The 54,633-nt window shown below is 69.1% G+C and carries 59 protein-coding genes and 3 tRNA genes (2 of these 62 running past the window's edge); 32 read left to right on the top strand and 30 right to left on the bottom strand.

The window, feature by feature from the left end; translation table 11 throughout:
- From F784_RS0118845 to F784_RS26395, 4 genes are all read left to right on the top strand, one after another.
- Positions 1-1,105, top strand: partial view of a thiolase family protein gene (locus F784_RS0118845; protein ID WP_019588282.1) — the 3' portion only. The gene continues 77 nt to the left of window position 1, outside the view; 1,105 of the gene's 1,182 nt are visible here — the last part of the coding sequence; its start codon lies beyond the left edge, outside the window; its stop codon occupies positions 1,103-1,105.
- A 5-nt stretch (positions 1,106-1,110) separates the two neighbouring features.
- Positions 1,111-1,428: a YciI family protein gene (locus F784_RS0118850; protein WP_019588283.1), complete on the top strand. Its 318-nt coding sequence runs from the start codon at positions 1,111-1,113 to the stop codon at positions 1,426-1,428.
- Positions 1,429-1,822: 394 nt separating this feature from the next.
- Complete coding sequence (locus tag F784_RS0118855; protein WP_026332589.1) at positions 1,823-2,659, top strand: 3-hydroxyacyl-CoA dehydrogenase family protein; 837 nt, start codon at positions 1,823-1,825, stop codon at positions 2,657-2,659.
- 70 nt (positions 2,660-2,729) lie between these two features.
- Positions 2,730-3,143 (top strand): hypothetical protein, encoded by a 414-nt coding sequence (locus F784_RS26395; RefSeq protein ID WP_157465370.1) that lies wholly within the window; start codon positions 2,730-2,732, stop codon positions 3,141-3,143.
- A 53-nt stretch (positions 3,144-3,196) separates the two neighbouring features.
- Here F784_RS26395 and F784_RS0118865 read toward each other — a convergent pair whose 3' ends face one another.
- Entirely contained in the window at positions 3,197-3,787 is a 591-nt protein-coding gene (locus tag F784_RS0118865) for a peroxidase-related enzyme (protein WP_019588286.1), read from the bottom strand.
- A gap of 85 nt (positions 3,788-3,872) precedes the next feature.
- On the opposite strand from F784_RS0118865, the gene F784_RS0118870 reads away from it, so the two are divergent.
- Complete coding sequence (locus tag F784_RS0118870) at positions 3,873-4,379, top strand: DUF456 domain-containing protein (protein ID WP_019588287.1); 507 nt, start codon at positions 3,873-3,875, stop codon at positions 4,377-4,379.
- Between the two features lie 102 nt (positions 4,380-4,481).
- Here the strand turns inward: F784_RS0118870 and F784_RS0118875 are convergent, their stop codons facing one another.
- The 5 genes from F784_RS0118875 to F784_RS0118895 all read right to left on the bottom strand — a co-directional run bounded on the left by F784_RS0118875 (position 4,482) and on the right by F784_RS0118895 (position 9,688).
- Complete coding sequence (locus F784_RS0118875; protein ID WP_019588288.1) at positions 4,482-5,144, bottom strand: YIP1 family protein; 663 nt, start codon at positions 5,142-5,144, stop codon at positions 4,482-4,484.
- Positions 5,145-5,166: 22 nt separating this feature from the next.
- Positions 5,167-5,541: a YkvA family protein gene (locus F784_RS0118880; protein WP_019588289.1), complete on the bottom strand. Its 375-nt coding sequence runs from the start codon at positions 5,539-5,541 to the stop codon at positions 5,167-5,169.
- A gap of 7 nt (positions 5,542-5,548) precedes the next feature.
- Positions 5,549-6,523 (bottom strand): CPBP family intramembrane glutamic endopeptidase, encoded by a 975-nt coding sequence (locus tag F784_RS0118885; RefSeq protein WP_019588290.1) that lies wholly within the window; start codon positions 6,521-6,523, stop codon positions 5,549-5,551.
- Between the two features lie 57 nt (positions 6,524-6,580).
- Positions 6,581-7,603 (bottom strand): threonine aldolase family protein, encoded by a 1,023-nt coding sequence (locus tag F784_RS0118890; protein WP_019588291.1) that lies wholly within the window; start codon positions 7,601-7,603, stop codon positions 6,581-6,583.
- Between the two features lie 69 nt (positions 7,604-7,672).
- Positions 7,673-9,688, bottom strand: coding sequence for an elongation factor G (locus tag F784_RS0118895; RefSeq protein ID WP_040383568.1), 2,016 nt, complete (start codon positions 9,686-9,688; stop codon positions 7,673-7,675).
- 371 nt (positions 9,689-10,059) lie between these two features.
- Here F784_RS0118895 and F784_RS0118900 point away from each other — a divergent pair, with 371 nt between their 5' ends.
- From F784_RS0118900 to F784_RS0118920, 5 genes are all read left to right on the top strand, one after another.
- Positions 10,060-10,989 (top strand): PRC and DUF2382 domain-containing protein, encoded by a 930-nt coding sequence (locus F784_RS0118900; protein ID WP_019588293.1) that lies wholly within the window; start codon positions 10,060-10,062, stop codon positions 10,987-10,989.
- Positions 10,990-11,079: 90 nt separating this feature from the next.
- Positions 11,080-11,577: a DUF2382 domain-containing protein gene (locus F784_RS0118905; protein WP_019588294.1), complete on the top strand. Its 498-nt coding sequence runs from the start codon at positions 11,080-11,082 to the stop codon at positions 11,575-11,577.
- Between the two features lie 79 nt (positions 11,578-11,656).
- Complete coding sequence (mnmC2, locus tag F784_RS0118910; RefSeq protein WP_019588295.1) at positions 11,657-12,340, top strand: tRNA (5-methylaminomethyl-2-thiouridine)(34)-methyltransferase MnmC2; 684 nt, start codon at positions 11,657-11,659, stop codon at positions 12,338-12,340.
- Entirely contained in the window at positions 12,313-13,314 is a 1,002-nt protein-coding gene (locus F784_RS0118915) for an NAD(P)/FAD-dependent oxidoreductase (protein ID WP_019588296.1), read from the top strand. The genes mnmC2 and F784_RS0118915 overlap by 28 nt, the downstream gene beginning before the upstream one ends.
- Positions 13,315-13,349: 35 nt before the next feature.
- Positions 13,350-14,351 (top strand): isocitrate/isopropylmalate dehydrogenase family protein, encoded by a 1,002-nt coding sequence (locus tag F784_RS0118920; protein ID WP_019588297.1) that lies wholly within the window; start codon positions 13,350-13,352, stop codon positions 14,349-14,351.
- Positions 14,352-14,405: 54 nt separating this feature from the next.
- On the opposite strand, the gene F784_RS0118925 is transcribed toward F784_RS0118920, so the two are convergent.
- Together F784_RS0118925 and F784_RS0118930 are read right to left on the bottom strand one after the other, a co-directional pair.
- Positions 14,406-15,119 carry a DUF6766 family protein gene (locus tag F784_RS0118925; protein WP_245557947.1) on the bottom strand — a complete coding sequence of 238 codons (714 nt, stop codon included), beginning with the start codon at positions 15,117-15,119 and terminating at the stop codon, positions 14,406-14,408.
- 159 nt (positions 15,120-15,278) lie between these two features.
- The gene (locus F784_RS0118930; protein WP_019588299.1) at positions 15,279-15,776 is read right to left on the bottom strand and encodes a DinB family protein; all 498 of its coding nucleotides are present in this window, start codon (positions 15,774-15,776) and stop codon (positions 15,279-15,281) included.
- Between the two features lie 100 nt (positions 15,777-15,876).
- On the opposite strand from F784_RS0118930, the gene F784_RS0118935 reads away from it, so the two are divergent.
- From F784_RS0118935 to F784_RS0118945, 3 genes are all read left to right on the top strand, one after another.
- Positions 15,877-16,878 carry a helix-turn-helix transcriptional regulator gene (locus F784_RS0118935; RefSeq protein ID WP_019588300.1) on the top strand — a complete coding sequence of 334 codons (1,002 nt, stop codon included), beginning with the start codon at positions 15,877-15,879 and terminating at the stop codon, positions 16,876-16,878.
- Between the two features lie 45 nt (positions 16,879-16,923).
- Positions 16,924-17,841, top strand: coding sequence for a phospho-N-acetylmuramoyl-pentapeptide-transferase (locus F784_RS0118940; RefSeq protein WP_019588301.1), 918 nt, complete (start codon positions 16,924-16,926; stop codon positions 17,839-17,841).
- A 96-nt stretch (positions 17,842-17,937) separates the two neighbouring features.
- Positions 17,938-18,894 carry a class I SAM-dependent rRNA methyltransferase gene (locus tag F784_RS0118945; RefSeq protein ID WP_019588302.1) on the top strand — a complete coding sequence of 319 codons (957 nt, stop codon included), beginning with the start codon at positions 17,938-17,940 and terminating at the stop codon, positions 18,892-18,894.
- 3 nt (positions 18,895-18,897) lie between these two features.
- Here F784_RS0118945 and F784_RS0118950 read toward each other — a convergent pair whose 3' ends face one another.
- The gene (locus tag F784_RS0118950; RefSeq protein ID WP_019588303.1) at positions 18,898-19,125 is read right to left on the bottom strand and encodes a hypothetical protein; all 228 of its coding nucleotides are present in this window, start codon (positions 19,123-19,125) and stop codon (positions 18,898-18,900) included.
- A 70-nt stretch (positions 19,126-19,195) separates the two neighbouring features.
- Here F784_RS0118950 and abxC point away from each other — a divergent pair, with 70 nt between their 5' ends.
- The 5 genes from abxC (at position 19,196) to F784_RS23835 (ending at position 23,835) form a co-directional block, all read left to right on the top strand.
- Positions 19,196-19,840: a monothiol bacilliredoxin AbxC gene (gene abxC, locus F784_RS0118955; RefSeq protein WP_019588304.1), complete on the top strand. Its 645-nt coding sequence runs from the start codon at positions 19,196-19,198 to the stop codon at positions 19,838-19,840.
- Positions 19,841-20,053: 213 nt separating this feature from the next.
- Positions 20,054-20,875, top strand: a complete 822-nt coding sequence (locus tag F784_RS0118960) for a hypothetical protein (RefSeq protein WP_040383576.1) — start codon at positions 20,054-20,056, stop codon at positions 20,873-20,875.
- Positions 20,872-21,297 (top strand): DUF8082 domain-containing protein, encoded by a 426-nt coding sequence (locus tag F784_RS0118965; RefSeq protein ID WP_019588306.1) that lies wholly within the window; start codon positions 20,872-20,874, stop codon positions 21,295-21,297. The genes F784_RS0118960 and F784_RS0118965 overlap by 4 nt, the downstream gene beginning before the upstream one ends.
- A gap of 124 nt (positions 21,298-21,421) precedes the next feature.
- Positions 21,422-23,044, top strand: a complete 1,623-nt coding sequence (locus F784_RS0118970; protein ID WP_019588307.1) for a HAMP domain-containing protein — start codon at positions 21,422-21,424, stop codon at positions 23,042-23,044.
- A 74-nt stretch (positions 23,045-23,118) separates the two neighbouring features.
- Positions 23,119-23,835 carry a YqjF family protein gene (locus F784_RS23835; RefSeq protein WP_019588308.1) on the top strand — a complete coding sequence of 239 codons (717 nt, stop codon included), beginning with the start codon at positions 23,119-23,121 and terminating at the stop codon, positions 23,833-23,835.
- 8 nt (positions 23,836-23,843) lie between these two features.
- Here F784_RS23835 and F784_RS23840 read toward each other — a convergent pair whose 3' ends face one another.
- The 3 genes from F784_RS23840 to F784_RS0118990 are packed head-to-tail and all read right to left on the bottom strand — an operon-like array spanning position 23,844 to position 26,452.
- The gene (locus tag F784_RS23840; protein ID WP_342662497.1) at positions 23,844-24,449 is read right to left on the bottom strand and encodes a P-loop nucleotide/nucleoside kinase family protein; all 606 of its coding nucleotides are present in this window, start codon (positions 24,447-24,449) and stop codon (positions 23,844-23,846) included.
- Positions 24,352-25,338 carry a hypothetical protein gene (locus F784_RS0118985; RefSeq protein ID WP_019588310.1) on the bottom strand — a complete coding sequence of 329 codons (987 nt, stop codon included), beginning with the start codon at positions 25,336-25,338 and terminating at the stop codon, positions 24,352-24,354. The genes F784_RS23840 and F784_RS0118985 overlap by 98 nt, the downstream gene beginning before the upstream one ends.
- A 25-nt stretch (positions 25,339-25,363) precedes the next feature.
- Positions 25,364-26,452, bottom strand: a complete 1,089-nt coding sequence (locus F784_RS0118990) for a GTP pyrophosphokinase (protein WP_019588311.1) — start codon at positions 26,450-26,452, stop codon at positions 25,364-25,366.
- A 93-nt stretch (positions 26,453-26,545) separates the two neighbouring features.
- Here F784_RS0118990 and F784_RS0118995 point away from each other — a divergent pair, with 93 nt between their 5' ends.
- The 3 genes from F784_RS0118995 to F784_RS0119005 are packed head-to-tail and all read left to right on the top strand — an operon-like array spanning position 26,546 to position 28,690.
- Positions 26,546-26,863, top strand: a complete 318-nt coding sequence (locus F784_RS0118995) for a hypothetical protein (protein ID WP_019588312.1) — start codon at positions 26,546-26,548, stop codon at positions 26,861-26,863.
- 10 nt (positions 26,864-26,873) lie between these two features.
- The gene (gene pdxR, locus F784_RS0119000; protein ID WP_019588313.1) at positions 26,874-28,304 is read left to right on the top strand and encodes a MocR-like pyridoxine biosynthesis transcription factor PdxR; all 1,431 of its coding nucleotides are present in this window, start codon (positions 26,874-26,876) and stop codon (positions 28,302-28,304) included.
- A gap of 20 nt (positions 28,305-28,324) precedes the next feature.
- Positions 28,325-28,690 (top strand): hypothetical protein, encoded by a 366-nt coding sequence (locus F784_RS0119005; RefSeq protein WP_019588314.1) that lies wholly within the window; start codon positions 28,325-28,327, stop codon positions 28,688-28,690.
- Positions 28,691-29,053: 363 nt separating this feature from the next.
- Here the strand turns inward: F784_RS0119005 and rpsT are convergent, their stop codons facing one another.
- Positions 29,054-29,332 carry a 30S ribosomal protein S20 gene (gene rpsT / locus F784_RS0119010; RefSeq protein ID WP_019588315.1) on the bottom strand — a complete coding sequence of 93 codons (279 nt, stop codon included), beginning with the start codon at positions 29,330-29,332 and terminating at the stop codon, positions 29,054-29,056.
- A 194-nt stretch (positions 29,333-29,526) separates the two neighbouring features.
- On the opposite strand from rpsT, the gene F784_RS23845 reads away from it, so the two are divergent.
- The 6 genes from F784_RS23845 (at position 29,527) to F784_RS0119040 (ending at position 34,042) form a co-directional block, all read left to right on the top strand.
- Positions 29,527-30,057 (top strand): regulatory protein RecX, encoded by a 531-nt coding sequence (locus F784_RS23845; protein ID WP_245557949.1) that lies wholly within the window; start codon positions 29,527-29,529, stop codon positions 30,055-30,057.
- Positions 30,058-30,279: 222 nt separating this feature from the next.
- A tRNA-Pro gene (locus tag F784_RS0119020) sits at positions 30,280-30,356 on the top strand.
- A 73-nt stretch (positions 30,357-30,429) separates the two neighbouring features.
- Entirely contained in the window at positions 30,430-31,137 is a 708-nt protein-coding gene (locus tag F784_RS0119025) for a metallophosphoesterase (RefSeq protein WP_019588317.1), read from the top strand.
- A gap of 74 nt (positions 31,138-31,211) precedes the next feature.
- Positions 31,212-31,739, top strand: coding sequence for a VIT1/CCC1 transporter family protein (locus F784_RS0119030; protein ID WP_019588318.1), 528 nt, complete (start codon positions 31,212-31,214; stop codon positions 31,737-31,739).
- A gap of 70 nt (positions 31,740-31,809) precedes the next feature.
- Complete coding sequence (locus F784_RS0119035) at positions 31,810-33,123, top strand: aminoglycoside phosphotransferase family protein (RefSeq protein WP_019588319.1); 1,314 nt, start codon at positions 31,810-31,812, stop codon at positions 33,121-33,123.
- A 16-nt stretch (positions 33,124-33,139) separates the two neighbouring features.
- Positions 33,140-34,042, top strand: a complete 903-nt coding sequence (locus tag F784_RS0119040) for a hypothetical protein (RefSeq protein WP_019588320.1) — start codon at positions 33,140-33,142, stop codon at positions 34,040-34,042.
- A gap of 35 nt (positions 34,043-34,077) precedes the next feature.
- Here the strand turns inward: F784_RS0119040 and F784_RS0119045 are convergent.
- Both F784_RS0119045 and F784_RS0119050 read right to left on the bottom strand, forming a co-directional pair.
- Positions 34,078-34,152 (bottom strand) — tRNA-Val (locus F784_RS0119045).
- A 55-nt stretch (positions 34,153-34,207) separates the two neighbouring features.
- Positions 34,208-35,629, bottom strand: coding sequence for an amidase family protein (locus F784_RS0119050; RefSeq protein ID WP_019588321.1), 1,422 nt, complete (start codon positions 35,627-35,629; stop codon positions 34,208-34,210).
- Between the two features lie 81 nt (positions 35,630-35,710).
- Here F784_RS0119050 and F784_RS0119055 point away from each other — a divergent pair, with 81 nt between their 5' ends.
- A complete protein-coding gene (locus F784_RS0119055) occupies positions 35,711-36,601 on the top strand; it encodes a prephenate dehydratase (protein WP_019588322.1) in 891 nt (296 codons plus the stop codon).
- Positions 36,602-36,651: 50 nt separating this feature from the next.
- Here the strand turns inward: F784_RS0119055 and F784_RS0119060 are convergent, their stop codons facing one another.
- Together F784_RS0119060 and F784_RS0119065 are read right to left on the bottom strand one after the other, a co-directional pair.
- The gene (locus tag F784_RS0119060; protein WP_019588323.1) at positions 36,652-37,065 is read right to left on the bottom strand and encodes a DUF4383 domain-containing protein; all 414 of its coding nucleotides are present in this window, start codon (positions 37,063-37,065) and stop codon (positions 36,652-36,654) included.
- Between the two features lie 172 nt (positions 37,066-37,237).
- Positions 37,238-37,555 (bottom strand): hypothetical protein, encoded by a 318-nt coding sequence (locus F784_RS0119065; RefSeq protein WP_245557951.1) that lies wholly within the window; start codon positions 37,553-37,555, stop codon positions 37,238-37,240.
- A gap of 76 nt (positions 37,556-37,631) precedes the next feature.
- Between F784_RS0119065 and F784_RS26895 the strand changes: the two genes are divergently transcribed.
- From F784_RS26895 to F784_RS0119080, 3 genes are read left to right on the top strand one after another with little or no spacing between them, the layout of a single operon-like run.
- The gene (locus F784_RS26895) at positions 37,632-37,829 is read left to right on the top strand and encodes a hypothetical protein (protein WP_157465371.1); all 198 of its coding nucleotides are present in this window, start codon (positions 37,632-37,634) and stop codon (positions 37,827-37,829) included.
- Positions 37,830-37,862: 33 nt separating this feature from the next.
- Positions 37,863-41,600 carry a methionine synthase gene (metH, locus tag F784_RS0119075; protein ID WP_019588326.1) on the top strand — a complete coding sequence of 1,246 codons (3,738 nt, stop codon included), beginning with the start codon at positions 37,863-37,865 and terminating at the stop codon, positions 41,598-41,600.
- Positions 41,597-42,352 (top strand): methylenetetrahydrofolate reductase, encoded by a 756-nt coding sequence (locus F784_RS0119080; protein ID WP_019588327.1) that lies wholly within the window; start codon positions 41,597-41,599, stop codon positions 42,350-42,352. Before metH ends, F784_RS0119080 begins: the two co-directional genes overlap by 4 nt.
- Positions 42,353-42,435: 83 nt before the next feature.
- Here the strand turns inward: F784_RS0119080 and F784_RS0119085 are convergent, their stop codons facing one another.
- The 11 genes from F784_RS0119085 to F784_RS26680 form a co-directional block, all read right to left on the bottom strand.
- Complete coding sequence (locus F784_RS0119085) at positions 42,436-43,701, bottom strand: DUF4139 domain-containing protein (protein ID WP_019588328.1); 1,266 nt, start codon at positions 43,699-43,701, stop codon at positions 42,436-42,438.
- 133 nt (positions 43,702-43,834) lie between these two features.
- The gene (locus F784_RS0119090) at positions 43,835-44,878 is read right to left on the bottom strand and encodes an ABC transporter ATP-binding protein (protein ID WP_019588329.1); all 1,044 of its coding nucleotides are present in this window, start codon (positions 44,876-44,878) and stop codon (positions 43,835-43,837) included.
- Positions 44,875-45,921 carry an ABC transporter ATP-binding protein gene (locus F784_RS0119095; protein ID WP_019588330.1) on the bottom strand — a complete coding sequence of 349 codons (1,047 nt, stop codon included), beginning with the start codon at positions 45,919-45,921 and terminating at the stop codon, positions 44,875-44,877. Before F784_RS0119095 ends, F784_RS0119090 begins: the two co-directional genes overlap by 4 nt.
- An 86-nt stretch (positions 45,922-46,007) precedes the next feature.
- The gene (locus F784_RS0119100; protein ID WP_019588331.1) at positions 46,008-47,135 is read right to left on the bottom strand and encodes an ABC transporter permease; all 1,128 of its coding nucleotides are present in this window, start codon (positions 47,133-47,135) and stop codon (positions 46,008-46,010) included.
- A gap of 37 nt (positions 47,136-47,172) precedes the next feature.
- The gene (locus F784_RS0119105) at positions 47,173-48,153 is read right to left on the bottom strand and encodes an ABC transporter permease (protein WP_019588332.1); all 981 of its coding nucleotides are present in this window, start codon (positions 48,151-48,153) and stop codon (positions 47,173-47,175) included.
- Positions 48,154-48,248: 95 nt separating this feature from the next.
- Entirely contained in the window at positions 48,249-50,018 is a 1,770-nt protein-coding gene (locus F784_RS0119110; RefSeq protein ID WP_019588333.1) for an ABC transporter substrate-binding protein, read from the bottom strand.
- Positions 50,019-50,461: 443 nt separating this feature from the next.
- Complete coding sequence (gene secG / locus F784_RS0119115; protein ID WP_019588334.1) at positions 50,462-50,686, bottom strand: preprotein translocase subunit SecG; 225 nt, start codon at positions 50,684-50,686, stop codon at positions 50,462-50,464.
- Between the two features lie 16 nt (positions 50,687-50,702).
- Positions 50,703-50,785 (bottom strand) — tRNA-Leu (locus tag F784_RS0119120).
- Positions 50,786-50,839: 54 nt separating this feature from the next.
- A complete protein-coding gene (gene purD, locus F784_RS0119125) occupies positions 50,840-52,093 on the bottom strand; it encodes a phosphoribosylamine--glycine ligase (protein ID WP_019588335.1) in 1,254 nt (417 codons plus the stop codon).
- Positions 52,093-52,998, bottom strand: coding sequence for an MBL fold metallo-hydrolase (locus F784_RS0119130; protein WP_019588336.1), 906 nt, complete (start codon positions 52,996-52,998; stop codon positions 52,093-52,095). Before F784_RS0119130 ends, purD begins: the two co-directional genes overlap by 1 nt.
- Positions 52,995-53,168 carry a hypothetical protein gene (locus tag F784_RS26680; RefSeq protein ID WP_019588337.1) on the bottom strand — a complete coding sequence of 58 codons (174 nt, stop codon included), beginning with the start codon at positions 53,166-53,168 and terminating at the stop codon, positions 52,995-52,997. Before F784_RS26680 ends, F784_RS0119130 begins: the two co-directional genes overlap by 4 nt.
- A gap of 111 nt (positions 53,169-53,279) precedes the next feature.
- Here F784_RS26680 and F784_RS0119140 point away from each other — a divergent pair, with 111 nt between their 5' ends.
- Complete coding sequence (locus F784_RS0119140; RefSeq protein WP_019588338.1) at positions 53,280-54,053, top strand: substrate-binding periplasmic protein; 774 nt, start codon at positions 53,280-53,282, stop codon at positions 54,051-54,053.
- Between the two features lie 29 nt (positions 54,054-54,082).
- Here the strand turns inward: F784_RS0119140 and F784_RS0119145 are convergent, their stop codons facing one another.
- Both F784_RS0119145 and F784_RS0119150 read right to left on the bottom strand, forming a co-directional pair.
- On the bottom strand, positions 54,083-54,457 hold the full coding sequence (locus F784_RS0119145; protein WP_019588339.1) for an RNHCP domain-containing protein: 375 nt from the start codon (positions 54,455-54,457) through the stop codon (positions 54,083-54,085).
- A protein-coding gene (locus F784_RS0119150) for a hypothetical protein (RefSeq protein WP_051087006.1) crosses the window boundary here: on the bottom strand, positions 54,454-54,633 show its end. It continues 249 nt past the right edge of the window; only the last 180 of its 429 coding nucleotides appear in the window; its start codon lies off the right edge, out of view — the gene reads right to left on this strand; the stop codon is at positions 54,454-54,456. Before F784_RS0119150 ends, F784_RS0119145 begins: the two co-directional genes overlap by 4 nt.

Consider the following 54,633-nt stretch of genomic DNA (forward strand, 5'->3'; position numbering starts at 1 on the left):
CGTAGAGCTGGGAGCCACCACCCTGCGCGAGACGCTGCGCCGTTCGGGCATCCCCGCCGACCTCGTCGAGGAAGTCATCATGGGGCAGGTCGTGCAGGCGGGATGCGGGCAGAACCCGGCGCGGCAGGCGGGCCTGAAGGCGGGGCTGAGTCACGAGGTCGGCGCCCTTACCGTGAACAAGGTGTGCGGCTCGGGTCTCAAGGCCGTGATCCTGGCCGCGCAGGCGATCCGCGCGGGCGACCAAACGATCATGCTGGCGGGTGGCATGGAGAGCATGAGCAATGCGCCGCACCTCCTCCCGCAGGCACGGAAGGGCTACCGGCTGGGGCACGCGCAGGTCCTCGACGCGAACACGCACGACGGTCTGTGGTGCTCCATTAATGACGAGGGCATGGGTCTGACCGGAGAGCGAGTGGCGGAGAAGTACGGTATTGGGCGGGAGGCGCAGGACGCCTACGCCACCCAGAGCCACCAGCGTGCAGTTTCCGCTCAACAGGGCGGTCGCTTCAGCGACGAGATCGCCCCCGTGACCGTCAAGGGCCGCAAGGGTGACGTGGTCGTGGACACCGACGAGGGCCCGCGTGCGGACACGAGCGCCGAGACGCTGGCGAAGCTCAAGCCCGCCTTCAAGACGGATGGCACCGTCACTGCGGGGAACGCGCCCGGCCTGAACGACGGCGCCTCCAGCCTGCTCCTGATGTCCGAGGAAGCGGCGCAGGCGCACGGGCTGACGCCGATGGCCGAGATCACCTCCTACGCGACGGGAGGCCTCGCCCCCGAATGGGTGATGATGACGCCCGTTCCCGCCACGAAGAAGCTGCTGGAAAAGAGCGGCATGGGCGTGAGCGACGTGGACCTGTGGGAGCTGAACGAGGCGTTTTCTGTCCAGAGCCTCGCCGTGCAGCGCGAGCTGGGGCTGGACCCCGAGCGGGTGAACGTGAACGGCGGGGCGGTCGCGCTGGGGCACCCCATCGGCGCGTCCGGCGCCCGCATCCTGGTCACGCTGCTGCACGCCCTTCGTCAGCAGGACAAGGAGACGGGCGTGGCGACCCTGTGCATGGGCGGCGGCAACGGCCTGGCCCTCAGCGTCAAGCGGCTAAGCTGAAGCGCATGACGCAGACGCCGACCCTGTGGGTGATCCAGAGCCGTTACCTCAAGAGCGGGGACGACCTCGCCGCCGTCACGCCCCGGCACCGCGAGTGGCTGGACCAGCATTACCGCTCGGGCCTCTTCCTCGTGTCGGGCCGCAAGGTGGATGGCACGGGCGGCGTGCTGCTCGCGCAAGCGGAGAGCCAGGAGCAGTTGGAGGAGGTCTTCCGGGACGACCCCTTCGTGCTGGAGGGCTGCTCGGAGTACACCTACACGCCCTTCACGCCCGTCAAGCGGGGCCGCGCGCTGACGCTTGAGGGCGTGCCGCTGGTGGAGTGAGTCGAAGGGTGAGGTAGGCTGTTTTCTACGATCCCGTAGATTTCGAATCTGCCGCCAGTGAGGAGAGGCTTGAAGTCTTTTGGGGAGAAGGGCTTGATTGGAAGAACAGTTCACAGGGCTCTCTTTCGCTTGTACTCTCGGACCTCCAAGTCGAGGCGGCCTTCGATCTCACGGGCGACTGGTTGCCTGCATCGCCGTGCGTTGAAGTCAATCTTTGGCTGAGAGAGGCCAAACGGCTTCTCTCTTTACCTACCAGTAAACCCAACTTCGATCTTTCATACGTGCATCAAGCGTGGATCGCGGATGAGGATTGGGATGACATCGTCTTGGTGGGTGAAGGGAAGGACCGGTGGATTGTTCTGCATTGTTTACTACAGCTTAGGAAGGGAAAAACATGACATTCGGAGTCATCGGAGCAGGTCAGATGGGCGGCGGCATTGCGCAGGTTGCGGCGCAAAGTGGTTTTAGCGTCGTCGTGCAGGACGTGAAGGACGAGTTTCTGGCACGCGGGCGGGCCACCATCGAGAAGAGTCTCGCCAAGCTGCACGAGAAGGGCAGGCTGTCCGGCACGCCCGAAGAGGTGCTGGGCCGCCTTACCTTCACCACGAACCTTCAGGACTTCGCGGACTGCGACCTCGTGGTGGAAGCCATCGTGGAGAACGAGGCGGTCAAGGCGGGGCTTTTCCGCCAACTCGGCGAGATCGTCAAATCCGAGGGCATCCTGGCGAGCAATACGTCTTCCATCCCGATCACCAGCCTTGCCACGGCGAGCGGGCGGCCCGAGCGGTTCATCGGGATGCACTTCATGAATCCGGTGCCGCTGATGCAGCTTGTGGAGGTCATTCGCGGCTACTCCACCAGCGACGAGACGGCGCAGAAGGTGACCGAGGCGGCGCGGGCGATGGGCAAGACGCCCGTGGAGTGCAACGACTACCCCGGCTTCGTCTCCAACCGCATCCTGATGCCCATGCTGAACGAGGCTATCCAGTGCGTGATGGAGGGCGTGGCCGAGCCGGAGGCCATCGACCAGATTATGAAGCTGGGGATGAACCACCCGATGGGGCCGCTGACGCTGGCAGACTTCATTGGGCTGGACACCTGCCTCGCCATCATGGAGGTGCTGCACCAGGGGCTGGGCGACGACAAGTACCGGCCCTCGCCTTTATTGAGGAAAATGGTGCAGGCGGGCCTTCTGGGACGCAAGAGCGGGCGGGGCTTCTACACGTACTGATTTAGCTGAACCTAACGGCTCTCAGTCGCAGCGGACTTTTTTCATGTAGAGGCGGGGTACAACCCGCCCCATGATTTTTGCTCAGCTCAACCAGTGGACCCGACCCCTCGGCCTGGCGCTTGCCGGGATGACGTTGATGTGGGCAGGTGTGGCGAATGCGGAGGCGCCGGGTCAGCCCGGGGCGGAGTGCGTCGCTTCCCCGGCATCAGATGCGGCGGCTGTTCAGAGCGCCGCGAAAACAGCCGCCCAGGAAAAACTCTCGTCAATGGCCCCGGTCTACCAGCTGATGTACGCCGACATCCAGTACCAGATCAATGTGGGCGAGGCGAACGTGCAGGGCGATACGGCCCAGGTCAAGGGGAGCATCACCGTGCAGGGCAAGCAGCGCTTCACCGGCAAGGTGATGGCGCAGACCTTCAAGGGCGTCGTGCAGCTCAACCGCAGCGGCTGCGCCTGGAAGGCGACGAGCTACCAGCAGGTGTGAGGCGGGGGCAAGACGGGCGGGCAGTGGGGACATCTCCCCCGCCTGCCCGTCTTTCACCTCCCCTGCGGGTAATACTCCGCGTTCGGCATGAAGCCCAGGGCGCTGCTCACCCGGTTCGTCAGGTTGAACATCCCGATGACTTGCACGAGTTCCATGATCTGGTGGTCGTCCAGACCCACTGCGCGCAGGGGTTCCAGGTCGGCGGCGGTGACCTCGGCGGGGCGCAGGGTCAGCTTCTCGGCGTACTCCGCCAGCGTCCGCTCGCGCTCGGTGAGGTCGGCGTGGCGCCAGTTCACGGCGACGGCGTCAGCCTTCTGGGCGTCCCCGCCGAACTCCCGCAGGGCCGCCCCGTGCGAGACCGCGCAGTACAGGCAGCGGTTCACGCTGCTGACGACCACGGCGACGAGTTCGCGCTCGGCATTCGTCAGGTAGCCTTCCTTGTTCAGCAGCAGGTTGAAGTAGTTCCACCACGCAAGGAACTGCTCGCCGTTCACCGCCTGCGCGCGGAACACGTTGGGCACGAAGCCGATGTTCGCCTCGGCCTTGCCCCACAGCTTGCGGATGCCCTCGGGCACCTGCGTCTCGTCGGGGACGGGCAGGAAGGAGATACGGTTCGTTCCGGCCTCGGGCCGAGTTGTGGTCATGGGGACAGCTTACCCCAGGCACCTAACGGGCGTTAGGGACCCGGCCCCGGAACCTCTACCCCGCTCACCCCGTACCCCGGGACGTATGAGTCTCGCCTTTCTCGTCTTTCTGATCGCGTGGATCATCGGCATGGTCGGGACCTTCGTGCCCGCCCTGCCCGCGACGGTCATCATCTTTGCCGGAACGGTGGCGGCCACCTTCATCGACGGGTTTCAGGTCTGGCCGGACCTGCCCTTTCTGCTCACCTTCGCGGTGATCACCTTTCTGGTCAGCATGGTGGACAACGTGGCCTCGGCCTGGGGCGCGCGGCGGTACGGCGGCAGCAAGCAGGCGGTGTGGGGGGCACTGATCGGCGGCCTGGTGGGCATCTTCCTGCCTTTTGGACTGGTCGTGGGGCCATTGGGCGGCGCGCTGGTCGCGGAGCTGTTCGTGGTCCGCAAGCCTGTGCTGGAAGGGGTGCGGGCGGCCTGGGGCACACTGATTGGCCTCCTGGCGGGCATCGCCGCCAAGCTGGTGCTGCACCTCCTAATCGGCGTCTACGAGTTGTGGAGGTTGTGGGACCCGGCGAAGAGCATTCTCGGGTCAGCCTGAAACATTTCTTTGAAGGGAGGCGTGGGAAGGCACCGCTTGCGCCTCCCTTCCTTGTCTCACGGGTGCGACCCGTCCGCGAAATAGAGCTCTCCGGCGAGCCTTCTAGAACAGCCCCGCCAGCAGCGGCCCGAAGCCGACCAGGGTCAGCAGCAGCACGGGCACCAGCGGCGACAGGGTGCTCAGGAAGGCCCGCCGCCGACTGCCCGTCAGGACCAGGAAGCCCCGGTAGGCGAGGACGAACTGGGCCAGGGTGCCCAGCAGCGTGAGCGCGATGGCTGCGCGGGTCAGGGGCGCCCTGGCGATGGCGCGCAGCACGTCACTCCAGTCAGCGGGCAGGACGAGCCCACTCAGATTCGGTCCCGGCAGCACCAGCAGCAGCACGGCGAGCAGCAGGTACAGCGGCGGCAACAGGGCGAAGGTCGCCCCGTACACTTCGGCCGCCCGGCCCTCCCGCCCGGCGCCGAGGTAGCCCAGCCCCCACATCAGCGCGGCGCTCACCACGGTGAGGAAGAACGTCCCGAACACGTTGCTGACGTGGGTGAGAAGGCCCGCCCCACTTCCGGCGAGGGTCCCCACCGGCCGGAGCAGCAGCGCGTACACCACACCCGCCAGCACGGCGGCGAGCAGGACAGGCGCGACGTACCGCCAGGGCCGCGGCTCGGCGACGCGGAGCTTTTGGAAAAAGGCCCCGGGCGCCGTCAGCAGTTCGGCGGCGAGCGGCGCCTCGGGGGGCGGAGTGGGCGCGGGGCGGGGACGGCGGGCCACAGGGCTACTCTAGCGGCTGCACCTAATGGCTGGCCCACCACCGCCACAGCAGTCCCACGGCGAACACGTACAGTCCCAGCATCAGGAGTAACCCCCACACGCTGCGTGCCAGCCGGGCCGGTTGGGCGGCGGCCCGCGCCCGGGCATCAGCCAGCACGGGGGGTGGAATCAGGCGCAGGGCGAGCCACAGCCCGGCGGGCACGAGCAGCAGGTCGTCGAGCTGCCCCAGCACCGGGATGAAGTCAGGGATCAGGTCGATGGGGCTCAGGGCATAGGCGAGGACGAGGAGCGCGAGCAGCCGGGCGGGCCAGGGCGTGCGAGGGTCCCGGGCGGCGAGGCTCAGGGCGAGGAGTTCCCCCTTGAGGTGGCGGGCGAGGTCCCGCAGCCGCTTCAGCACCCCGGCCTCAGTGCAGGGCGCCGCGCAGGTCGGTGAGCGCCTGTTGAACGAAAGGCAGCGTGTAGGCGGCCGAGACGAGGCCGAACAGCAGGATCACCACGTAGGCCGCGCTCAACCAGGGGCCAGGGGCGGAGCCGACCCGGGGATCGGGCTTCGGCGTGAGCCACAGGTGCAGCACGACGAGCACCACCACGCCGAACAGCAGCGCCCCCAGGGCGAGGGGCAGGGCGAGCGCCGGATTCTTCAACATCTCGGTCGCCTGCGCCGGGTCGCCCAGGTCACGGCCTGCCACGAGGCTGCCCAGCGCCACCGCGAGCGTGTTGTTCAGCGCGTGGACGATCACCGAGTTCCACAGGCTGCCGGTGTGCTGCACCAGCCGGGCCAGCGCGTAGGCGAGCGGCAGGATGCCCACCACGCTCGCCGGAGCGCCGTGCGCAATCCCGAAGGCAAGGGAGGTCGTCAGCGCCGCGACGAGAAAGCCCGACGCCCGCTCGTGCCCGCGCAGCATCAGGCCCCGGAAGGCAACCTCCTCGGCGAAGGGGACGAGCAGGCCCGCCGCGAGCAGCAGCGGCCACAGGTCCGCCCCGTGGCTGAGGAACTGCGGAATCGCGTCCGCCCCGCTCGGAAAGATCGTCACGTACGCCAGCACGAAGGCCCGCGACGCCAGGAACGCCAGCACGAAGGCGGCGAGCGCGGTGCCCCACGAGGGCGGCGTGCGCCAGCGCGTGTCGCGCACCAGGGCCGTCAGCGCCGGGCGGAAGAAGACCAATCCCACCAGCACGGTACCGACAAAGGCCCCCAGCAGCGACAGGCCCAGTGGGAGCCGCGCCGCCAGCAGCAGCGCCGACACGACGTTCTGGGTAATCAGCAGCGCCAGGGCGGCCCGGTTGCCATCCACCGCGCGAATCACCGGGGTGGGGGGCTGTGCGGTGCCTTCCGGGGCGAGTGTGGCAGGGGTGGGGGGCACGTCCGGGGCCGTCATGAGAGCCAGCCTACCGCGCCGCGCCGGGCGGACGCGTCCTCCTTTCCATTCATCCACTCAGGCCGTGAGCACTTGGATGGCCTCCTCCAGCGCCTCGTCGCCGACCTGGTGATGCAGCACGAAGCGCACGGAGTCGGGGCCGAGGGCGCTCGCCAGCACGCCCTGCTCAGCCCACTGAGCGACCTGTGCCGCGGCATTGGGCAGGGTCACATAGATGATGTTCGTCTGCACGGCGGCGAGGTTCACGCTGTACCCGGCCTCCATCAGCGCCTGGGCCAGCCTGCGGGTGCGGCGGTGGTCGTCCTTCAGGCGGGCGGGACCATCCCGCAGGGCGATCAGGGCGGCGGCGGCGAGGATTCCGGCCTGGCGCATCCCGCCGCCCATCATCTTGCGGTAGCGGTGGGCCTGTCGCATCTGCGCGGCGCTGCCCACCAGGACGCTGCCGACCGGGGCGCCCAGCCCCTTGCTCAGGCACACGCTCACGGTGTCGAAGTGACGGGTGATCTCGGCGACGGGTACGTCCAGCGCGGCGGCCGCGTTGAAGACACGCGCCCCGTCGAGGTGCAGGGGCGGGCCCTCCTCGTCGGCCACGCCCCGGATGGCGGCGAGTACGTCGAGGGGAATTACTGTGCCCCCCGCCTTGTTGTGGGTGTTCTCCAGACTGATCAGGCCGGTCGGCGACTGGTGGATGGAGTGGCGCACGGCGAGGCGCACCGCCTCTGGGTCGGGCACGCCGAGCGGCGCAGGCACGAAGCGGGGCACCACGCCGGAGAAGGTCGCCATCATGCCCAGCTCCCACTCGTAGATGTGGCTGCCCTCGGCGCAGATCACCTCCTCGCCGCGGCGGGTGTGCAGGGCGATGGCGACCTGATTCGTCATCGTGCCGCTGGGCATGAAGAGCCCGGCCTCGTGCCCGGTCAGGCGCGCGACCTCGGCTTGGAGCGCGTTGACGGTCGGGTCCTCGCCGTACACGTCATCGCCGACGGGGGCCTGCGCCATCGCCTCCCGCATCTCGGGGGTGGGGGTGGTCACGGTATCGGAGCGGAGGTCGGCCAGGATGCGGGGGAGGGTGGCGGTCATGGAGGGAATGCTACGCCGCCCGTGAGGAACAGGACGGGAAGCTGTCCCCCACTGCCGAGCGCCCCTCCCCTACCCAGCCGCTGCCGCCTTCCGCGCCTCAATCACCTTCTTCGCCAGGTGGTCCGGCAGGTCCTGGTAGCCGTAGGGCTTCACGCTGAAGGCCCCCCGGTCGCCCGTCAGGCTTCTCAGGTCGGCGGAGTACGTCTGAAGCTCGGACTGGGGCACGACGGCGGTGACGGTGATGACGGTGCCCTCCGGGTCCATGCCCTGCACGCGGGCGCGGCGGGTCTGGAGGTCGCCAATCAGGTCGCCGGTGAACTGGGCGGGCGCGCGGACCTTGAGCAGCATCACGGGTTCGAGCAGGACGGGCCTCGCCCCCTCCACGGCGTTGCGGAAGGCGAGCGCCCCGGCGGTGCGGAAGGCGAGGTCGCTGGAGTCCACGTCATGGTAGGAGCCGTGGGTGACGGCCACATGGACGTCCTGTATGGGGTAGCCCGCGAGTGGCCCCTTCAGCATCGCGTCGCCCACGCCCTTCTCGATGCTGGGGAGGTACTTACTCGGGATCGCCCCGCCCACCACCTCCGAGCGGAAGGCCGTGCCCTCGCCGGGGTCGAGCCGCAGGTGGCAATCGCCGTACTGGCCGTGCCCGCCCGACTGCTTCCTGTGCTTGCCCTGCGCCTGGGAAGAAGCCCGGATGGTCTCGCGGTAGGGAATCTGCGGGGTCCGGGTGTCCACGTTCACGCCGAGCGACGCGAGTTTTTCCACCGCGATGGTCGTGTGCATGTCGCCCATCCCGGAGAGGAGCAGTTCGCCGGTCTGCCCCTCCCGCTCGAAGCGCAGGGTGGGGTCCTCGTCCAGCAGGCGGGCCACCGCCGCGCTCAGGCGGTCCTCGTCCTGGCGCGTCCTCGGGAACAGGGCGACCGTGTGCGCCGGGTCGGGGAGGACGAGGGGATCGTACTCGATGGGGTTGGCGGGGTCGGCCAGCGTGTCCCCGGTGTGCAGCTCGGGGAGCTTGGTCAGGACGCCAATCATCCCGGCGCGCAGCTCGGGCACCTCGGTCAGCTCCTTGCCGCTCACGACGTACAGGTGGGCGGGCTTCACGTCCACCCCGCGCGTGGTGTTTCTCAACGTGTCGCCGGGGCGAATCGTGCCGCTCCAGACACGAATGTAGGCGAGCTTGCCCACGTAGGGGTCCACCGAGACGCGCCACACCCGGGCCGAGGCGGGCGCGTCGGGTGTCGGCTCGCGCGTCTGTCCATCCACGCCCGTGACCAGCCCACGCTCGGACGCACTTCGCAGGCCGTCCACCATCAGGTCGAGGAGTTCGGGCACGCCCACGCCCGTCTCGGCGCTGATGGGAATGACCGGGTAGAGGGTGCCCGCGTGAACGGCGCGCAGGAAGGCGCCGCGCAGTTCCTCCGGGCCAATCTCCTCGCCCTCCAGGTAGCGGTTCATCAGCTCGTCGTCGGTCTCCACGATGGCGTCCACCAGCGCCTCGCGGGCCTCGCGGAGAGGAGCACGGAGTTCGCCGGGCACCTCGCCCCCCTCCGCGCCCAGCACGTCCACCACGCCCCGGAAATCGGGCCCCTCCCCCACCGGCAGGAAGGCCGCCGCGACCGGACCCTTCAGGCTCGCGCGGATGTCTGCCAGCACCGCGTGGAAGTTCGCCCGCTCGCGGTCCATCTTGGAGATCACCACGATCCTCGGCATGACGAAGCGGTCGGCGGTGGCCCAGACGCGCTCGGTGCCGACCTCCACCCCGCTGACCGCGCTGACAAGGACGAGCACCGAATCCGCCGCCCGGATACCGCCTCGAATCTCGCGCACGAAGTCGGCGTAGCCCGGCGTGTCGAGCAGGGTGAGGTCGGTGCCGCGGTGCGGCAGGCGCAGCACGCTGGTGGAGATGGAAAAACCGTGGGTCTTTTCCGCGTCGGTGTGGTCACCCTGGGTGGTGCCGTCCTCCACCCGACCGGCGCGTAAAAGAGCCCCGCTTTGCACCAGCAGGGCCTCGGCGAGCGTCGTCTTTCCCGCGCCGCTGTGCGCGGCGAGACTCACCACCCGAACAGGGACATTCTGAGACTGCACCAGGGACCACCAGACCTTTCCAGCAAACCGGGAAGAGGAGGGCAGGCGACCACACACCACGCGGGCAGGGGTGAATTGAGGTGTTCAGAGCTTACACCCGCGCGGGGACCTGGGGTGCAGTCACACGGGGCGTTTGGGGCCGGGAAGGAATCTCCCAACACCCCAAGCCCCGCGGAGCGACCCAGGCTGTCAGCACCCGTTCACCCGCCTGGCGACGGCATTCCCCGGCCGAATGTGGTTCATGACCTCCATCTCAAGGTCGGCTCAGGGTGGGCTTTAGGTCGGGCTCAGCAGATTGTGGGCTTTTCCACCCAGACTTGGGCGGTACGGGGAACGCCCTGCACAGCATTCCATCCCCAATGGAGGACCCTATGACGATGCCCCAGAATTCCCTGATGCGCCTGTCCGACCTGAACCGCGACAACCAGCTCGAACTGTCGGGCGAGGGGGTCTACAACCCCAGCGGCAACACCGCCTACGGCGTGGGTGGCGAGAAGATCGGCACCGTGCGCGACGCGCTGGTGGACAACACGACCGGCCGCATCCGTTACCTGATCGTGGATGTGGGCGGCTGGTTTTCCTCCAAGGAAGTGATGGTCCCGGTTGGCGAGGCCCGCTTCGCGGACGAGGGCGTGTACTTCGACAACCTGACCAAGGACCAGGCGCGCGACCTGGGCGAGTACCGCTACGACCAGACGTATTCCTACGACCAGAGCAGCACGGATCAGTCCTTCACCAACACCTCGATGGCCTCGGACGAGCGCGTGCTGCGCGGCACAAGCACCGACCAGACGGCCTACCGCGAGCGCGCCTTCCGCACGCCGGACCGCCTCCAGCTTCTGGAAGAGCGCCTGATGGTGAACAAGGAGCGCTTCCAGGCGGGCGCGGTCGAGATCGGCAAGCACGTCGTGACCCACCAGGAGACCGTGAATGTGCCCCTCCAGCGCGAGGAGGTTGTCATCGAGCGCCACGCGGTGACCGACGCGCGCCCGGTTGAGGGTGCGGTGCTGGGCGCGGCCAGCGAGACGATGCGCGTGGACCTGGAGGCCGAGCGCGCCAACGTCCAGAAGCAGGCCTACGTGACCGAAGAGGTTGAGATCGGCAAGCGCACCGTCACCGAGACCCAGACGGTGACCGAGACCGTGGGCCGCGAGGTGCTGGACGTCAACAAGACCGGCGACGTGCGCCTGGAGAGCGGTGATCAGGCCAGCATGAACACCTCGGGTACGGGCACGTCGGGCACGAGCACGACGACGACCACCACGACAGAGACCCTGACGGACCGCGACCGCAACCTGTAAGTGGGAGACGTTGGGAGGGCGGGGGCAACCCCGCCTCTTTTGCGCCCTGGCCCCCAGCGGGGGAGGAGCGCCGGGTGTGGAGGAGAGGGTATGGACGAACAGGACCGGATCAGGCAGGCGACCCAGGAGACGCGCACGACGGAGACCACCGAGCTCCGGGAGGGTAATGTCCGGGAGGTCGTCGAGCGGCTGCGCCTGCACGAGGAGCGTGCTCTCGTCGAGGTCGTGCCCGAGAACGTGGGGGCCGTCACCGTCCGCCGGGTGGTGCGTGAGCGCGAGGAGGTCGTGCCCATCACCCTGCACAGCGAGCATCTGGAGATCACGGTGCAGCAGGACACCGGGGGCCGCGTCACCATGAACGGCGAGACGCTGGAGGTCGGCCGCACGTACGAGGTGCCGCTGTACGAGGAACGCGCCCTCGTCGAGAAGCGGGTATACCCCTTCAGCGATGTGACGATCAGCAAGCAGGCACGGACCTACACCCAGACCGAGCGGCTCACCCTGCGCCGCGAGGAACTGGACGTGGAGGACCCCCAGGGCCTGATCCGCGACCGCACCGTGACGGGCGGCACCGACCCTCAGCCCTGACCGTTCGCGTCCCGGAAGGCTGGAAGAGTTTGCCTTCCGGCCTCATTTTCTTTTGCAGCGGCCCGTATCCTGTCCCGGTATGAACGGCGGTTCCGGCAGCCCGGCGGGCGAGATCATCCTGACCCCGGACGGTTCGCGCACGGCCCTCAGCGCCCGCCACGGCGAGGCATACGGCTCCCGGCACGGGGCGGCGGGGCAGGCGCGGCACGTCTTTCTGGAGGGCACGGGCACGGACCGCGATCCCCATCCCCGCGTGGTGGAGGTCGGCTTCGGCCTGGGGGTGAACTTTCGCGCGACGCTGGCGGACTGCGCGCGGAGGGGCGTGCCGCTGGAGTACGTCGCCTACGAGTTCGATCCCGCCCCCGCGGAGGTGTTGCGCCTGGTCGCGGAGGGTGGGGAGGGGGCGGACCATCCAGTTTGGGCGGCCTTGCTGGAGAGCTGGGGTGAGGAGTCGCCGCTGCCGATAGAGGTGGGGGACATGAGGCTCACCGTTCACTTCGCGGATGTCCTGACAGCCCCTCTCCCCCAGGGCTGGGCGACCGCCCTCTACCTCGACGGCTTCTCGCCCGCGCGCAACCCGGAGGTGTGGACGCCTGAGTTCGTGGGGCGGCTGGCGAGTGCCCTCGCGCCGGGAGGCGTCCTCGCCACCTACAGCGCCGCCGGGCACGTGCGCCGGGCGCTGGCAGCGAGTGGCCTGACGGTGGGGAAGCGCCCCGGCCCACCCGGAAAACGCGAATGCCTGCGGGCGGTGCGGGAAGCGTGAGCGGCGCGCCCCACGTCCTGGTCATCGGCGGCGGCGTGGCGGGCGCGTCCGTCGCCTACTTCGCCGCCCGGGAGGGAGCGCGGGTGACGGTCGTGGATGCCGGGCGGGACGCGGCGAGCCACGTCCCCTCGGCCCTGGTGAACCCGGTGCGGGGACAGTCGGGGCAGGTGGACCCACGTGCGCTGGAGGGGACGCGGCTGACCTGGGCGCTGGTGGACAGGTTGCGGAGGGCCGGGATCGCTGTTCCCCACGGGCGGGAGGGCGTCCTCCGCCCCATCCCCGACGACCGGGCACGGCGGAAGTTCGCGCGAAACCTGCCCCCACAGTTGCCGCATACCTGGCTCGCACCGCAGGACGCCCCTGCTCTCCTGACTCCTGGCTGGGCGCACGTCCTGTCTCTGCCCGAAGGGGGCTGGCTGGACGGCGCGGCCTTCGTAGCAGGCCTGCTGGCGGTGGCCGGGGCGGAGGTGGTGCGGCGGCGGGCGGTGGGATGGGATACCCGCTCGGTCACCCTGGAGGGAGGCGAGGTGATGTGGGGGGACGCACTGGTGTGGTGCGGCGGCTCGGTTGGTGCAAGTTGGGCGGGCGAGACGGCGACGCACCGGGCCGGGACACTCCTCACGCTCGACCACTCGGCGACGCCCCTCCCGGTCAGTTTTGGCGCCTACCTCGCCCCGTCTGCCTCCGGCGGCGTGCTGGGCGCGACCTTCGAGGCGCCCACGCCGACCTGGCGCGAGCCGGAGCTCCCCCTCCCCTCGCTGCGGTGGCTGCTGGGCAAGGCGGACGCCCTGGCGGACCTGAGCGGCGCGCGGGTGACGGGGCGGTGGAGCGGCACCCGGCTTTCCGGCACGATCGCGGGACAGACGGCGAATGGCGAGTGGCGCCTCTCCGGCCTGGGGAGCAAAGGCTTCTTACTCGGGCCGCTGCTGGCGCGTCACGTTGTCGGTGACGTGCTCGCCTCTCGTCGAGTGTGACGGGCCTCCCAGAGAAGCTCTAGACTGGCGGAGTTATGGCGAAGTACCGCATCTGCTTGATCGAGGGGGACGGCATCGGCCACGAGGTCATCCCCGCCGCCCGCCGGGTTCTGGAGGCCTCGGGCCTGGACGCCGAGTACGTGACGGCCGAAGCCGGGTACGAGTACTTCCTGGAGCACGGCACCAGCGTGCCGCAGGCGACCTACGAGGCGGTCGAGAACACCGACGCCACCCTTTTCGGCGCGGCGACCAGCCCCAGCGGCGAGAAGCCCGCGGGCTTTTTCGGCGCGATCCGCCACCTGCGGCGCAAGTACAACCTCTATGCGAATGTGCGCCCCACCCGCACCCGCCCGGTGCCCGGCGCCTACGAGAACGTGGACCTGGTGATCGTGCGTGAGAACACCCAGGGCCTGTACGTCGAGCAGGAGCGGCGCTACGGTGACACGGCGATTGCCGATACGGTGATCACGAGGGACGCCAGCGAACGCATCGGCCGCTTCGCGGTGGACCTCGCCCTCAAGCGGCGGAAGAAGCTGACGGTCGTTCACAAGGCCAACGTGCTGCCGGTGACCCAGGGCCTGTTCATGGACACCGTGCTGGAGCAGGCGCAGGGCCGGGAAGGGCTGACCACGAACACGATGATCGTGGACAACGCGGCGATGCAGCTCGTCCGCAACCCCGCCCAGTTCGACGTGATGGTCATGACGAACATGTTCGGCGACATCCTCTCGGACCTGGCCGCTGGGCTGGTGGGCGGGCTGGGCATCGCGGCGAGCGGCAACGTGGGCGACCAGTTCGGCATCTTCGAGAGCGTTCACGGCAGCGCGCCCGACATCGCTGGGCAGGGGATCAGCAACCCCACCGCGACGATCCTGGCCGCCGTCCTGATGCTCGATCACATCGGCGCGCACGACGTGGCCCGCCGCATCGACGACGCGGTAAACACGGTCCTCACCGAGGGGCCGCGCACCCGCGACCTGGGCGGCACGGCGGGGACGCAGGACTTTACCAACGCGGTGATCGCGCGCCTGGGCTGACAGGGCAAACGAGGAGGCCGGGGCGTGCATCCCCCGGCCTTCTTCTTTCCCAAACTACTCCTCGCCCGTCTTGCTGTTCGGCGCCTCCACCGGCTTGGACTGCGAGGACCCCACCTGACGCAGGTAGATCGTCAGCACGACCATCGCGCCGATGGCGAGAAACTCGCTCTGCCAGTTCTGCAGCGACTGGAACCAGAGCTGGGAGGTTTCCAGGAACTGGAGGGGCGTCACCGCCTGCCCCCCGTGCTCGATCTGTTCCTGGCTGTACTCCATCGCGCCGCTGATCACGTGGATGGCGAACGAAAGCAGGAACAGGACGAGCAGCGCGATGGACAGGGAATTGCGGTAGAGGACGAGCGCCAGCCCACCCCGTTTGTCCGGGCTGGCCTGGCCCCCTCCTGACTCCGCCTCGCCACCCTGCTCCTCGTCCGGGTACTTGTTCGATTCCGACGAGCCGCGCTGCTTGAGGTAGACGGTCAGGATCACGAAAAAACCCATCTGGAGGAATTCGCTCTCCCAGTTCTCCCCGGTGGCCTCCCAGAAGTGGCTGGTATGGAGGTACTGGGTGTAGGTGACGGTCTTCTGCTGGTGGTCGACCTGATCCTCGTTGTAGTTCTTGAATCCGGCGAAGCTCTGCCCTCCCCAGAACAGCAGGAACAGGCCGAAGACCACGATGGAGAGCGCGTTGTTGCTCCAGAAGCGGCGCAACCCCCCAGGCTGGGACTTGCCCGACCGGGGGGTGGAGGGGTGCAGCGATGGCTGTGACATGGTAGGGCCAGTCTAGAAAGCGTGGGAAAATACTGTCTCTGTGTTTCACCAAAGTGCGTTTACTTCCAGGGGGGATGAGCTGGTCGTTCGCCATGCTCATTAGGACGTGATGTCGTTGGGCCGGAGCAGTCAGACCTGAGTGTCGCCATGGACAGCGCCTCAGCGTTCGTAGAAGGCGGGCGGCTGAATCCCCAGAGCGCGCAGGTACACGTAGCCCTGCCCGCGGTGGTGGATCTCGTTTTCGATGGCGTATAGCACCGTGTCCAGCGGCGAGAAGTGGCCCCAGGCCATGTCCCGCTTCTCCTGGTAGCGGTCCGGGGGATAGACGGGCACTGCGGCCTCCAGCCGGGGCGTCTGCTCATCCCAGGCGGCGAGCAGCGCGGCGCGGTCGTGCGGGGGCGGTCCGGCGGGCGGAGCCCACGACCAGTCGTCCGTGTTCAGCCCCCTGAGCACATAGTCGCCCAGTCCCACGACCTCCCAGGCCAGCTCCCCGAAAGGCCGCATCGGCGGCGCCGCGGTGAAGGTGAAGAGCTGATCTTCCGGGAACGCCTCTGTGACCCGCCGGGTCAGGCGCCGGTTGCTCTGCCAGTGGGCGAGCAGGTACTCGGGGGACATCAGGGAGGGCGTGAGGACGGCGGGAGCATCAGTCTGCGTCATGATTCCTCCACCGAAAGCTAACCAGGAGGGCTGCTTTCTGCCCTAAGCGTAACCGCTATTCCCGTCAGGACCCGTCGTCTTTCCGTGTCACACTGGCCCCATGTACGACCCCTCCATGCGGGTGCTCACCGTGCTGGAACTCCTCCAGGCGCACGAGCGCGTGACGGGCGCGGAGCTGGCGCGGCGGCTGGAGGTCAGTTCGCGGACGGTGCAGCGGTACATCGCCCGGCTTCAGGACCTGGGGATTCCGGTGGAGTCCACCCGGGGCGTGGGGGGCGCGTACCGGCTGAAACCCGGCTTTCGCCTGCCGCCCCTGATGTTCAGCGGGGAGGAGGCCCTGGCCCTGGCCCTCGGCCTGCACGCCCTGCACCACCTGGGGCTGACGGCGCTGGCTCCGGCGGTGGCGGGGGCGGGGGCCAAGCTCGCGCGCACCCTGCCCCACGCCCTGCGCGAGCGGGTGCGGACGCTGGAGGACGCCGTGCAGCTCGACGCCTCCCCGTGGACGATCCCAACGGACGCCAGTGTCCTGGCCTGCCTGCTCGCCGCCGTGGGGGCCGAGCGGACCGTGGCGTTCGACTACCGCTCGCACCAGGGAACCCAGACCCGGCGGGAGGTGGAGGTGTACGGGGTCGTCCACCTCGACGGGCGCTGGTATGCGGTGGGCCGCTGCTGCCTGCGGAACGCGCTGCGGAGTTTCCGCCTCGACCGCATCTCGGGGCCCGCCGAGCTGGAACGGCCCTTCACCCGGCCGCCGGACTTCGACGCCCGGGCCTACCTGCGCGCCACCCTGCCCTTCGTTCGTGCGCCCTTCGACATCAAGGTGTGGCTGGGGCTCCCACCGGAGGAGGCCGCCCTGCGTTTCTCCCCCTGGCAGGTCGTGCTGGAGCCTGACGCCGTCCGTGGGGGCACGCGGCTGCGCTGCACCCGGGAGCACCTGGAGCCCTTCGCGGCCATGCTGCTGGGCCTGGGCTGTGCCTTCACCGTTCACGCCCCGGCGGAACTGCGGGAGGTGTTCGCAGGGCTGGCCGAGCGGGCGAGCGCGGCCTCGCTCCGCACTCACGCCGGGGACCCCCGCGTCCCTCATGGTAGTCTCCCCGGTTGAGATGCCGCTTCTTTTCATGATCTGGCTCACCCTGCGGGGCCGCGCGTGATCGTCCTCTGCGCGCTGCTGTCGTGGTTCCTCGTCGGGCTGTTCATCCGGCTGAGCAAGGCGCGGGGCTGGGGGCAACCCATCCGCCAGGAGGGGCCACAGACGCACCTGAAAAAGGAGGGCACCCCCACGGCGGGCGGCGTGCCCTTCGTCCTGGCCCTGGCCCTGGTGTTCTTCCCGCTGTACTTCACGGGCCACGCGGGCGGCGAGCGGGAGTTGCTGATCATGCTGACGGCCCTGGCGATGGGGTTGATCGGCGGCATCGACGACCTGCTCAAGATTCGCTCGCGGATGCGCGGCCGGGGCAAGAAGGAACTCCTGGCCCGCGAGAAATTCCCGCTGCAACTTCTGGTCGGCTTGGGGTTCGCGTGGTTCGCCGCGCCCCTCGCCTCCCATGAACTGCTGCCCAGCCTGGGACAGATCCCCGACCTCATCTTGCTGACACTGGTCATGGTGGGCTCGGTGAACGCCTTCAACTTCACCGACGGGCTGGACGGGCTGCTGGCAGGCGTGGCTATGATCGTGCTGCTGCCGCTGCTGGCGGTGTCGCCCATGTCGGCGCTGCTGGTCGCCGCGCTGCTGGGCTTCCTGTGGTTCAACGCCCACCCCGCGCGGGTCTTCATGGGGGATATGGGGAGCCACGCTATCGGGGCCATCGCGGCGGGAGCCTACGTCCTGTACGCCGACGTGTGGCTGCTGCCCCTCGCGGCGGTCATCCCGGTGGCGGCGGTGCTGAGCGTGGTCATTCAGGTTATCCACTTCCGGCGCACCGGCAAACGCTTCTTCAAAATGAGCCCCATCCAGCACCACTTCGAGCTGAGCGGCTGGCCGGAGACACATGTAACGACCCGCTTCTGGGTGGTTACAGCGGTGGCGACGGCGGCGGTGTGGTGGATTCTGGGAGGGAGGCCGTAAAGGGGAAGTGAGCGGGAGTGGGGGCGACCGCGAAGGCTTCGCCCCATCTTCTTTTTCCCCTATTCACCGTTCACCAACCTCCCTACACTTGCCCCCGTGACCCGCCCCCTCCCCGACCTTCCTGCCCTGTTCGCCCGGCGTGCCCACCTTCCCGGCGAGGGCACGACGGTGTTCCGTGCAGCCCACACCACCGAGACGGGCGGCCTGTTCGCGGTGGACCTGGCAGGGGACGCGGCGGTGCTGAGCCTGTACGCGGACCTGAGCAGCGGGGAGGAGGCGAGACTGGCGGAGGCGTGCGGAGCCTTGCCGGGAGTGGCGTCGGTCTACCTCAAACGCCGCCCGGTGGAGGCCCGGCACATGGCGAACGTGGCGCGGGAGTGGCTGTCACCGCCCGAGCCGGTCTGGGGCGCGGCGCAGCCCGAGGTTGTGGCGCTGGAAAACGGGGTCCCCTTCCTGCTGCGGCCCGGCGCGGACCTCAGTACCGGGCTGTTCACCGACGCCCGCCCCCTGCGCGCCTGGGTGCGGAACCATGCCGCAGTGGGGGGCCGGGTGCTTAACAGCTTCGCCTACACCAGTGGGTTTGGACTGAATGCGGCATTGGGTGGGGCCGCCGTGGTGAAAAACGTCGACCTCTCACGCAAGGTGCTTGCCTGGGGGCAGCAGAACTATGCCCTCAGCGGCCTTCCCGCCCCCGGCGCCGACTTCCTGTACGGCGACGTGTTCGAGTGGCTGGGCAGGCTGAGGCGGCGGGGCGACGAGTTCGACCTCGTGATCCTCGACCCACCCTCCTTCGCGCGGAGCAAGGCGGGCGTGTGGCGGGCCGAGCGTGATTACGGGCGGCTGGCGGGGCTGGCGGCGGACGTGACGGCGCCGGGCGGACGGCTCCTCGCCATGACGAACCACGCGGGCGTGACGACTCAGGCCTTTGAACGAATGGTCGCGGCAGGGCTAACGGAGGCCGGGCGGCGCGGGCGAGTGACGGAGCGCCTGGGGCCGGGCGAGGACTACCCGGGGGCCACACACCTCAAGGCGCACGTCTGGGCGTTGGATTGAGGGTCAATTCCGCGGCAGCGCGAAGGGTGAGGGCTCGCCCCCAATGAAGGTGCAGGCCACGTCGCCCAAAGAAACCTCTTCCCCCACATCACCGTGAATGGCGATGACCTGCCGCAGGAGCACGTCCACGACCTTCCCGGAATGAATTCGGCTCAGCTCGTCCGGCGTCACGAAGCCGCTCACCCTGACGTTCCCAAGGGTGAAGCTGACGAATTCCGCCGCGTCCGACATGCCCGACTCTAACCCCCACCCTTGTGTCCCGCCTCACTTCACTTTCTAAAGTGGGGCGTATCCTGGGGACATGACCCAGAGCGTGACCGACCACAAGCAGGTGCTGCTGCCCCTCACGACGCCGGAGGAGGTGGACTCCTTCCTGGCGGAGTACCCGCTGGCGGCGGTGTTCAAGGCGGGGACCTGCCACAAGACCATGCAGGGCTTCGGCGTGCTGGAGACCTTCCTGCAAAAGCACGAGCTGCCGGTGGGTTTTATCCGGGTGGTGGACTGGCGCCCGGCGAGCAACCATGTCGCCGAGATCACCGGGATTGTCCACCACAGCCCGCAGCTCATCCTGTTCCGGGACGGGCAGCCGCAGTTCGAGGTGAACAACTGGGACATCACCCCGCAGGCGCTCGCCCCCGTGTTCGAGGCGCAGGTGCCCCGCCGCAGCGGTGAGGGCGCGGTGGCGACGGACGACAACGTGGAGCCCTACCGCCGCCTGATGCGTGCCTACCTGGAGGGGCAGCTCAGCGACTGGGCCTTCCAGGACCAGTACGTGACCCTCTTCCGCGACGACGCCAGCCTCCGCAGCCAGCGCGAGTTCGAGGCCCTCTCGCGCCTGTTCGGCGACCCCGACGCCTACCACGGGGGCCTGCACCAGCTCGGCGCTCCCCAGGGGCGCGGCGACCTGAAGGCCCGCGTGCAGGCGCTGCTCAGCGAACTGGGCTAAGTCCCATACTGCCCGACCGCCCGGCCCGCGCCGTGGCGGTTTTTTGTTGCTTTTGGATGAGTAATGGATATTGACCAGATCAAGGTTCTAAGGAGTGTAAGCGGGCGGTAAGACCCTATGGAGTGTGATAGCGGCAGCACGATCCGCCGTGACGCTCTCCCAGGGAGCACGGCCCGAATTCTCACCCTCACTCCCCACGGACCCCTGCACGACATGCCCCAACCCCGCCTGCCCCTTCCACCCAGCCGCGCCGTCTACTCGCAGCTTCACACCGACCATTACCCCTGGACCGAGGTCACGGTGGACCTCGCCGCCCGCCAGGCGCAGGGCCTGAGCGGCGTGTTCGACGCGCAGCAGGGACCGAGCTGGGCGCGCTTCGTGTGGGTGCGCGGCACCCTGCGCGGCGGCTTCTCGGCGGGGGGCGACGTGAGCTGGCCCGCCGCCCTGGCCGCCCTGCCCCGCGCGCAGGTCACGCTGGCGGCACTGGACCCGGCGGTCGCGGACCTGGTGTGGGCCAGCCGCACCTGGGCACCCCAGCCGCTGGAGGGGCTCTGGCCCACCCCGCAGGCCGCCCTGACCCGCGAGCGCTTCTCCGGGGTGCTGCTGGGCGGCCCGGCGTGCAGCTTCTGGGAGGGCGGCCAGCCGCTGGACGGCACCCTGCCCGCCCCGGGTGCCACCTGCGTCGCGCTGCCGCGCCTGCCGGGGGGCACGGGCGGACGGGAGGCGCTCCTGACCTTCTGGACCGACCTCATCACCGCTGCCCACCGCTTGTCCCCGCTCGACGAGGCGTGGCGGCAGGTCAGCGTGCGATTGAGTGGGCAGCACCCCTGCCTCGACCCCTTCGCGCGGGAGGTGACGGTGACGGGCGGGCGGCTGCGCGTGGACCCCGACCTCCCCCTCGGTGAGGCGCAGCCCGCACTCCTGGGCGCCTTCCAGGGGACACTCGCCCGGCTGGGCCTGCGGCTGGCGGACCTGCCGCTCGCCGAGTTGCGGACGCGGCCCGAGTGGGCGGCATCTGGACTGGAGACGGCATGACCGCCCCCGAATACGGCAGCCCCCGGATCTCCTGGCCCGCCGGGCTGACGGACGATACCCCGCTGCCCTTCGCCCTGTGGCGCGTCATGCACCACGTGGACGGCAGGCGGGGTCCCGAGGAGGTCGCCCGCCTCGCCGGAATTCCGCCCCTGGATGTACCGCCCCTGGTCGCTCAGGCCGCAACCTGGGCGAACCGCGCCGCGCAGCGCACTCAGCCCCTCACCGAGGCCGCCGCCCAGGCGGTGACCCAGTGCGTGATCGCGGTGATGGGGCCGATGGGCGAATTCGTGGTGGACGACGTGCTCGACGAATGTGGGGACGGCATCACCCTCAGCACGCTGCTCTCCAAGGTGGCCGCGCAGCTCAGCGAGGCGCAGGTGCAGGCCTTCGTGCGCCAGCTCCGGTCGCGGGGGATCGCGTGAGCCGCCCCTCCCCGCGTGTCCCGTTCAGGGCCACACCTCCTCTTTCCAGGCACTCCAGACAGTGGTGGCCCGGGGGCGCGTCCCAGGAGGGGACGGCCCGCCCGGCGACCAGGAAGGGCAACCCATGAAGTACACGGTCGTGATTCGCCAACCCGTCCCCGACGAGGTGCGTCCCGTGCTGGAACAGCAGCTCGTGGAGCGCTTCGGCCTCTCCCCCGAGCAGGCGCAGCGCCTCGCCGCCCGGCGCGCGGGCCGCCTGATGAAGCCCACCGGCCGGGCCCGCGCGGACCTGCTCCTCCAGGTCTACCAGGACGTGGGCGCGCAGGTCGCCCTGGAGGAGGTGCGCGAGGAGACGGGCGTCCTCTCCGAGCCGTTCCAGGCCGTCGCGTCCGGGCCCTCGGTGATCCGCGCCGTGCCCGACCCCGAGGGCGGCGTGGTCCTGGCGCCCCCGCCCCCCGACTTTGGCGCCCCCCTGCTGCCCGGCGGGGGCCTGGGCACATCCCAGGCCGACCCCTTTGCCTCGTCCAGCCGCGCCGAGACGGGCGTCCTGACCCTGCCCGCCCAGGACGACGGCGGCTGGGCCGGGCTCGCCGCCGACCCCTTCGCCCCGACCGGCGACCCCTTCGCCCTGCCTGTCATGCCGGGCGGGGAGGCCGACCTGCTCGGCGTGGCCCGGCCCCAGGGTGGGCCAGCCGCGGCCCTCGCCGACACCGCCGCCCCGGGGGCCGACATCTGGTCGGACTTCACGGGCGCGCTGACCCTGGATGGTGGGACGGCCAAGCCGCAGGAGGAGCCCGCCTCCACCGAGATGTTCCTGACGGCCGGGGCCGAGGAGACGCGCGGGCCGCTCGGGCGCCGCCGTAGCCTGGCGCGGCAGATGGCCTTCGGGGCGCTCGCGCCGCTGGTGCTGTCGACCGCCGTGACGCTGGGCCTGCTCACCGCGATCCTGCCCAGCCTCCAGCGGCAACTCGTGGCGCAGAACGCGCAGGCGGTGGCGGTCGCGGTGGGCACCAGCCTGGACACCCGCGACCAGGAGACGGTGAACGCGCAGCTCGACGCGCTGCTGAGGCGCTCGTCGGTGGGCTTCGTGCGGGTGGAGCTGCCCGACGGCACGACCTACTTCCGCAGCCAGAACCCGCGGCTCGACGGCACGTTGCAGGGCCGGGTGGCGACCTTCCTGCGGGAGAACCCTGAGACGGGCACCTTCGTGAGCAGCGGCAGCGCCGCCGACGCCTACCGCGAGCAGCTCGCGCAGCTTGAGGCGGTCGGGGCGGGCGATTCCGCCCAGGCCCGCGAGCTGCGCTCCGAGGCCGAGCAGAAGGACAACCAGCACTCGGAGCGCACGAGCTACATCGTGAGCCGCCTGGGCGTGGTCGAGACGAAGGGGGGCCAGCGCAGCACCGTGGACGCCACCCAGGACAGCTCTGGCCTGCTGTACCGCATCGCGGTAGGTGTGCCCAACACCCAGGCGGCGATCAACCTGCGGAACACGCTGCTGCTCGTGCTGAGCGTGTCGCTGCTCGCCCTGGCGCTCGCCGCGTCGCTCGCCGTCCGCTCGGCCCGGCGCGTCGTGCAACCCATCGAGCGTCTGGTTAAGGTCGCCGACGCGATCAGCATGGGTGACCTGACCCGCCCGGTGCAGGCCGACCGCAACGACGAGATCGGCGACCTCGCCCAGGCCCTGGAACGCATGCGCCTGAGCCTGGAAGCCGCGATGGACCGCCTGCGCCGCCGCAAACGGGCGTAAGCACGGCCACTCCCCCACCCCTCCCCGTCCCGGAGGGGTGGTTCTTTTTAGGGGGTTGGCCCCATGCTTGGCCCATGACGAAGTTGCCGCTTCCCCGCACCCCCTGGGTCCTGAGGATGACGTGGCGGGACCTCTGTTTCATGCACTGGCGGACGGACCCGGAGGCGGTTGCGCGCACGCTGCCCGCCGGAGTCGAAGTGGACACCCGGGAGGGCGAGGCGTGGCTGGGCGCCGTGCCCTTCCGCATGACCGGCGTCACCCCCAGATTCGTCCCCGAGGTGCCGCACCTGAGCGCCTTTCCGGAGCTGAACCTGCGGACCTACGTCACGGTGGACGGGGTGCCCGGCGTGTGGTTTTACAGTCTGGACGCCGCGCAGCCCGTGGCCGTGCGCCTCGCCCGCCGCTTCTTCCATCTTCCCTACTTCGACGCGCGGATGTGGGTGGACCAGGAGGGGCAGGTCACCCGGTACGCAAGCCTTCGTACCCACCGGGGAGAGCCTCCAGCCCGCTTCGCCGCCGCGTACCGTCCGGTCGGCCCGGCCCTGACGCCCGCACCGCAGAGTCTGGAGGCTTGGCTCACTGACCGGCTCGCGCTCTACAGTGTGGACTCACGGGGCCGGGTCTACCGGGGACGCATCGACCACATCGCCTGGCCCCTGCGCCACGCCGAGGGCGTAATTGCCGAGAATACCCTGGCGGACAGCCTGGGCATCCCCCTGGAGGGCGAGCCCCACCTGCTGCACGCCGAACACCTGGAGGTGCGGGCGTGGTGGCTGGAGCGGGTGCGTTAGGGGCCTTTCTACGCCGGAACCCGCGCCTCCCCCAGCCGCCGCAGGCTGATCTCCAGCGGCGCAGGGACAGATCGAGTTCGGCCACGGACCGCGCGCCGCGCGCCGCCATAACCGGTCTTGCCCCGCTCCTCGTCACGCCGGGCGACCACCTCGGGTGAGGGGCACAGCACCACCACGGACAGCGGCAATCCTTCTAGGAGCGACTCGACGAGACGCGGGTCGTCTTCCAGGATCACGTCCTGATAGACGACGGTGAACCCGGCCTCCACGTCCTGGCGGGCGACACTCAAGGCGATGCGGTACCGCAGGGCGAGTTGTGCGTCAGCGGTGGGAGGCATGTCGGGGGTGGGATCGGCCCGGCCGTTCACGATCAGGCGCCGAAGGACATCGCCCCGCAGATGCACGCTCCGGGGCAGGGCTTCGGCGAGCCCCTGCGCCACGGTACTTTTGCCCGCCGCCATCCTGCCGGTGATCAGAATGACGCGGGCTGGGCCGGAAGGGCAGGCTCGGGCGGGATCAAGACACGCCCTCCAGCCGGAACGCTTCCCGGAGCCCCGCCTCCGCCGCCTCCCGCGCCGCAGCGGGGGCGTAGGAGAGGGCCAGCACCGCCCGATACGTCCGCTCGGCCAGGTCCCGGTCCCCCTGCGCGTCGCGCACCTGCCCTAAACGGGCGAGGATCAGGCCGGGAAGGCTGCGCGGCACTTCGTCGGTGAGGGCGTGCGCGGCCCGTTCGAGCAGGGTGCGCGCACTTCCCAGGTCTCCCACGGCGAGGTAAATACCGGCGGCGGCAGCGTCCAGCTCGGCCTTGGGCGTGACCATGTCCCCAGCCTCACGGTCCAGCGCCTCCAGCAGCGCCCCCAGGTCGTCGTCCTCACGCAGTTGCCAGGCGCGGTCAGCCAGGGCACGCAGGCGGGAGGTCTCGCCGGGGGTAAAGCCCTCCACATTGGGCAGCCGGGCGTCCGGCAAACGCTCCAGCAGGTCGGGCAGGTCGTCGAGCGGGGCGAGGACCACGCCCTCCCCTCCATCAGACAGGGCGGAGACGATTCCCTCCAACCGGCGTTCCCGCCAGCGGGTCCCCGGCCCCTCACCCAGAGCCTCGCGGATTCCCTCATGGTAGGTGTGGGCGGCCCCCAGCACCTCGGGGCTCAGGGCACGCTCGACCGTCAGGGGTGAGGTCAGCACCGCCGCGAAGGACTGCTCGGCCCGGCCCGCCTCGCGCAGCCGGTCGCGGCCCTGCGGATACTGGTTCAGAAAGGAGACGAGCTGGGCGTGGTTGGCCTCGGCGTCCTCCGGCGGCAGGGGCAGCTCGCGCAGGGTGAAGCGGGCGGCAGGCAGGGCGTCGCGCAGGGGGTGGTCTGGATCGGGACCGCTCGCCCACCACACCTCCCGGATCGGGAGGCCGCCGCGTTCCAGCCAGCGCAGCAGCTCGACCACGGTGCCCGCGTTGTACTGGGGATGCAGCCGCAGCAGGTCGCCCAGGTCGGGCAGCAGGGTGAGGGTCATGCGGGCAGTCTAGCGAGAGGTCCCCTCAGTCCGCCGCCGAGTGCCCGGTCACCTGCCCGTAGACCTCGCGCACCTTCGCCACCATCTCCTCCAGCGTTCCCCGCCCGCTGATGTCCAGGACCCGGACCACCTCGTCGGGGTCGAGGGCGGGGTTGGCGCAGGCCCGCAGCAGCGCGTACTGCACCAGGCTGATGCCGGGGCGCAGCCCCCCGATGGGCTTCCACGTCTCGGGCAGGCGGGGCATCAGGGCCGCGCCGAACTGCCGCACCTCCGCCCCATGCCGGGAGAGGTCGCGCAGCAGCCCCCCGACCGAATGCACGCCGACGTAGTGCAGAAGGCTGGCGAGGCGCTGCGGGCGCTCGGGGTCGGACCAGCCTGACAGGACGGGAAGGCGCAGGGCGGCGGCGAGGTCCTCGTCCAGGTCGTGGACGGGCGAGGTGGCGAGCAGGTACTTCATGCTCTGCGCGTCGATGAACACGCTCTCGGGGTCCTCGGCAACGCGGGCGGGCAGGGTGGCGGCGTAGTCGCGGACCATGCGGTGCAGGACCATGAATTCCTCGTCGGCCATCTCCAGCAGGCCCGCCAGGCGGTAGAAGCGGCGCCTCACCTCGCGCGGCACCGCCTCGCGGTTCTTGTAGCCCAGGTCGTGCTCGATCTCGGCCCAGGCATGCTGGAGGATGGAGCGGATCTGCACCTCGTACCGCGCGCCGGGCAGCTCGGGCACGAGGTCGGGCTCGGCGCGCAGCACGTAATGCACGCCCAGGTAGCCGAAGCGGTCGGGGTCGTGCATTCGCGACTTGTCGATAGAGTGGTCCCAGTCGACGAGGTGGTGCTCCTCCATCAGCCGGGCGACCACGTTCACGTCGCTGGCGAAGTAGGTGATGACCCGCACGCCCACGAGGTCGGTCACGTCCTCCAGCTCCGTGTACCGCCCGGGCTTGCGCCGCAGCTTGTCGCCGAGACTGCCGGGCCTCTTCACCCGCCCCGTGACGTGGTGAATGTTCAGGCCCGCCTCGGTCAGGAGCCTGGTCGTGTGTGCCACCACCGCGTCGCGCAGCCGCTCGTACTCCGGCAGGGCCTCCCGGTACGCCTGCACCAGCGCCTCGCTGTCCATGGTAGGAGCATGATAGGCGCCCGGGACGCCCGGCGAGCCCAGTCCTGTTCAGGGAAGTTTTCGAATTGGGCGTTCAGGGTGCATCCTGTCCCCATGACGACCCCGGCCCCCGCCGTCTCCTTCCCCGCCCCGCGGCGCGTGCCCTACCCCGGCGGGTGCGTCCTCGAACCCGGCCCCTACGCGCTGGACTACCTGCTGAAGTGGCGGGCGGACGTGAAGGTGAAGGGGACAGTCCACGCGGACACGTCCGTCTTCCCCCTCCTGCGCGACCTGCTCGCCGACCCCGCCGCGCACGGCCTGACGCGGGAGGAGGCGGAGGCGGCCCGTGACCGCTTCCTGACCCTGGCCGGTCAGGCCCTGGCCGCCGAGGGGGGCGACCCCGCGTGGCTGGCGCGCGAGTTCAGCCGCTGAGGAGCGCGGGGTGACCGGAGCGCCCGACGAGTTGCGCCCCCCCCTCCCCGGCGAGGCCCTGCACGCCCGGGTCGCCCGCACCCTGCGAGAGGCGATCCTGGCGGGCACGGTCGCCGAGGGCACCCAGCTGCCGGGGCACCGCGCCCTCGCCGCGCGGCTGGGCGTATCGCGCAACACGCTGGTGGACGCGCTCGCCCAACTCGACGCCGAGGGCTACGTGCGGACGCGAGGCCGCAGCGGCACCCGGGTCGCGGTTCCCGGCCCGGCGCGGGTGGAGGAGGCCCAGCCCCCCCTCCCGCTGAGCGCCTGGGCGACGCGGGCGCTGGCGGGTCACGTGCCCGACGCGGGCGGCATCTACGCGGTGGACTTCCGGGTGGGACAGCCCGTGCCCGACCTGTACCCGGCGGGGGCGTGGGCGCAGGCCCTGGCGCGGCAGGCCCGGGCGGCAGGACAGACGGCCCCCCCCGACCCTGACCCCGAACTCGGCCCACTCGAAACCCGCCGCGCCCTCGCCGCCTACCTCAATGCCGAGCGGGGCGCCCGGGTCACCCCCGACATGGTGATGCTGACGGGCGGGACCCAGGCCTCGCTGGACGCCCTCGCCCGGGTCTTTCTGGAGGAGGGCCGGGTCGCGGCACTGGAGGACCCCACCTATCCCGGCGCGCGGGCGGCCCTGGGGGCAACCGGGGCCACCCTCCTCCCCGTTCCGGTGGATGCGGCGGGACTGGACCCGGCGGCGCTGCCGGAGCGGGCGACCCTGCTCTACCTGACCCCGGGGGCGCAGTACCCCACGACGGTCGCGCTCCCCGCCGCGCGGCAAGCGGAGGTGGTCGCCTGGGCGCGGCGGACGGGCGCCCTGATCCTGGAGGACGACTACGCTGCCGACCTGCACCACGCGGCGAGACCCCCGGCAGCGATGCAGGGCCTCGCCCCCGAGCGGGTGATCCTGCTGGGAAGTTTCAGCAAGAGCCTGGCGCCCGTCACCCGCAGCGGCTACCTCGTCGCACCCGAGCGGGTCACGCGGCTCCTCGCCGGGACCCGGCCCCTCACCGACCGGGCCCCCGCCACGCTGGACGCCCTGGCGCTCGCCGACGTGCTCGCCTCGGGAGCCTACGCCCGCCACCTGCGCCGTGCCCGGCAGGTGATCCGCCACCGGCACGAGGTCCTGCTCGCGGCCCTGGCGTCGGCGTTGCCCGGCTGGACGGTCACCCCCGCCCGCGCGGGCCTCCATGTCCACGTGACCCTGCCCCCACCGCTGTCCGAGGAGGAGGCCGTGCGCCTGGCCACCGGGGTAGGGGTGGCCCTGACGCCCGCCGCCCCGCTTGCCCGGCGTCCCCGGCCCCCCGCCGTCCTGCTGGCCTTCGCGCACCTGAGTCCCGACCGCATCCGGGAGGGCGTGGCGCGGCTGGCGGGAGCTTTTACATGGAATCTTAATCCGTAGTCCGGGTTACACTACGGGCAATGCGCTTCCTGCTCCTGGCCCTGGTCGCCGCCGTGGCCCTGCTGTACTTCACCTTCGGCCTGCGCCTGGGCTACGTGACGCTCACGCCCACGCACCTGCTCAACGCCCAGGGCCAGAACAGCTACGCCTACAGCCTGTTCGAGGACGACAAGAGCGTGGGCGTCCAGGGCATCTGCACCGTGCGCGGCGGCCGCGCCACCCTGCGCCTGATCGACCCCTCGGGCACCCAGGTCGCCGGGCAGGAGTGCCCCCCGGGCCGCTGGTCCGTCTCGCTGATCGGCAGCGGGCGCCCCGGCGTCTACCGCCTGTACGTGGATTTCAACCACTACACGGGCACGCTGGATCTGGACGAGGTGCGGGATTAGGGCATTGGACGAAAGAACAGTGTCATGCTGAGCGGATGCGAAGCGTCTCCAGGCGAGCCCCTTCGCGTTAGGCTTTTCTCTCAACAGAGGACAACGCTCTGGTGTCCCTCCCTCTTGGGCTGTTGTGACCCCCTCCCCTTGTGGGAGAGGGCCTGGCGCAGCCAGGGGTGAGGGGGCGCGCCACCGGCGACCTCGGCTCACCAGCGCAGCTCCCAGAGGGTGTTCCGAGTGGAGCTCAAAGCCTGCCTTCGCGTTGCTCAGCATAACAATTCTTCCTGTCCAACGCTCTAGACACCACCATCACGCCTGGAAAACGAAAAAGCCACCCCTTGCGGAGGTGGCCTTCCATGTTGGTTCTTCCGCTTACGCCTGCTGGGCGGCCTTGGCCTTATTCAGGGCCTTCGCCAGGCGGCTCTTCTTGCGGGCCGCGGTGTTCTTGTGCAGGGTGCTGCCCTTGGCAGCCTTGTCGATCAGGCTCTCGGCCTTGCGGTGCAGCTCGGTCGCGTTTTCGGCGCCCGCGCCCGCGGCGGCGACGGCCTTCTTGGTAAAGGTCTTGATGGTGCTCTTGCGGCTGCGGTTGATCAGGCGCCGCTTGAGGCTCTGGCGGTGACGCTTCTGGGCAGACTTGTGACGCAGGGCCATGGTGAACTCTCTTTCTCCCGCTTCTCGCGGGGCGGTTCCCATCATTTGAGGTGAGGGAACGCGAAGCACCGGGGTTTCTCCGGCGCACACGCGGCCCGCCGTTCGCCGGGCGCGTGGTGACCCATCCGGGGATGGGGGCAACCCTGGAAGTGTAGCGGGTGCGGGCCGTGCGGCGCAAGCGGCATACTGAGGCCGTGACAGCGGGCGACGAAAAGACCCCCGAGAAGCGGCAACAGGCCCGCGACGACCTGCTCGCCTACGCCTTCCGGGCGCTCTCGGGCCGAGCACTGACCGAGGCCGAACTCCGCACCCGGTTGCTGCGCCGCACCGATGATGAGACGCTGGCGGCGGAGGTGCTCGCCCGCGTGCAGGAGCTGGGCTACCAGAACGACGAGGGGGTGGCGCGGGCGGAGGGAAGCCGCCGTGGCGTGGGTGGCTTCCGGGTGCGCCAGACCCTCAAACGCCGCGGCGTGACGGAGAGGCTGATCGAGGAGACGCTCGCCACCCGCGATCCGGACGAGGAGCAGGCCGACGCGACCGCCCTGCTGGAGCGCCGCTGGCCGAGTTTTGCCCGCAAGCGTGACCCCCGGGCGAGCGCCTACGCCTTCCTGGCCCGGCGCGGGTTTCCGGGGGCGGTAATCTGGGCGGCGATCCGCCAGGTGTCGGAGACGGCAGGCGAGGCCATGCCTGAGGTGGAGTTGGACGATGACGAGGAGGTGGGGTGATCGTCAGGCAAACCCGTCGCCCTGAACGGACTGAAGGGCCTGCTCTTCCAATGACCTTTGAGATGCTTCGGGTGTGCTCAGCATGACGTCTGCTTCTTTGCTCCCCGGTTGCGGGGCACGCTTGGGGACACCGGAGGCGTGCTTGACACCTCCCGGGGCACCACGTAGACTACCGGGCGCACTGGAAGCGGGCCGAGCCTGACAACTGGGGCCGTGGTTGGACGGGGCGTAGCGCAGCCTGGTAGCGCACTTCGTTCGGGACGAAGGGGTCGGAGGTTCGAATCCTCTCGCCCCGACCACGCTTGAGAGGCCTCCCCTCCCGCGGGAGGCTTTCTTCTTTGTCTGCTCCCCTTCCATCCCGGAGTCTTTTCCATGCGCGTGTTCGCCATCGCCGATCTGCACCTCTCCAGCGTGACGCCCAAGCCCATGACGGTGTTCGGGCCGAACTGGGCCGGGCACCCGGAGCTGCTGTTCGAGCGCTGGCGGGAGGAGGTGCGCCCCGGCGACCTCGTGCTGCTGCCCGGCGACCTCTCGTGGGCGATGCGGCTCCCGGACGCGCTGGCCGACCTCGCCCTGATCGCGGCGCTGCCGGGAACCAAGGTGCTGCTGCGTGGCAATCACGACTACTGGTGGACGAGCGCGGGCAAACTGCGCGCCGCCCTGCCGCCCGACATGCTCGCCATTCAGAACGACGCCGTGCGGGTCGGGAACGTGGTCGTGTGCGGCTCGCGCGGCTGGCTCACGCCCGGCTATGAGCCCCTGAGCGAGGACGACCAGCGGCTGCTGAGCCGCGAGGCCGAACGCCTGCGCCTGAGCACCCAGGCCGCCTCGCGGCTCCGGCAGCCCGGCGACCACCTCCTCCTGATGCTGCACTACCCGCCCGCGAGTCCCCCCTACCCGCCGAACGCGCTGACCCCTGTCATTGAGGCCGCGCGCCCCGACCTCATGGTGTACGGGCACCTGCACGGCGTCAATCCCGAGCGGGCACTGCGGCACGTGAACGGGGTTCCCGCTTTTCTCGTCGCGGCGGACGGGTTGAAGTTCCGGCCGAAGCTGCTGCTGGACACCGGGGAGGGGTGAGGGTCCCGTCATCCCCAGTTCTCCTATCGGATTATCTTATTGAGAAGCATTCCTATTAAGGATAGGATGGGCAGATGTCCTCCCCCCTCCCCCCGCAGGCTACACCCACGCCTGCCCCGCCGCACGACCACACCTTCGTCCTCCAGAAGGTCCAGCCCGCACTGCTCGGCCTGATGGACGGCAGCGTGAGTACCCTGGCACCGATCTTCGCCGCCGCGGGCTTAACCGGAAAACCCATCGACGCCTTTTTCGTGGGCCTGGCGGCCAGTCTGGGCGCGGGCATCAGCATGGGGCTGGCGGAGGCGCTCTCCGACGACGGCAAGGTGAGCGGGCGCGGCACTCCGGTGGTGCGGGGGGTCATCACGGGCTTTGCCACCATCCTCGGCGGGATGCTGCATACCCTGCCCTTCCTGCTGCCCGACCTCCGCACGGCCCTCACGTTGGCCTACGTGGTCGTGCTCGCCGAGCTGGTCGTGATTGCCCTGATCCGCTGGAAATACATGCGGAGCCCGCTGGGGCAGACCATCTTCCAAGTCATCGTGGGCGGCGCGGTGGTGTTCGGCGTCGGCGTGTGGCTGGGCCGCCTCGGCGCGGGGGGGTAACGGGGCACCACATGGCGCCTAGGCCACCCGGCTGACGCGAGGGGCAGAACCTGCACCCCAGACTGAGCCCATGTCCCCGCCGCTGCGAACGACCCTCCACGCCGTCATCGCCCACCCGGACGGCCAGCGGGTGGCGGCGGTGAGTGGAATGCTGCCCAGCGCGGTGGTCACGGAAAACACTTTCGTGGGCAGCGGGATTTCAGGTGCCTTCCCGGCCCTGGCCCCCTGGCTGGCCCCGCTGCGGCGGCTCGGGTTCGCGCGGCTGCCGACGGAGCCGGACGGCACCCTGGTCCGCGAGTCCATCTGGCAGCTTGACCCCGTGACGGACGTGAGCGGCGTGGAGTGGGCGACGCCGGACGCCCTCCCGGAGCACCAGCAATTCTGGGCCGAGTCCGCCCTCACCCCCATTCCGGACCTGCGGCCAGAGTTCGCGCGGCCGGGCTGGGCGGCCGGGGCACTGGCGTGGCTGGACGGGGAATTGCGCGAGCAGGGCCTCACGCGGCGGGGCTGGCCCGACCCCCTCAAGCACTGGGGGATCAGCGCCCTGTGGCGCGTTCCGCTGGTGGAGGGCGGTCCCCTCTACCTGAAAGCCGTCCCCGCCTTCTTCGCGCGGGAGGTGCCCGTCACCTGCCTGCTGTCGCGCGAGATTCCGGGCGCGGCCCCACCCGTCCTGGCCGCCGACACGGGGCGGAACCTGCTGCTCCTCGCCCACGCGGGAGATGTGCCGGACGAGGCGGAGAATGGCGTGACCCTCGCCGCCCACCTCGCCTGGGTGCAGCGGGCGAGTCTCCCTCTGCTGCCCGAATTCCGCGCCCTGGGACTGCCCGACCACGGCCCCGAGTGGGTGACCTCCCTCCTCCCCGAGCTGCTGCGGGACGAGCACTTCATGGTGGGGGAGGCGGAAGGGCTGACCCCGGACGAGGCGGCCAAACTCCGGGCGCTGGAGCCGCGCGTGCGGGAGGCCTGCGCCCGGCTCGCCGCGTCCCCCCTGCCCCGGGTGGCCGGGCACGGCGACCTCCACCGCTGGAACACCGTGCGGGATGGGGAGGGGCAGTGGACGCTCTTGGACTGGTCGGACGCAAGCGTGACCCATCCCTTCCTCGACGCGGACCCCGCTTATCTCGCGCCCGAGGATGCCGGGGCCGACACGCTGGAGGCCGTCGAGAACGCCTATCTGTCGGCCTGGACGGACCTTCTCCCCCTCCCCGAGTTGCGCGCGTTGCTGCGGGAGGCGCGGCTGGTGGGCGAGGTGTACCGGGCGCTGGGGTACACGCACGCGATCAATCTCCACCTGGAGGACCGGGCTGGGTGGCGCGCCGCGCACCTGGAACACCTGCGCGGCCTGCTCTTGCGTGCTGCGGAGCCCGCCTTGCCGCTATCCTGAGGAGCGGAGGCGAGGTTTGCAGGACCCGGACAAGGTACAGGACCGTTTGGTGGCGGACCGCAAGGTGCGCGCCGTCGCGCAGGCGGGGAGCTACGGCACCGACGAGGCCTGGGCGGGCAGCGTGCCGACCCTGGTGGCCTTCGAGCGCGGCCTGCTCTCGCCGCAGACCGAGGCGCGGGCGGGCGTCACCGTGCAGCGCTACCCCTACGAGAAGCTGGAGGCGTGGCGGGACTGGGACGTGGCGCGCGAGGAGGCCCCCGTCGCCCTGCTTGCCACCAGCCGCGTCGTGTACGACCCCACCGGGCACTACGGCCGCATCCAGCGCACCCTCTGGAACCTGAACGAGGAGCGGCTGGCCGCCCACCGCGAGGACCTGCTGGGCCAGGCCGCCGCCCGCCTGGATACCGCGCGGCGCACGTACACCGGCCCCGGGCACGGCGCCCAGGAGCAATTGCTCGCGCTCGCCGAGGCGCGGGAGGTTGCCGTGAGCCTGCTGTACCCCGCCCTGCTCACCCACATCCACGGCTGGCCCGAGTTCGAGATTCGTCTGCCCCACGCCTGGCGGGCGGCGGCCGGGCTGCGCTTTCCCAAGGCCGTGTACCGCCTGGACAACCTCTACGGCTTCGGCGGCGAGGACGAGGCCCGCCGGGTGCTGCTCGCCACCCGCGGCCTGGGCCTGGTCGAGCAGGAGAAACGCGCCCGCGCCGCCTTCCAGTCCGGGTACTACGACGGTGCCGTCCGCTACCTGCGCGACGAGACCGCCCGCACCCACCGGGCCGATCTGGAGCGCTGGACCTACCTCAGCAGCGCCCGGCGGGACAAGCTGGGCACGCTGCTGGGCGTGACCCGCAGCCCCCTGGGGCCCGCCGCGCTCGCCCTGGCCGGTGAGTTGCTGACGGAAGCGCGGGAGGGGCGTTGAGAACACAAAAACCCCGGCTGGGCCGGGGTCTTTCCTGGTGGGCGGTGAGGGATTTGAACCCCCGACCCTACGCTTGTAAGGCGTACGCTCTACCGCTGAGCTAACCGCCCCTGCTCCCTGCCGCTTCCGGCAGCCCGCCCATGCTAGACGGGAGGGAGCACCGGGTCAAGCCGGGGCATCGGGCGGGAACTGCACCCCACCAAGCCGCAGGTTCAGGTCGGCGGCGAGCGAGAGCAGGCGGCCATCACTGCCCGCGGGTCCGGTGAGCAGCACGCCGGTCGGGGTGCCGTCGTGCAAGCCGGTCGGCACGGTCACGCTGGGATACCCGGCCTTCGCGCCCACCGCGTAGCCGTGCAGCCCGGGCCACAGCAGCGCGTCCAACCCCAGGGCGAAGAGGGGATCGAGGCCGCGCGTCCGGGTCTGGTCGAGGTCGCGGGCGCGGGCCTCGCGATAGGCGCGCTCGCTCAGGTCGCCGCGGGTGCCCTGGGCGGCGTACAGCAACGTCTGCCCGTAGCGCTGGAGCCGTTCGGGGTTGGTATCGTTCGCCTCGATGACCTCGGCCAGGCTGCGGGGGCCATCCCGCACTCCGGCCAGATAGGCGTTCAGGTCGTGCTTGAACTCGTACACGAGGACTTCCAGCCGCCAGCCGCTCAGCTCAGGGGCGCTTTCCAGCGTCACGTCCTGGAGGGTGGCCCCGGCCTCGATCAGCACGGCCTCGGCGCGGGAGAGGGAGGCGCGTTCAGCCTCGTCCACCGGGCTGCCGGGCGGGTCTCGCAGCACGCCGATCACGCTGCCCTCCAGCGCCCCGGCCTGCAGCGTCAGGTCGGGGACGGGGATGAGGCGGCTCGCCGCGTCCGTGTCGTCGGGTCCGGCCATCACGCCCAGGAGCAGCGCGGCGTCGCGCACCGAGCGGGTGATCGGCCCGGCAGTGTCCTGGCTGTGGCTGATGGGCACCACGCCCGTGCGGGGAATCAGGCCGACCGTGGGCTTCAGGCCGATCACGCCGCTCTGCTGCGCCGGGCTGAGGATGCTCCCGCTTGTCTCGGTGCCGATAGCGGCCACGCACATTCGGGCGGCGACGGCCACGCCGCTCCCACTGGAGGAGCCTCCGGTATCCAGCCCCTCGCCCCAGGGGTTCACCGTCTGGCCGCCCGCCCCGGAGTAGCCGTTGGGCATCCCCAGCGTCATGAAGTTGGCCCACTCGGTCAGGTTGGCCTTGCCCAGGATGACGGCCCCGGCGGCCCGCAGCCGGGCGACGAGGGGCGCGTCCCGCTCGGGCACGTGCCGGGTCATCAGCAGGCTCCCAGCGGTGGTCGGCAACGCCGCCACGTCGATGTTGTCCTTGATCAGGATGGGCAGGCCGTGCAGGTGCCCGCGCCGCTCGGCGGGCAGGGCGTCGAGGCGTTCGGCGTCGGCCTCCGCCGACTCGTTCACGGTGATGACGGCCCGCAGCCGGGGGTTGAGGGCACGCAGGCGCGCGAGGTATGCCCGCGTCACCTCCTGGGCGGTCAGGTCGCCCCGGCGGGTGGCGGCGCTCAGCGAGGCGGCGTCGAGGTCGAGGATGGGATCGGGAGTGGCGATGGGCACCGCCCGAGTCTATTCCCCGGCGTGTGTCCCTCGTCTACCCACCCCCCGCGCGTCCCGGACGCCGTGCGCTAGCCTGCCGGGATGAACGGGCAGCCGAGCGTGCAGGCGCAGGAGCAGGCCACGGGGGGGCACCTCACCGTCGCCTTTCAGGGCAATTCCGGGGCCTACGGCGAGATCGCCGCGCTGCACGCGCTGAGCAGCGCGGGGGTGCCCCACGCGGGCGTCACCACCCGCGGCTACCCCACCTTCCACGAGGTCGCGCGGGCGGTCGAGCAGGGCGAGGCCGACTACGGCGCCCTGCCCGTCGAGAACAGCCTGATGGGCGCGATCCACCAATCCATCGACCTGCTCAGCGAGACCGAGCTGCACGTGATCGGTGAGGTCGTGGTGCGCGTCAGCCACTGCCTGATGGCCCTGCCCGGCGTGCGGCTTGAGGACGTGCGGCGGGTGGTGAGCCAGCAACCCGCGCTCGACCAATGCACCGGGCTCATCCGCAAGTATGGTCTCCAGCCCGTCGCCGCCCACGACACAGCGGGCAGCGCCAAGGACCTCGCCGCGCGGGGAGCCCGGGACGAGGCCGTGATCGCCTCCGCCCGCGCCGCGGAGCTGTACGGCCTGGACATCCTGGCCCGCGAGATCGAGGACGAGCCCTTCAACTACACCCGCTTTATGCTCCTCTCGCGCCATGAGCCCGTGCCCTCGGACGTGCCGCACAAGATCAGCCTCGTCTTCGCCGTGCGCCACACGCCCGGTTTCCTGGTCGAGACGCTCAGTGAGCTGCGCGGCCTGAACCTTTCGCGCATCGAGTCGCGCCCCCGCCGCGACCGCGCCTGGAGCTACCTGATCTACGTGGATATCGAGGGTCACCCCCAGGACCCCCAGGTCGCCCAGGCCCTCGCCGGAGTGCTGAGAAAGGCGAGCTACGCGAAGATTATCGGGAGTTACCCGAGGGCACTGGAGACGGTGGGATAGGAACGGAAGAGGCGGGAGCCGCAAAAGCTCTCGCCCCCTTCAAAAGACGCTTAACTGGAGATGGTCGCCGTGTCCCGCGCCGCGCCCCAGCCGAAGTAGGCGGCGATCAGGGCGGTGCCCGCGTGCAGCCAGATGTCGTTGCCGTGCAGCGGGGCAAGCCCGAACAGGGTGTTCAGGCCGGGGATCAGGCCCATGATGGCGAGGATGGCGTAAAGGATCGCCAGGCCACGGGAAAAACTGACGGCCGCGCCGAAGGAGCCCGCGCTCGCCAGCCCCCAGGCCCCGATGGCAAGGTGAACGATGTTGTGCATCAGGTTGACGGGGAACAGCCCGAGCAGGTTGCCGTGGAAGGCCCCGACAGCGACGTGGGGGCCTGTCGGGGCCGAGAGCAGGGCGGGGACGAACCCCAGAATGCCGACGAGCAGGTAGATGATGCCTGCGACCCGTGCAAAAGTCCGTACCATACGACCCTCCTGTACCCGGAACGGGCGGGGACGTGAGTGGTTTTCCGTCCTCCACGTCACTGCCTGCATTCATGCACGCTGGGGGCTCCATTCCCTCACAGCTCGCCACAGCCTTCCTTTACCTACCGGGGGCCTGGGGCAGAGTTGCGAGAGGTAGCGGCGGACTCTGCCCCTACAACACCTCCACCGCCAATGCCCGCACCACCAGGGCCTCCTGACGGAACTCCCGGCGCAGAGTCTCGCGGTACCCGGCCCACCAGTCGCGGTCCAGTTCCTCCACCATGACCTCGTAGACCACCACGTCGTCGCGCACCGTCTGGTCGCCGTCCTTCCACAGGCCAGCGGCGGGGGCGCGGACGTGGGCGGTCAGGCCGCCGAAGCGTTCGGTGAGGGTCCGGCGGATCGGGGCATACCTGACCTGCTCGAAGGGTTGACCCGCGTTGTCGTAGAGGGGAAGGAGGAGTTGGACGAGGTGCATAGTTGCGGCCATTGTTCCTTCTTCACCGCTCCTTGTCTGCCTTTCCCCACCTTCGGCCCGCCCCGGCTCACGCTATCCTTGGGAAGTCGTGCCCCCTGGCACGGCCATCCAGAGCGCCCGAGGGAATTTCCTGCCCAAGGACGGCGCGGCAACCGGCCCCCATCACGGCAGCGGTGCCCATCCGGGAAAGCTCCTGCCTCATGCGGCCAACGATGGCGCGGCGGGAGACGATGGCCCAGAGGCGGCGCAAGAGCGCATTCGAGGTTTCACGGGCGGCGAGATGTAGAGGCGCGGCCCGTTTTCCCACCGGGGGGATTGCATGGCGGCAGACACACAGGACATTCGCGCCCACGCGCGGGAACGGATTCTGATCCTCGACGGAGCCTGGGGCACCATGCTCCAGCGGGCCGGGCTGACGGAAGGCGACTTCCGCTGGGACGGCGCCGACCCTCTGCGGATGTACCGGGGCAACTTCGACCTGCTGCAACTCACGCGCCCCGACGTGATCCGGGATGTCCACCGCGCCTACTTCGAGTCCGGGGCGGATATCGCCAGCACGAACACCTTCAATTCAACCGCGATTTCACAGGCGGACTACGGCACCAAACATCTCGTTCGCGCGATGAATGAGGCGGGGGCGCGGCTGGCCCGCGAGGTCGCCGACGAGTTCGAGGCCCGCGACGGTCGGCCCCGCTGGGTCGCCGGGTCGGTCGGTCCGACGAACCGCACGGCCACCCTCTCCCCCGATGTGGAGCGGCCCGACTTCCGCAACGTGACCTTCGACGATCTGGTCGCCGCCTATGTGGAGCAGGTCGAGGGGCTGATCGTGGGAGGCGCCGACCTTATCCTGATCGAGACGGTGTTCGACACGCTGAACGCGAAGGCGGCCCTCTTCGCCTGTGAGGAAGCGTTTGCCCGGGCCGGGAAGACGCTCCCCATCATGCTCTCGGGCACGATCACGGACGCCTCCGGGCGCACGCTGAGCGGGCAGACGCCGGAAGCGTTCGTGGTGAGCACCGAGCACGCCAACCTCTTCAGCGTCGGGCTGAACTGCGCGCTCGGCGCCGACCTCCTGCGGCCCCACCTGCGCGCGATTGCGGCGAATACGGAGACGCTGGTCAGCGTCCACCCCAACGCGGGCCTCCCCAACGCGTTCGGCGAGTACGACGAGACGCCGGAGCATACGGCCTCCGTCCTGCGCTCCTTCGCCGAGGAGGGGCTGGTCAACATCGTGGGGGGCTGCTGCGGCACCACACCCGAGCACATCCGGGCGATTGCGGACGCGGTGGCGGGCCTTTCCCCGCGCGTCGCCCCAAAGCTGCCCCCCTACCTCCGCCTGAGCGGTCTGGAAGCCTTCACCGTCACCCCGGAAACCAACTTCGTGAACGTGGGCGAGCGGACGAACGTGACGGGCAGCCCGAAGTTCGCCAAGGCGATCCTGGCGGGCGACTTTGACGCGGGCCTGAAGATCGCGCGGCAGCAGGTGCAGAACGGCGCCCAGCTCGTGGACGTGAACTTCGACGAGGGGATGCTCGACGGCGAGGCGGCGATGGTCCGCTTCCTCAACCTGCTCGCGGGCGAGCCGGACATCTCGCGCGTGCCGCTGATGCTCGATTCCTCCAGGTGGGAGATTCTGGAGGCGGGCCTCAAGCGGGTGCAAGGCAAGGCAGTCGTGAACTCCATCAGCCTCAAGGATGGCGAGGAGAAGTTTCTGGAGCGGGCAAGGCTCCTGCGGCGGTATGGGGCAGCGGCGGTCGTCATGGCCTTCGACGAGGGGGGGCAGGCGGACAATCTGGAGCGCCGCATTGACATCTGCTCGCGCGCCTACCGGCTGCTGACCGAACAGGCCGCCTTCCCCCCGCAGGACATCATTTTCGACCCTAACGTGCTGACGGTGGCGACGGGCATCGAGGAGCACGACCGCTACGCGCTGGACTTCATCGAGGCGACGCGCTGGATCAAGGGGAACCTGCCGGGCGCTCTCGTCTCGGGCGGCATCTCCAACGTGTCCTTCGCCTTCCGGGGCAACAACCATGTTCGCGAGGCGATGCACGCCGTCTTCCTGTACCACGCGATCCGCGCCGGGCTCGACATGGGCATCGTGAATGCGGGGATGCTCGCCGTGTACGAGGACATCGAGCCCGAATTGCGTGACGCGGTCGAGGACGTGATCCTGGCCCGCCACCCGGAGGCCACCGAACGCCTGATCCAACTCGCCGAGAGCTACAAGGACGTGAAACGCGAGGCGACCGCCCAGAGCGCGTGGCGGGAGCAGCCCGTCGGAGAACGCCTGAAGCACGCGCTCGTCTCCGGGATCACCGATCACGTGGTCGAGGACGCGGAGGAGGCCTATCAGCTCCTCGGCTCCCCCCTCGCCGTGATCGAGGGGCCGCTGATGGATGGCATGAACGTGGTCGGGGACCTGTTCGGCGCCGGGAAGATGTTCCTGCCGCAGGTGGTCAAGTCTGCCCGGGTGATGAAACGTGCGGTGGCCCACCTCACCCCGTACCTCGAAGCGCAGCAGACCGGGCAGGGCGGTAAGGGCAAGGTCCTCCTCGCTACCGTGAAGGGCGACGTTCACGACATCGGCAAGAACATCGTGGGTGTGGTGCTCGCCTGCAACGGCTACCAGGTGACCGACCTGGGCGTGATGGTGCCGACCGAGAAGATTCTGGACACGGCACACGAGTTAGGGGTGGACGTGATCGGTCTCTCGGGCCTGATCACCCCCAGCCTCGACGAGATGGTGACCGTGGCGCGCGAGATGACGCGGCGGGGCCTGGACACCCCGCTCCTGATCGGCGGCGCGACGACCAGCCGGGCGCACACGGCGGTCAAGATCGACCCGGCCTATGAGGGCACGGTGGTCCATGTGGCCGATGCCAGCCGCGCGGTCGGCGTGGTGGGCGACCTCCTCTCCCAGCCGGAGGCCCTGCGGGAGCGGGTACGGGACGAGTATGAGGTCCTCCGGGAGCGGCACGGCGAGCGGAAGGTGCGGCTGGTTTCCCTTTCGGAAGCCCGCGCCCGTGCCCCCCGCCTCTCACCCGCCCGGCCACCTGCTCCCCGTGAACCCGGACGCCAGATCATCGAGCAGCCCATCGCCGAACTGCTGGACTACATCGACTGGACGCCCTTTTTCATCGCCTGGGAGATGAAGGGCATCTATCCAAACATCCTGACCGACCCCCTGCGCGGGGCGGAGGCGCGGCAACTCTTTGACGACGCCCAGGCCCTGCTCCGCCGTATCGTGGACGAGGGCTTGCTGAGGGCGCGCGGGGTGATCGGCCTGTGGCCCGCGCACCGGGAGGGCGACGACATCGTGGTGGGGACGGAGGACCACGCGGACACCCTCGACCATCAGACGCACGAACTGGCGGCCGGGCGGGCGCACCTCTCCCCCATTGCCCGCCTCCACACTCTCCGTCAGCAGCGCGACCAGGCAACACCGAACACGGCCCTCGCCGACTTCGTGGGCTTAAAGGGAGATCACGTCGGCGCCTTCGCGGTCGCCATCCACGGAGCGGAGGAGTTGGCGCGCGAGTTCGAGCGGCAGCACGACGATTACAACGCAATCCTCGTCAAAGCAGTGGCTGACCGGCTGGCGGAGGCCTTCGCCGAGAAGCTGCACCGGGACGTTCGCGTGCGCCACTGGGGCTACGCGGAGGGCGAGACGCTGGGCAACGAGGACCTGATCAGGGAGCGGTACGCGGGCATCCGCCCTGCGCCGGGCTACCCCGCCCAGCCCGACCACACCGAGAAACGGACCCTCTTCGGGCTGCTGGATGCCGGGGAGATCGGCCTCTCACTCACCGAGTCGTGCGCGATGTTCCCCGCCGCCGCCGTCTCCGGCCTGTACTTCGCGCACCCCGAGGCGCACTACTTCGCGGTGGGCCGGATCGGGCGTGACCAGGTGGAGGATTACGCGGAGCGCAAGGGCTGGACCGCCGAGGAGGCCGAACGCTGGCTGGGGCCGGTCCTGGCCTACGATCCGGCGAAGCTCCCGCCCCCACAACCCACTGCCCACAGCCCACAACCCGCCGTGGGGGGCGGCCAGTGACCTCTACCCCGAAGACCCGCGTCTCCATCGAACTCGTGCCCCGCAGCCGCAGCGGACTGCGCGCCGAACTGGAGGTCGTGGCGAAGCACCTCCCCGGCATCGACACGGTGAACGTGCCCGACCTGACGCGCTTTTCGACCCGGTCATGGGTGGGCTGCTCCTTCGCGCGGCCCCGCTACCGGGCGATTCCGCATGTACGCGCCGTGGACCTCAACCCGGTCGAGCCCCTGCCGATGGCGGAGACGCTGGAAGCCGCGGGCATTGACGAGGTGCTCGTCATCACCGGGGACGCCCCCGCCGACATGAGCGCGAGGGTCTACGACGTGGACGCCGTACGGGCCATCCGGCGCTTTCGCCGCGAGTTGCCACACCTGCGGGTCTACGCGGGCCTGGACCCCTACCGCCAGAGCTTCGCGCGCGAGCGCGACTACCTGGAGCGCAAGCTGGACGCCGGAGCCTGCGGCTTTTTCACCCAGCCCTTCTTCGACCTGCGACTGATGGACGCCTTCGCCGACCTGATTCCCGAGGGTGTCGAGGTCTGGTGGGGCGCGACCACGGTCACGAACGACGCGACCCTGAACTACTGGCGGGCGCGCAACCACGCCGTCTTTCCGCGCTCCTTCCAGCCGACGCTGGAGTGGAACCGTGACTTCGCCGCGCGGACGCTCGCCTTCGCGCGGGAGCGGGGTCACCACGCCTACTTCATGCCGGTGCGGGCGGACGTGCGGGCGTACCTGGAGGGAATTGTTTAGGAGCGGTCAGAGGTCAGCGGTCGGAAAAAGAAAGCCCCAGCCTAAGCTGGAGCCTGTGGCATCCCTTTCTGACGCCTGACCGCTTAGCTGTTGTCCACCACCAGCGTGAAGCTCTTCGTCGCCTTGCCGTTCGCGGGCACGTCCACACGCAGCTCGGCCTGCGCCTGGTTCTGCCGGGCAGGTGCGGCGTCGATGATGATGCGGCGGCCCCCCACCGTCTCGGTCACGTCGGCGCGGACGGCGCGATCCTTGCCGTTCTCGAAGGTGTAGGTGACCTTATAGGTGCTCCGCACGACGTTGCCCTGCGCGTTCTTCTCGCTGCTCACCGTCTGCACCGTGCGGGTGTAGCGGACATCCGGGTCACTGCCCAGGGTGAACTCGATCTCGGCGCCCTTGGCTGTCTCGGGGATGGTCGTCTGCCCGGCGATGCGGCCCTCCTCGCGCACGGTGATGCTGCCGCCAGGCAGACGCTGGTCGGCCTTCAGGCGGTAGAAGCGGCTGAGGGTGCCGGACGTGTTCTGCGGGGTGAAGTAGGTGTTCAGCCCCGCGTAGCGCTCGAAGCTGGTCAGTTTCGGCGTCAGGAAGGGCAGGGTGACCACGCTGTTCGCGGGCAGGGTGAAGGGGGTGGAGAGGGCGTAGCGATACAGGCCGCGCAGTTCGCCCTGGGAGTTGATCCTGGGGGCAGCGGTGTCAGCCGCAGTGGAGAAGGCTCGGTTCTCCGCGGCCGCGGGCATGGGCACGGGCGCCCCCCCCTGCACCTCCACGTCCCCGGCGTACAGTTCCGTCGTCTTCACGTCGTAGGCGAGGTCGGTGCCGTTGCGAATATCCGCCAGGGCCGAGAGCTGTGCCCCGCCCGTCCCGGCCTTCAGCGTGTAGCGCGGCGCCCACGTCACGGCGCGCGTGAGGTACGACAGGGTGCCGGTGCCCGCCTGCGGCAGCGTAAAGGTCAGCGTCTGAGCGGGCGTCAGGGGGTTGAGGGGAGGCGGCACGTCGAAGCTCAGGTCCTCGTACCGGGCGTTGAGGTAACGGCCCTGCGCGTCCTTCACCAGGAGGTCGCGGGCACGGATCAGGGTGACGGGCTGCGGCGCCTCGTCCCCCCGTTTCAGGTACACCGTCTTGCCCTCCAGCGAGGCGAGCCAGTTCGCCTCCTGCCGCTGCACCGCGCTCGTGAAGTTCAACCCCTCCAGGTCGAGCGTGCCGGGGATCAACCCCGCCCAGGCCGCCTCGGGGAGAGAGACGGACAGGGTCGTGCCGCTCGCCCGCACGGGCTCCCGCACTTCGGTGAAGCTGGGGTAGATGCGAAGGTCCGCCGCCGAGGCCGTGCCGAGCAGCAGGGCTGCCGCCGTCATGAGAGTCCGTTTCACAGCTGCATCCTGCCCCGAGCCGAATTGTGACGTGTGAGAGGTTTGGTCAGAAACGCGACAGCTTCGGGACCACAAAAAAGACCCCCGCACGGGGCGAGGGTCTCAGACGGCTGATTGCTTACAAAATGTCGTCGCGGATGCAGGCCTTGAAGTGGCCGGGCGCGACCTCGCGCAGCTCGGGCACGATGCGGGCGCAGTCGTCCACCGCGTAGCGGCAGCGGGTGCGGAACACGCAGCCCGAGGGCGGGTTGATCGGGCTGGGAATGTCGCCCTCCAGGATGATGCGCTGGCGCTTCACCGTGGGGTCGGGCACGGGCGCGGCGGAGAGCAGCGCTTCCGTGTAGGGGTGCTTGGGGTTGTTGTTCAGCTCGCGGCTGGAGGCGATCTCCATCACGCGGCCCAGGTACATCACGATGATGCGGTCGCAGATGTACTCGACCACCGCGAGGTCGTGCGCGATGAACAGCACCGTCAGGCCCAGCTCCTCCTGGAGGTCCTGAAGGAGGTTCACGACCTGCGCCTGGATGGACACGTCGAGCGCCGAGACCGGCTCGTCCGCCACGATGAAGGAGGGGTCCACCGCGAGCGCGCGGGCGATCCCGATACGCTGGCGCTGCCCGCCCGAGAACTCGTGGGGGTAGCGGCGCATGTGCTCGGGGCGCAGACCGACCTTCTGGAGCAGCTCGGCGATGCGGTCCACCCGCTGCCTGCCCGGATTCAGGTTGTGGATCTGCATCGCCTCGCCAATGATGTCCGACACCGTCATGCGCGGGTTGAGGCTGGCGAAGGGGTCCTGGAAGATAATCTGCATCTCCCGGCGGTAGTCGCGCATCTGCCCCTTGGAGAGCTTGGTGATGTCCGTGCCGTTGAAGATGACCTGCCCGCCCGTCGGCTCAATCAGGCGCAGGATCGCGCGGCCCGCCGTGGTCTTGCCCGAGCCCGACTCGCCCACCAGGCCGACGACCTCGCCGCGGCCCAGCTTGAAGGACACGTCGTTCACGGCCTTCACGTTCCCGACCACACGCGAGAGCAACCCGCCGCGAATGGGGAAGTACTTCTCCAGGTTGTTCACTTCCAGCAGCGTCTCGCCGGTGGGGGGACCCTCACGCCTGCCTGTGGTGACGTGGGGAACGGCAGTCGCAATCGTGGTGCTGCTCGTCATGCGCTCACCTCCTGCTGGACCTGCTCGAACTCGTGCCAGCGGATGCAGCGCGCGGTGTGCCCGTTCCCCGTGTCGAAGAGGGGCGGCACCGCCTCACGGCAGGCCTCGACCGCGAACTTGCATCTGGGCTCGAAGGGGCAGCCGGGCGGCAGGTTCAGCGGGTTGGGCACGTTGCCGGGAATGGCTTCCAGGCGGCTCTTGGGCTGGCCGGGTTCGTGAATGTGCACGCCCGGCCGGGGAATGGAGTTCAGCAGCCCCATCGTGTAGGGGTGGCGCGGCGCCTTGAAGATCTCCACCACGTCACCTTCCTCGACCACACGCCCGCCGTACATCACGACCACCCGGTCGGCCATCTCGGCGACCACGCCCAGGTTGTGGGTGATGAACATGATGCTCATGCCGATATCGCGCTGAAGCTTTCGCATCAGGTCCAGAATCTGCGCCTGGATCGTCACGTCGAGCGCGGTGGTCGGCTCGTCGGCGATCAGAAGGGCCGGGTTGCACGAGAGGGCCATGGCGATCATCACGCGCTGGCGCATCCCGCCGGACATCTGGTGTGGGTACTCGTTCACACGCTTTTCCGGGGCTGGGATGCCCACGAAGCGCAGCATGTCGGTCGCCACGCCCATCGCGTCACGCCGGTTCTTACCCTGGTGGAGCATGACCGCCTCGGCGATCTGGTCCCCCACGGTGTACACCGGGTTCAGACTGGTCATGGGCTCCTGGAAGATCATCGAGATGTCGTTGCCGCGAATCTTCCGCATCTCGGACTCGGACATCTTCACGATGTCCCGCTGGACCCCGTCCTTGCCGGTGAAGAGGATTTCACCACCCTCAATGCGGCCCGGGGGCACGGGGATCAGGCGCATGATGCTCAGGCTGGTCACGCTCTTGCCCGAGCCGGACTCGCCCACCACCGCCAGCGTCTCGCCCTTGTTGATGTGGAAGGTCACCCCGTCCACGCTCTTCACCACACCGTCGTCGGTGTTGAAGTACGTCCTCAGGCCGTTCACGGCCAGCAACACTTCACCCTGATGGGTCATCTTTCCTCCAGCCTTGGCTGCGTCACTTTGCGGAACATGCACATCATCATACAGTCAGCCCTGAGCCTCGCGTGTAGGTGCGGCGCTCATCGGCGCTTGCGCGGGTCGAAGGCGTCCCGCAGGCCGTCCCCGAGAAGCTGGTAGCACATCACGGTCAACACGATGAAGAAGCCGGGAATCAGCACCCAGGGCCGCTGGGTGATGGAGGCGAAGCCGCCCTCCTGCGCCTTGTTCAGCAGGCTGCCCCAAGAGGCATAGGGTTCCACCGCGCCGATGCCCAGGAAGCTCAAGCCGGACTCCAGCAGGATTGTGGCCGGGATGGAGAGGCTCAGGCCCACGATCAGGTAGGTGGTCATCGACGGCAGCATGTGCCGCCACATGATGCGGCTGTTGGACGCCCCCAGCGAGGTCGCGGCGGCCACGTAGTCCTGCTCGCGCACACTGAGCAGTTGGCCGCGCACCACGCGCGCCAGGCCGCCCCAACTGATGAAGGCCAGGATGCCCAAGATGATGTACAGCGCCAGGATCGGGTTGACGTTCTGCGGGAAGATGGAGCGCAGCAGGATCACCAGGAAGAGGTACGGGATCGCGGCAATCACCTCGATGAGACGTTGGATGATGTTGTCGACCCAGCCACCGAAATAGGCCGACATGGCCCCCATCAACATGCCGATCAGGGTCGAGAGCAGCACCGAGGCCACCCCGATGGTCAGCGAGATCTGCGAGGCGTACAGCGTCCGGCTGAACAAGTCGCGGCCCAGCGAGTCCCCGCCGAACAGGTACACGTTGCAAGTCTCGTTTCCGGTGCCGAACAGGTGCAGGTTACTGGGAATGATGCCCAGGATGCGGTAGCTGTCGCCCCGCACTCCGAAGTAGATCGGGCAACGCTCCTTGGTCGGCCGGTACTCGTTGACGAAGGTATCCGGGTTGAGCTGCTGCGAGTAGTTGTAGACGAAGGGGCGCGTGAAGCCGTTCTCGGTGCGGATATGCACGGGTGTCGGCGGGTGATAGGGCGTGAGGTTGGTGGTGCTGTACTCGGACAGCCCAGCTGGAGCGAGAAAACCAGCGAACAGCGCCATCAGGTACAGCAGGATCAGCAGAAAGCCGCCGAATTTCGCCAGCGAGTTCTTGCGGAACTGGTTGAGCGCCACCGAGAACTGCGACTGGGACCGGCGAGCAGCCGGGGCGGGAGTGGACGTGGCGGGAACGCTCATGCCTGTTCCTCCATCTGCAAAAAGTGAGCACGTCGCATCAGGCGTACCGAATCCGGGGGTCGACGACGCTCAGCAGAATGTCGGCGAGGACGTTCCCGATGATCAGCAGGATAACCGAGAGCATGGTCACACCCGCAATCAGAAACAGGTCCTGCGAGGCGATGGCATCCAGCGTCATCGGGGTAATGCCAGGATACGCGAACACCACCTCGATAAAGCCCGCACCGCTGATCACGGCGGGCAACAGGCCACCGAGCCCCGCGATGATGGGCACCAGGGCGTTTCGCAACGTGTGCCGGTAGACCGCCGAGAACTCGGTGACGCCCTTGGACCGGGCCGTCCGCACGAAGTCGGCGTGCAGGAACTCCAGCATCTGGCCGCGAACAACGCGCGTCAGGCCCGCCGCGTCACTGATTGCCAGCACCAGGGCGGGGATGGCGACGTGCTTGGCGATGTCCAGGAACTTGCCCAGCGGGCTGAGCGAGAGGTAATTGTCGCTGGTCATGCCGTTGATGGGGATGTCCCAGCCTGTTGCATAGCGCAGTTGCAGCAACCCGAAAATCACCAGCAGCGCCAGGAAGAAGCTGGGAAAGCCCAGCAGAATGTACATGACGACATTAGTGACCTTATCCCCGAGCGAGTTTTGCCGGAGAGCCCCGTACACCCCCAGTGGAATGGCAATCAGGTAATACAGGATCAGGTAAGGCAGCACCAGGCACATGGAGTTGAGGATGCGCGGCCACGCCAGCGCCAGGACCGACTGCTGATAGGCGAAGGACTCACCGAAATCGCCCCGGAACATATTGGTCAGCCAGCGCCAGTACTGCACCGGCGTGGGCTGATCCAGCCCCAGGTTGCGCTGCAGCGCCGCGATGTGTTCGGGCGTGATGTTGGGATTGAGGCGGGCGGGCGTCAGAAAGTCGCCGGGAGCGAGCTGGATGATGAAAAAGATAAGGAGGCTGGACAGCAGCAGCGTTGGAATAGCGCTCAAGAAACGCCGGAGCAGAAAGGTGAGCAAGGCGGGTCTCCTCCCGGGGGCCAAGCAGCCGGGGCAGCCTCGTAGAGAAGCCGCCCCGAAAGAGAGCTGATATGCAGCTCCTGCCAGTTGGACGCTTACTTAATGTAGGTCGTCACGTGGGCGTAGGGACGCGAGCCGTTGTAGGCGTCCCACAGGTCACGGTCGTACTCACCGCCCAGACGGCTGTTGTAGGTGACGTGGTAGTTGGTGCCGACCAGGTAGATGAAGCCCTGGTTCAGCGCCTCGGCCTTGGACAGTTGCTCGCCGATCTTGCGGCGGGCATCGTCGTCCAGCGTCTGGTCACCCTGGAAGTACAGCTTGGTCATCAGGCTTTCCTGCGGGGTGAGGCACTTGCCGTTATCCGGCACGTTGAAGGCGTGCAGGTTGCCGCCGCAGGGCACCACATTGCTGCCGTAGGGCCAGATGTTGTCGCCGCCCGACAGGCCCAGCAGGATCGCGTCGAAGGGCCGGTTGGCACCCTTGGAGTTGAGCTGGTCGACAATGTTGTTGAAGTCGATGGGGGTGAAGTTGATCTTCACGCCGACCTTCTTGGCCTCGTCGGCGAAGATGCGGCCGAGCTGCTCGCGCACGGTGTTGCCCGCATTGGTGGACATGTTGAACTCCAGCACCTTGCCGGTCTTGTCCACCAGGTAGCCCTGGGCGTTCTTCTTGGTGAAGCCCATCTGAGCCAGCAGCTTGGAGGCCTGCGCCAGATTGTACGGGTACTTCGGCGTGCTGGCGTACTGGTAGTTCTTGAACACCGGGTACACGCCGGTGTAGACCTCGCTGCCCAGGCCGCCCAGCGCGAGCTGAATCATGCCCTGACGGTTGGCGATGTGGCTCATGGCCTGGCGGAAGCGCACGTCGCGGAAGATCTTCTGCTTGAAGGGATCGCCTGCCTTGTTCCAGTTGAAGACGATCCACTGGCTGGTCGAGTTGGGGCTGACGTTGGGCACCAGGGTAGCCTTGAGGTTGCCGCTGTCGATGGCGCGCTTGATCTGCGCGAGGTCGTCCGCCTTGCTGGCACCAAAAATGTCGATCTGCCCCGCGAGGTAGGCGGCCAGGCCCGCGTTGAGGTCCTTGAGCAGCCGGATGCTCATGGTGTCGAGGTACGGCAGAGGCTTGCCAGCGGCGTCCTTGTTCCACTCGCCGAAGTAGGGGTTCTTCTTCAGCACCGCGCGCTGCCCGGCCTGATAACTGCTCAGGACCCAGGGACCGGGGGACACGATGGCGCTAGGGTTGGTGCTGATACCCCACATGGCCTTGATGCCCTCGGCGCCCTTGCTCTTGTACACCGGGCCGAAGACATGGTCGGGCCACGGCGCGAACGACATGCGGCTGTAAGCGCTGGCGCTCACCTGCGGGAAGTCAAATTGCAGGGTGTTGTTGTCAATCTTCTTCAGCGTGATCGGCTTGCCGTTGATGAAGAAGTTGTCGTAGGAGTTGCTTCCGACCTTGTCGTCGGTGTGGATCTTGAAGGTCGTCACGAAGTCATCGGCGGTGATGGGCTGACCGTCGCTGAACTTCATGCCCTGACGCAGCTTGATGACAAAGCGCTTGCCGCCGTTGCTCACCGTCGGCATGGCGTCGGCCATGTGCGGGATGAACTTGTCGGTGGTGGGGTCCTGGGCAAAGAGGCCAGCCAGACCCGCACCATCGAGGCCCATTAGAGTGGGCAGGCTGTCCGCCTCGGAGCTGGTGAAGGGGTTGAGCGTCTTGTAGTCGCTCAGCGAGTAGATGCGGACCTCACCGCCGGTCTTGGCCTGCGAGGGGTTCGCAGCCATCCACTTGGCGGGCAGGACAAAGGGGGCGGCGGTGGCAGAACCAACCGTCAGGGCGAGCGCGACGAACAGGGCTTTTCTCATGGGGTGCCTCCTGAACTGAAGGGCGGAGTGCCGACAGGAACGACCTACGATCATCCGGGCTCCCGGCGGGTGCCAGGAGTCAGCCATACACAACGTTTTTAGGGTTCCAGCGCCGACACTATATGGATAGGCTTAGATCAGGTCAAGAGTGCAGCAGACGATCCGCATGGATAATCACACATCCCTCACACTTCATAGGGCACAATAGTTCGGCCTGCTCGGAGCCCAAAACCTCGCCAAAGCGCGGCCTGGACGGCTTCTTCATACATTCCTGGCTGGAAGGGACAGCCCCGCCGCCGAAAAAACCGTCTATATCGGCACGACCATCCTGTAAAACCATGCATTGTCGGGCAAATGCCCCAGGTGGACGGTTACTCTCAACTTCAACAAAACGAGCGCCGCCGTCTCCTATCCAGAGACGGCGGCACCACGAACAGAAGGGCTTAACGAGAGATGAAGCTGATCAGCAGCGCGAGCAGCATGAAGAATCCGCCCAACACGCTGGTGACACGGATCAGGCCGCCCTCCACGCCGCGCCCACCCAGCAGCGAGCCGCCAGACGCCATGCTGGCCGAGAGCCCGGCCTGCTTGGGCACCTGCAGCAGCACGAAGAACACGAGCCCCACGCAGACCAGGGCGAACAGGATGATGAACAGCGTCAGAATCATGGGTGACCTCTTGAGTTGGTGCCGGTGAGGGGACTCGAACCCCTACGGTTTCCCGCTCGATTTTGAGTCGAGTGCGTCTACCAATTCCGCCACACCGGCACATTTGCCCGGATTACGGGCCAGGCGGATGCTAGCGCGCCCGGGGTCCGGGGGTCAAACGGGGTGGGGGTCGGGCCGGGCGCCAATCCGCCCGCCCAGGTCACGCCGAAGCTGCGCGCCGGGAAAGTCCACCCGGCCAGCCAGGGCGTAGGCCCGGCCCAGTGCCCCGTTCAACGTGGGTGCGGTGGCGGTCACGGCCAGGACCCGGCCCCCGCTGCTTACAAGTTGCCCACCCTGCTCGGCGGTGCCCGCGTGGTAGATCACTTCACCCAGCCCAGGGTCGGGAAGACGCAGGGGGATGCCTTTCCGGGGCTCGCCGGGGTAGCCGGGCGCAGCCAGAATCACGACCGCGCTGGCCCCGTCCCGGAAGCGCACGCTGGTAGGGTCGAGGTGACCACGCGCCGCGTCGAGGGCGTGTCGGCCAAGGTCACTCTCCAGCAGCGGCAGCACCGCCTCGGCCTCGGGGTCGCCGAAGCGGGCGTTGAATTCGACGACTTTCGGCCCACTGGGCGTCAGCATCAGGCCCACGTACAGGACCCCCTTGAAGGGGTGACCCTCGGCCCGCATCCCGGCGAGGGTCGGTTCAATGATCCCGGCCCGGATACGTTCCGTGTCCGCTTCCGAAAGCGGGAAAGGGCAGATCACGCCCATGCCGCCCGTCATCGGGCCGGTGTCGCCCTCGAAGATCGTCTTGTGGTCCTGGCTGAGAGGGGTCAGTGCGTACCGGTCGCCGTCGGTCAGGGCCAGGACCGTGACCTCCTGCCCGGTCATGAATTCCTCCAGCACGGCCTGAGCGCCCTCCTGGCTGAAGATGTCGCGCAGGGCCGCCTCCGCCTCAGCGTGGGTTTGGGCGATGGTCACGCCCTTTCCAGCCCGCAGACCGGCGTCTTTCACCACAAGCGGGAGGGGTTGCGCGGCGGCGTGGGCGAGGGCCTCCTCCAAATCGTCAAAACTGCGGTGCGTGGCCGTCGGGATGCCGTGACGAAGCATGAAGGCCTTGCTCCAGGCCTTGTCCCCCTCCAGGCGGGCGGCGGCGCGGGTGGGGCCGAAGGCGGGCACGCCCCGCTCGCGGCAGGCGTCCACCAGCCCGGCGGCGAGGTAGGCTTCCGGCCCGACGATCACCACATCCACCCCCTCCCGCACAGCGAGGTCGGCGAGGGAGGCGGGGTCCTGGGGACTACCGAGCACACGCGCCTGGGCGGAGATGCCGGGGTTTCCGGGGGTACACAGAACCTCGTGACCCGCCCGGGCGCAGGCATCCACGATGGCGTGTTCGCGGCCCCCACCCCCCACCACGAGGACGCGCATCAGGCCTGCCCCCGGGCGGCGGCCCGCTGCCAGTAGCGCACCAGGCCCTGAACGCTCATCCAAGGGGGGCAGGCGAAATTGAAGCGGTCGGGGAGATCAGGACCCTCCCGCTCCAGGTCGTCCATCAGCGCCCCGGTGAAGTTCTCCGTGATCGCCTCCAGCCCCTCCCCGGCTTCCAGACCCTCGCGGACGCGGGCAGCGTCCTCCTCCATCGTGTCGAGCAGGCGGTCCCAGTGGGCGGCCTCCTGCGGATAGGCGCCGAAGTGCGCGAGGCGGAGGGTGCGCGCCTCTGCCGTGCGGAGGATGGCAATGCTCTCCCGCCAGGCGGTGAGGTTGATGTCGGGCGGCGGGGTGGGCGCGCGGGGGGTCTGGCGTATGTCGAGGCGAACGCCACCCACGTCCCCCACGCAGAGATCGTCGCCGACGAGGTAGGCGAGGTGGTGGACGGCGTGCCCGGGCGTGTAGAGCGGCAGCACCTCCATCCGGCCCAGGCGCAACGTCTCACCGCCCGAGAGCACCTTCAGCCGGTCCACGTCGATGGGCCGCATCTCGCCCCACAGCCTCCCCATCTGATCGCCGTAGATCTGCCCGGCGCTCGCCAGCAGCCGCTCGGGGCGCACGAGGTGCGCGGCGCCGCGCTCGTGGACATAGGCCCGTGCCCGGGGCACCCGCTCCAGGATGGTCCCCGCCGCCCCCGCGTGGTCGAGGTGGATATGCGTGAGGAGGAGATGCCGCACATCGGTGAGGGAGGCGCCCAGGTCGCCCAGCCCCGCCTCCAGCGCGCCCAGGGTGCTGCCCGGTCCCACGTCCACGAGGGCGAGGCCGTCACCCGTGTCGAGGACGTAGGCGGCGATCACGCCGGGCACGTCCTGAAAGTGGAGGTCGACGAGTTCGGGGCTGTTCACGCGTTTCCCGTCAGGCGGGCACCCGCGAGCAGGGCCGCCGCAACGTACTGCACCACCGCGAGCGCCCGGAGGGTCCCCACATTCGGCACCGACCGCAGCGGCCCCACGGAGAGCGCCAGGATCAGGGTCGCGCTGAGTACGATGAATGCCACCACCAGCCAGAGAGCCATGCGGGGAGTTTACCAGGGGTCAGCTGCCCGTCAGGACGTGTGAGGTTCCTGACAGAGAACGGCATCTAGGCTCCGGGGGCCTCTGTTTAATCCTGCCTTAAGGAGCATGACATGAACCGGACCCCCCTTTCCCTGCTTTCCCTCACTGCGGCCGCCCTGCTGCTGACCTCCCCGGCTGAAGCCCGCACCCTGGCCGAGATCAAAGCCAGCGGCGTGCTCCGCGTGGCGACCTCGGGCGACGTGCCCCCCTTCACGATGCTCGATGGCGAGCGCTACCGCGGCTACGAACCCGAGCTGCTCGAAGCGGTCGCCTCCAGCCTGGGGCTGAAGGTGAGCTACCAGGCCGCCACCCCCGACCAGTTCGTCCGCCTGCTTCGGGAGGACCGGGTAGACCTCGTCTTCGGCGCCCAGGGCATCACCAGCACGCGCGAGAACAAGGTGGACTTCACCGTGCCCGTCGCCTGCGCGGGCGTGTCGGTGGTCTCTTTTGACCCGAAGCTGCAAAAGCACACCGATCTGGTGGGCAAGACCATCGCCGTGGGGGCGGGGTCCATCATGCACTCCTTCGTGCAGAAGCTCCCCTTCGAGAAGAAGGTGAACGTCTACCCCACCAGCAACGACGTGATGTACGCCGTGATCTCGAAGGCCGTGGACGCCACCTTCGCCTACACGATCATGCAGCCCAGCGTGAAGAAGATGTTTCCCAAGGCCAACATCTCCTTTGGGCCGGAGCTGTGGAGCGTGCCCATCGGCATGATGCTCCACGAGGACAACGTGACCACCCGCACGGCACTCAACGAGGCGATCACCCGCTACATGGGGACGACGAGCTACGCCTTCCTGACCCAGAAGTACTTCCGCAAGGACGTGCGCTGCAAGAGCTGAGGGGACGCTGAGGCAAGGGCCGACGCTATCTACAGCTCGGCCCTTCCCCTTTTGACGGGCGGCTCCTCCCGTGACCCGCTGCTCAGCCGCACGAGGGTGTCCCAACTGTCGGGCTGCACCGGGTCGTCCAGTGCCGCCTTATTGCGGCCCGTGAAGCCGCATTTGCGGCAGCGGTGCAGGATCACCCAGCCCTTCTTGCCGCTCTGCTCGACGCCGACGGGCACCATCACACCGTGGCAGTCGCTGGCGCGGTCACCGGGCTGGATGTCCACATGCAGCGAATGCAGGCAGACCGGGCAGTGGTTGCGGACCGAGCCGTTCCCGAGGGGCCGCACCTCGGCGCCGCAGTTCGCGCAGGTGAAGCCGTTGTTCGTGCCCTGCACGGTGAAACGGCGGGCCGTCACGCTCGCCTCCGCCCCGCCCAGCGCGAGTCGAGAAAGGCCCTGATCGCCGGGACCGCGATCAGGCAGGTGCCCAGCAGCAGGAAGGCCACGCCCGCCAGGCTGATGATCCAGCCCTGCCAGTTGCTGACACCCGCCAGCATCCCTGCCACGAAGACGAGCAGCCCGCCGACCATGCC

The organism is Deinococcus apachensis DSM 19763, assembly GCF_000381345.1.
Taxonomy (GTDB): domain Bacteria; phylum Deinococcota; class Deinococci; order Deinococcales; family Deinococcaceae; genus Deinococcus; species Deinococcus apachensis.

Bases quoted from the DNA above. Each gene is read 5' to 3' on its own strand.
- F784_RS0118985 (WP_019588310.1), bottom strand. From the start codon at position 25,338: ATGACCCTCACCCTGCTGCCCGACCTGGGCGACCTGCTGCGGCTGCAT.
- F784_RS0119005 (WP_019588314.1), top strand. From the start codon at position 28,325: ATGCGCTTCCTGCTCCTGGCCCTGGTCGCCGCCGTGGCCCTGCTGTAC.
- F784_RS0119095 (WP_019588330.1), bottom strand. From the start codon at position 45,921: ATGACCCATCAGGGTGAAGTGTTGCTGGCCGTGAACGGCCTGAGGACG.
- F784_RS26680 (WP_019588337.1), bottom strand. From the start codon at position 53,168: ATGGCTCTCTGGCTGGTGGTGGCATTCATCGTACTCAGCGCGACCCTG.
- F784_RS0118965 (WP_019588306.1), top strand. From the start codon at position 20,872: ATGACCGCCCCCGAATACGGCAGCCCCCGGATCTCCTGGCCCGCCGGG.
- F784_RS26395 (WP_157465370.1), top strand. From the start codon at position 2,730: ATGATTTTTGCTCAGCTCAACCAGTGGACCCGACCCCTCGGCCTGGCG.
- abxC (WP_019588304.1), top strand. From the start codon at position 19,196: ATGACCCAGAGCGTGACCGACCACAAGCAGGTGCTGCTGCCCCTCACG.
- purD (WP_019588335.1), bottom strand. From the start codon at position 52,093: ATGCGCGTCCTCGTGGTGGGGGGTGGGGGCCGCGAACACGCCATCGTG.
- F784_RS0119035 (WP_019588319.1), top strand. From the start codon at position 31,810: ATGTCCCCGCCGCTGCGAACGACCCTCCACGCCGTCATCGCCCACCCG.
- F784_RS0118900 (WP_019588293.1), top strand. From the start codon at position 10,060: ATGACGATGCCCCAGAATTCCCTGATGCGCCTGTCCGACCTGAACCGC.
- F784_RS0119030 (WP_019588318.1), top strand. From the start codon at position 31,212: ATGTCCTCCCCCCTCCCCCCGCAGGCTACACCCACGCCTGCCCCGCCG.
- F784_RS0118885 (WP_019588290.1), bottom strand. From the start codon at position 6,523: ATGACGGCCCCGGACGTGCCCCCCACCCCTGCCACACTCGCCCCGGAA.
- F784_RS0118930 (WP_019588299.1), bottom strand. From the start codon at position 15,776: ATGACGCAGACTGATGCTCCCGCCGTCCTCACGCCCTCCCTGATGTCC.
- F784_RS0118925 (WP_245557947.1), bottom strand. From the start codon at position 15,119: ATGTCACAGCCATCGCTGCACCCCTCCACCCCCCGGTCGGGCAAGTCC.
- F784_RS0119090 (WP_019588329.1), bottom strand. From the start codon at position 44,878: ATGACGAGCAGCACCACGATTGCGACTGCCGTTCCCCACGTCACCACA.
- F784_RS0118960 (WP_040383576.1), top strand. From the start codon at position 20,054: ATGCCCCAACCCCGCCTGCCCCTTCCACCCAGCCGCGCCGTCTACTCG.
- F784_RS0118970 (WP_019588307.1), top strand. From the start codon at position 21,422: ATGAAGTACACGGTCGTGATTCGCCAACCCGTCCCCGACGAGGTGCGT.
- F784_RS0118865 (WP_019588286.1), bottom strand. From the start codon at position 3,787: ATGACCACAACTCGGCCCGAGGCCGGAACGAACCGTATCTCCTTCCTG.
- F784_RS0118915 (WP_019588296.1), top strand. From the start codon at position 12,313: ATGCCTGCGGGCGGTGCGGGAAGCGTGAGCGGCGCGCCCCACGTCCTG.
- F784_RS0118950 (WP_019588303.1), bottom strand. From the start codon at position 19,125: ATGTCGGACGCGGCGGAATTCGTCAGCTTCACCCTTGGGAACGTCAGG.
- rpsT (WP_019588315.1), bottom strand. From the start codon at position 29,332: ATGGCCCTGCGTCACAAGTCTGCCCAGAAGCGTCACCGCCAGAGCCTC.
- F784_RS0119110 (WP_019588333.1), bottom strand. From the start codon at position 50,018: ATGAGAAAAGCCCTGTTCGTCGCGCTCGCCCTGACGGTTGGTTCTGCC.
- F784_RS23835 (WP_019588308.1), top strand. From the start codon at position 23,119: ATGACGAAGTTGCCGCTTCCCCGCACCCCCTGGGTCCTGAGGATGACG.
- F784_RS0119060 (WP_019588323.1), bottom strand. From the start codon at position 37,065: ATGGTACGGACTTTTGCACGGGTCGCAGGCATCATCTACCTGCTCGTC.
- F784_RS0118870 (WP_019588287.1), top strand. From the start codon at position 3,873: ATGAGTCTCGCCTTTCTCGTCTTTCTGATCGCGTGGATCATCGGCATG.
- F784_RS0119025 (WP_019588317.1), top strand. From the start codon at position 30,430: ATGCGCGTGTTCGCCATCGCCGATCTGCACCTCTCCAGCGTGACGCCC.
- F784_RS0119085 (WP_019588328.1), bottom strand. From the start codon at position 43,701: ATGACGGCGGCAGCCCTGCTGCTCGGCACGGCCTCGGCGGCGGACCTT.
- F784_RS0118935 (WP_019588300.1), top strand. From the start codon at position 15,877: ATGTACGACCCCTCCATGCGGGTGCTCACCGTGCTGGAACTCCTCCAG.
- F784_RS0118995 (WP_019588312.1), top strand. From the start codon at position 26,546: ATGACGACCCCGGCCCCCGCCGTCTCCTTCCCCGCCCCGCGGCGCGTG.
- F784_RS0118890 (WP_019588291.1), bottom strand. From the start codon at position 7,603: ATGACCGCCACCCTCCCCCGCATCCTGGCCGACCTCCGCTCCGATACC.
- F784_RS0118990 (WP_019588311.1), bottom strand. From the start codon at position 26,452: ATGGACAGCGAGGCGCTGGTGCAGGCGTACCGGGAGGCCCTGCCGGAG.
- F784_RS0118905 (WP_019588294.1), top strand. From the start codon at position 11,080: ATGGACGAACAGGACCGGATCAGGCAGGCGACCCAGGAGACGCGCACG.
- F784_RS0119055 (WP_019588322.1), top strand. From the start codon at position 35,711: ATGAACGGGCAGCCGAGCGTGCAGGCGCAGGAGCAGGCCACGGGGGGG.
- F784_RS0118920 (WP_019588297.1), top strand. From the start codon at position 13,350: ATGGCGAAGTACCGCATCTGCTTGATCGAGGGGGACGGCATCGGCCAC.
- F784_RS0119140 (WP_019588338.1), top strand. From the start codon at position 53,280: ATGAACCGGACCCCCCTTTCCCTGCTTTCCCTCACTGCGGCCGCCCTG.
- mnmC2 (WP_019588295.1), top strand. From the start codon at position 11,657: ATGAACGGCGGTTCCGGCAGCCCGGCGGGCGAGATCATCCTGACCCCG.
- F784_RS0118855 (WP_026332589.1), top strand. From the start codon at position 1,823: ATGACATTCGGAGTCATCGGAGCAGGTCAGATGGGCGGCGGCATTGCG.
- metH (WP_019588326.1), top strand. From the start codon at position 37,863: ATGGCGGCAGACACACAGGACATTCGCGCCCACGCGCGGGAACGGATT.
- F784_RS0118850 (WP_019588283.1), top strand. From the start codon at position 1,111: ATGACGCAGACGCCGACCCTGTGGGTGATCCAGAGCCGTTACCTCAAG.
- F784_RS0119065 (WP_245557951.1), bottom strand. From the start codon at position 37,555: ATGGCCGCAACTATGCACCTCGTCCAACTCCTCCTTCCCCTCTACGAC.
- F784_RS0119100 (WP_019588331.1), bottom strand. From the start codon at position 47,135: ATGAGCGTTCCCGCCACGTCCACTCCCGCCCCGGCTGCTCGCCGGTCC.
- secG (WP_019588334.1), bottom strand. From the start codon at position 50,686: ATGATTCTGACGCTGTTCATCATCCTGTTCGCCCTGGTCTGCGTGGGG.